Source organism: Kluyvera sichuanensis (assembly GCF_040930405.1).
In the GTDB taxonomy this organism is placed as follows: Bacteria; Pseudomonadota; Gammaproteobacteria; order Enterobacterales; family Enterobacteriaceae; genus Kluyvera; species Kluyvera sichuanensis.
Map to the genome: position 1 here is coordinate 343440 of NZ_CP162271.1, position 57671 is coordinate 401110.

The 57671-nt window shown below is 53.8% G+C and carries 50 protein-coding genes and 1 tRNA gene (2 of these 51 cut by a window edge); 29 read left to right on the forward strand and 22 right to left on the reverse strand.

The features are described from left to right. The 4 genes from AB2B48_RS01625 to AB2B48_RS01640 form a co-directional block, all read left to right on the forward strand. A protein-coding gene (locus tag AB2B48_RS01625) for a winged helix-turn-helix domain-containing protein (protein WP_368300619.1) crosses the window boundary here: on the forward strand, positions 1-527 show its 3' portion. Its footprint begins 706 nt before the window's first position; only the last 527 of its 1233 coding nucleotides appear in the window; the start codon falls outside the window, past its left edge; its stop codon occupies positions 525-527. A 51-nt stretch (positions 528-578) separates the two neighbouring features. Then, a complete protein-coding gene (ycaR, locus tag AB2B48_RS01630; RefSeq protein ID WP_185666561.1) occupies positions 579-761 on the forward strand; it encodes a protein YcaR in 183 nt (60 codons plus the stop codon). Continuing rightward, entirely contained in the window at positions 758-1504 is a 747-nt protein-coding gene (gene kdsB, locus AB2B48_RS01635; RefSeq protein ID WP_368300620.1) for a 3-deoxy-manno-octulosonate cytidylyltransferase, read from the forward strand. The genes ycaR and kdsB overlap by 4 nt, the downstream gene beginning before the upstream one ends. Positions 1505-1643: 139 nt before the next feature. Then, entirely contained in the window at positions 1644-2537 is an 894-nt protein-coding gene (locus AB2B48_RS01640) for a YcbJ family phosphotransferase (protein WP_368300621.1), read from the forward strand. On the opposite strand, the gene elyC is transcribed toward AB2B48_RS01640, so the two are convergent. Continuing rightward, entirely contained in the window at positions 2514-3293 is a 780-nt protein-coding gene (gene elyC / locus AB2B48_RS01645) for an envelope biogenesis factor ElyC (protein ID WP_220441008.1), read from the reverse strand. The genes AB2B48_RS01640 and elyC overlap by 24 nt on opposite strands. Before the next feature lie 124 nt (positions 3294-3417). Here elyC and cmoM point away from each other — a divergent pair, with 124 nt between their 5' ends. From cmoM to AB2B48_RS01680, 7 genes are all read left to right on the forward strand, one after another. Further along, the gene (gene cmoM, locus AB2B48_RS01650; RefSeq protein WP_368300622.1) at positions 3418-4212 is read left to right on the forward strand and encodes a tRNA uridine 5-oxyacetic acid(34) methyltransferase CmoM; all 795 of its coding nucleotides are present in this window, start codon (positions 3418-3420) and stop codon (positions 4210-4212) included. Further along, positions 4205-5527, forward strand: coding sequence for a chromosome partition protein MukF (mukF, locus tag AB2B48_RS01655; RefSeq protein WP_035892424.1), 1323 nt, complete (start codon positions 4205-4207; stop codon positions 5525-5527). The genes cmoM and mukF overlap by 8 nt, the downstream gene beginning before the upstream one ends. Beyond that, positions 5508-6212, forward strand: coding sequence for a chromosome partition protein MukE (gene mukE, locus AB2B48_RS01660; RefSeq protein WP_185666556.1), 705 nt, complete (start codon positions 5508-5510; stop codon positions 6210-6212). Before mukF ends, mukE begins: the two co-directional genes overlap by 20 nt. Beyond that, the gene (gene mukB, locus AB2B48_RS01665) at positions 6212-10660 is read left to right on the forward strand and encodes a chromosome partition protein MukB (protein ID WP_368300623.1); all 4449 of its coding nucleotides are present in this window, start codon (positions 6212-6214) and stop codon (positions 10658-10660) included. Before mukE ends, mukB begins: the two co-directional genes overlap by 1 nt. Before the next feature lie 224 nt (positions 10661-10884). Further along, complete coding sequence (gene ldtD, locus AB2B48_RS01670; RefSeq protein WP_368300624.1) at positions 10885-12669, forward strand: L,D-transpeptidase; 1785 nt, start codon at positions 10885-10887, stop codon at positions 12667-12669. 184 nt (positions 12670-12853) lie between these two features. Further along, positions 12854-13405, forward strand: coding sequence for a YcbK family protein (locus tag AB2B48_RS01675; protein ID WP_185666553.1), 552 nt, complete (start codon positions 12854-12856; stop codon positions 13403-13405). A gap of 65 nt (positions 13406-13470) precedes the next feature. Then, positions 13471-14118 carry an MBL fold metallo-hydrolase gene (locus AB2B48_RS01680; protein WP_123651307.1) on the forward strand — a complete coding sequence of 216 codons (648 nt, stop codon included), beginning with the start codon at positions 13471-13473 and terminating at the stop codon, positions 14116-14118. Positions 14119-14200: 82 nt separating this feature from the next. Here the strand turns inward: AB2B48_RS01680 and AB2B48_RS01685 are convergent, their stop codons facing one another. The 4 genes from AB2B48_RS01685 to pncB form a co-directional block, all read right to left on the reverse strand. Next, on the reverse strand, positions 14201-15391 hold the full coding sequence (locus AB2B48_RS01685; RefSeq protein WP_185666552.1) for an amino acid aminotransferase: 1191 nt from the start codon (positions 15389-15391) through the stop codon (positions 14201-14203). 184 nt (positions 15392-15575) lie between these two features. After that, positions 15576-16691 (reverse strand): porin, encoded by a 1116-nt coding sequence (locus tag AB2B48_RS01690; RefSeq protein WP_368300625.1) that lies wholly within the window; start codon positions 16689-16691, stop codon positions 15576-15578. Between the two features lie 608 nt (positions 16692-17299). After that, on the reverse strand, positions 17300-18700 hold the full coding sequence (asnS, locus tag AB2B48_RS01695) for an asparagine--tRNA ligase (RefSeq protein WP_185666551.1): 1401 nt from the start codon (positions 18698-18700) through the stop codon (positions 17300-17302). A gap of 167 nt (positions 18701-18867) precedes the next feature. Further along, the gene (gene pncB / locus AB2B48_RS01700) at positions 18868-20070 is read right to left on the reverse strand and encodes a nicotinate phosphoribosyltransferase (RefSeq protein WP_368300626.1); all 1203 of its coding nucleotides are present in this window, start codon (positions 20068-20070) and stop codon (positions 18868-18870) included. Between the two features lie 264 nt (positions 20071-20334). Between pncB and pepN the strand changes: the two genes are divergently transcribed. Then, a complete protein-coding gene (gene pepN / locus AB2B48_RS01705) occupies positions 20335-22947 on the forward strand; it encodes an aminopeptidase N (protein ID WP_185666549.1) in 2613 nt (870 codons plus the stop codon). Between the two features lie 132 nt (positions 22948-23079). On the opposite strand, the gene ssuE is transcribed toward pepN, so the two are convergent. Then, positions 23080-23655, reverse strand: coding sequence for an NADPH-dependent FMN reductase (gene ssuE, locus AB2B48_RS01710; protein ID WP_220441004.1), 576 nt, complete (start codon positions 23653-23655; stop codon positions 23080-23082). 251 nt (positions 23656-23906) lie between these two features. Between ssuE and pyrD the strand changes: the two genes are divergently transcribed. Continuing rightward, on the forward strand, positions 23907-24917 hold the full coding sequence (pyrD, locus tag AB2B48_RS01715; protein WP_368300627.1) for a quinone-dependent dihydroorotate dehydrogenase: 1011 nt from the start codon (positions 23907-23909) through the stop codon (positions 24915-24917). A gap of 164 nt (positions 24918-25081) precedes the next feature. Further along, positions 25082-25624, forward strand: coding sequence for a cell division protein ZapC (zapC, locus tag AB2B48_RS01720; protein WP_368300628.1), 543 nt, complete (start codon positions 25082-25084; stop codon positions 25622-25624). On the opposite strand, the gene AB2B48_RS01725 is transcribed toward zapC, so the two are convergent. Further along, positions 25621-26730, reverse strand: coding sequence for a YcbX family protein (locus AB2B48_RS01725; RefSeq protein WP_368300629.1), 1110 nt, complete (start codon positions 26728-26730; stop codon positions 25621-25623). The genes zapC and AB2B48_RS01725 overlap by 4 nt on opposite strands. A gap of 98 nt (positions 26731-26828) precedes the next feature. On the opposite strand from AB2B48_RS01725, the gene rlmKL reads away from it, so the two are divergent. From rlmKL to rmf, 6 genes are all read left to right on the forward strand, one after another. Beyond that, positions 26829-28934 (forward strand): bifunctional 23S rRNA (guanine(2069)-N(7))-methyltransferase RlmK/23S rRNA (guanine(2445)-N(2))-methyltransferase RlmL, encoded by a 2106-nt coding sequence (rlmKL, locus tag AB2B48_RS01730; RefSeq protein WP_368300630.1) that lies wholly within the window; start codon positions 26829-26831, stop codon positions 28932-28934. A gap of 12 nt (positions 28935-28946) precedes the next feature. Then, complete coding sequence (locus AB2B48_RS01735) at positions 28947-30854, forward strand: ABC transporter ATP-binding protein (RefSeq protein ID WP_185666544.1); 1908 nt, start codon at positions 28947-28949, stop codon at positions 30852-30854. 13 nt (positions 30855-30867) lie between these two features. Beyond that, on the forward strand, positions 30868-32127 hold the full coding sequence (pqiA, locus tag AB2B48_RS01740) for a membrane integrity-associated transporter subunit PqiA (protein WP_368300631.1): 1260 nt from the start codon (positions 30868-30870) through the stop codon (positions 32125-32127). A gap of 4 nt (positions 32128-32131) precedes the next feature. Further along, on the forward strand, positions 32132-33769 hold the full coding sequence (gene pqiB, locus AB2B48_RS01745; protein WP_368300632.1) for an intermembrane transport protein PqiB: 1638 nt from the start codon (positions 32132-32134) through the stop codon (positions 33767-33769). Next, positions 33769-34323, forward strand: a complete 555-nt coding sequence (gene pqiC, locus AB2B48_RS01750; RefSeq protein ID WP_185666541.1) for a membrane integrity-associated transporter subunit PqiC — start codon at positions 33769-33771, stop codon at positions 34321-34323. Before pqiB ends, pqiC begins: the two co-directional genes overlap by 1 nt. A gap of 261 nt (positions 34324-34584) precedes the next feature. Continuing rightward, positions 34585-34752, forward strand: a complete 168-nt coding sequence (rmf, locus tag AB2B48_RS01755; protein ID WP_035892402.1) for a ribosome modulation factor — start codon at positions 34585-34587, stop codon at positions 34750-34752. A gap of 97 nt (positions 34753-34849) precedes the next feature. Here rmf and fabA read toward each other — a convergent pair whose 3' ends face one another. Then, positions 34850-35368 carry a bifunctional 3-hydroxydecanoyl-ACP dehydratase/trans-2-decenoyl-ACP isomerase gene (gene fabA, locus AB2B48_RS01760; RefSeq protein WP_185666540.1) on the reverse strand — a complete coding sequence of 173 codons (519 nt, stop codon included), beginning with the start codon at positions 35366-35368 and terminating at the stop codon, positions 34850-34852. Between the two features lie 69 nt (positions 35369-35437). Next, entirely contained in the window at positions 35438-37198 is a 1761-nt protein-coding gene (locus tag AB2B48_RS01765; protein ID WP_333011922.1) for a Lon protease family protein, read from the reverse strand. Between the two features lie 184 nt (positions 37199-37382). Here AB2B48_RS01765 and matP point away from each other — a divergent pair, with 184 nt between their 5' ends. Continuing rightward, the gene (gene matP / locus AB2B48_RS01770) at positions 37383-37838 is read left to right on the forward strand and encodes a macrodomain Ter protein MatP (protein ID WP_368300633.1); all 456 of its coding nucleotides are present in this window, start codon (positions 37383-37385) and stop codon (positions 37836-37838) included. A gap of 83 nt (positions 37839-37921) precedes the next feature. On the opposite strand, the gene ompA is transcribed toward matP, so the two are convergent. Together ompA and sulA are read right to left on the reverse strand one after the other, a co-directional pair. Beyond that, positions 37922-38983, reverse strand: coding sequence for a porin OmpA (gene ompA / locus AB2B48_RS01775; protein WP_368300634.1), 1062 nt, complete (start codon positions 38981-38983; stop codon positions 37922-37924). A 354-nt stretch (positions 38984-39337) separates the two neighbouring features. After that, positions 39338-39847, reverse strand: a complete 510-nt coding sequence (gene sulA / locus AB2B48_RS01780; RefSeq protein WP_368300635.1) for an SOS-induced cell division inhibitor SulA — start codon at positions 39845-39847, stop codon at positions 39338-39340. 218 nt (positions 39848-40065) lie between these two features. Between sulA and AB2B48_RS01785 the strand changes: the two genes are divergently transcribed. Beyond that, positions 40066-40683 carry a TfoX/Sxy family DNA transformation protein gene (locus AB2B48_RS01785; protein ID WP_368300636.1) on the forward strand — a complete coding sequence of 206 codons (618 nt, stop codon included), beginning with the start codon at positions 40066-40068 and terminating at the stop codon, positions 40681-40683. Here AB2B48_RS01785 and yccS read toward each other — a convergent pair. Then, positions 40673-42799: a YccS family putative transporter gene (yccS, locus tag AB2B48_RS01790; RefSeq protein ID WP_368300637.1), complete on the reverse strand. Its 2127-nt coding sequence runs from the start codon at positions 42797-42799 to the stop codon at positions 40673-40675. The two genes, AB2B48_RS01785 and yccS, sit on opposite strands and share 11 nt — an antisense overlap. Positions 42800-42817: 18 nt before the next feature. Beyond that, positions 42818-43264 (reverse strand): YccF domain-containing protein, encoded by a 447-nt coding sequence (locus AB2B48_RS01795; protein ID WP_185666533.1) that lies wholly within the window; start codon positions 43262-43264, stop codon positions 42818-42820. A 122-nt stretch (positions 43265-43386) separates the two neighbouring features. Between AB2B48_RS01795 and helD the strand changes: the two genes are divergently transcribed. After that, positions 43387-45441, forward strand: a complete 2055-nt coding sequence (helD, locus tag AB2B48_RS01800) for a DNA helicase IV (protein ID WP_368300638.1) — start codon at positions 43387-43389, stop codon at positions 45439-45441. Positions 45442-45484: 43 nt separating this feature from the next. Here helD and mgsA read toward each other — a convergent pair whose 3' ends face one another. Continuing rightward, a complete protein-coding gene (gene mgsA / locus AB2B48_RS01805) occupies positions 45485-45943 on the reverse strand; it encodes a methylglyoxal synthase (RefSeq protein ID WP_185666531.1) in 459 nt (152 codons plus the stop codon). Between the two features lie 134 nt (positions 45944-46077). Here mgsA and AB2B48_RS01810 point away from each other — a divergent pair, with 134 nt between their 5' ends. Beyond that, on the forward strand, positions 46078-46491 hold the full coding sequence (locus tag AB2B48_RS01810) for a CoA-binding protein (protein WP_185666755.1): 414 nt from the start codon (positions 46078-46080) through the stop codon (positions 46489-46491). Between the two features lie 65 nt (positions 46492-46556). Here AB2B48_RS01810 and hspQ read toward each other — a convergent pair whose 3' ends face one another. Next, positions 46557-46874 carry a heat shock protein HspQ gene (gene hspQ / locus AB2B48_RS01815; RefSeq protein ID WP_220441056.1) on the reverse strand — a complete coding sequence of 106 codons (318 nt, stop codon included), beginning with the start codon at positions 46872-46874 and terminating at the stop codon, positions 46557-46559. A 71-nt stretch (positions 46875-46945) separates the two neighbouring features. Next, positions 46946-48136: a 23S rRNA (cytosine(1962)-C(5))-methyltransferase RlmI gene (gene rlmI / locus AB2B48_RS01820; protein ID WP_185666530.1), complete on the reverse strand. Its 1191-nt coding sequence runs from the start codon at positions 48134-48136 to the stop codon at positions 46946-46948. A gap of 143 nt (positions 48137-48279) precedes the next feature. Here rlmI and yccX point away from each other — a divergent pair, with 143 nt between their 5' ends. Then, positions 48280-48558 (forward strand): acylphosphatase, encoded by a 279-nt coding sequence (gene yccX, locus AB2B48_RS01825; RefSeq protein WP_368300639.1) that lies wholly within the window; start codon positions 48280-48282, stop codon positions 48556-48558. Here yccX and tusE read toward each other — a convergent pair. Both tusE and yccA read right to left on the reverse strand, forming a co-directional pair. After that, positions 48555-48884: a sulfurtransferase TusE gene (gene tusE, locus AB2B48_RS01830; protein ID WP_185666528.1), complete on the reverse strand. Its 330-nt coding sequence runs from the start codon at positions 48882-48884 to the stop codon at positions 48555-48557. The genes yccX and tusE overlap by 4 nt on opposite strands. Before the next feature lie 87 nt (positions 48885-48971). After that, positions 48972-49631, reverse strand: coding sequence for an FtsH protease modulator YccA (yccA, locus tag AB2B48_RS01835; RefSeq protein ID WP_052284078.1), 660 nt, complete (start codon positions 49629-49631; stop codon positions 48972-48974). 236 nt (positions 49632-49867) lie between these two features. Here yccA and AB2B48_RS01840 point away from each other — a divergent pair, with 236 nt between their 5' ends. The 4 genes from AB2B48_RS01840 to AB2B48_RS01855 all read left to right on the forward strand — a co-directional run bounded on the left by AB2B48_RS01840 (position 49868) and on the right by AB2B48_RS01855 (position 53521). Further along, complete coding sequence (locus AB2B48_RS01840; RefSeq protein ID WP_368300640.1) at positions 49868-51487, forward strand: ABC transporter substrate-binding protein; 1620 nt, start codon at positions 49868-49870, stop codon at positions 51485-51487. Positions 51488-51631: 144 nt separating this feature from the next. After that, positions 51632-51719: transfer RNA gene (locus tag AB2B48_RS01845), tRNA-Ser, on the forward strand. Positions 51720-51982: 263 nt separating this feature from the next. After that, complete coding sequence (locus AB2B48_RS01850) at positions 51983-52876, forward strand: hypothetical protein (RefSeq protein ID WP_368300641.1); 894 nt, start codon at positions 51983-51985, stop codon at positions 52874-52876. Positions 52877-53125: 249 nt separating this feature from the next. After that, positions 53126-53521 carry a hypothetical protein gene (locus AB2B48_RS01855; protein WP_325915575.1) on the forward strand — a complete coding sequence of 132 codons (396 nt, stop codon included), beginning with the start codon at positions 53126-53128 and terminating at the stop codon, positions 53519-53521. A 56-nt stretch (positions 53522-53577) separates the two neighbouring features. On the opposite strand, the gene AB2B48_RS01860 is transcribed toward AB2B48_RS01855, so the two are convergent. From AB2B48_RS01860 to AB2B48_RS01875, 4 genes are all read right to left on the reverse strand, one after another. Next, positions 53578-54600, reverse strand: a complete 1023-nt coding sequence (locus AB2B48_RS01860; RefSeq protein WP_368301892.1) for a tyrosine-type recombinase/integrase — start codon at positions 54598-54600, stop codon at positions 53578-53580. Then, positions 54539-54817 (reverse strand): DUF4224 domain-containing protein, encoded by a 279-nt coding sequence (locus AB2B48_RS01865; RefSeq protein ID WP_072129105.1) that lies wholly within the window; start codon positions 54815-54817, stop codon positions 54539-54541. Before AB2B48_RS01865 ends, AB2B48_RS01860 begins: the two co-directional genes overlap by 62 nt. Before the next feature lie 69 nt (positions 54818-54886). After that, positions 54887-57445 (reverse strand): exonuclease, encoded by a 2559-nt coding sequence (locus AB2B48_RS01870; RefSeq protein WP_368300642.1) that lies wholly within the window; start codon positions 57443-57445, stop codon positions 54887-54889. Between the two features lie 141 nt (positions 57446-57586). Beyond that, a protein-coding gene (locus AB2B48_RS01875) for an Rrf2 family transcriptional regulator (RefSeq protein WP_368300643.1) crosses the window boundary here: on the reverse strand, positions 57587-57671 show its final stretch. The gene runs 260 nt beyond the window's last position; 85 of the gene's 345 nt are visible here — the last part of the coding sequence; its start codon lies off the right edge, out of view — the gene reads right to left on this strand; the stop codon is at positions 57587-57589.

A 57671-nucleotide genomic window follows, 5' to 3' on the forward strand; every position in this document is an offset into this window, starting at 1 on the left:
CAGACTTAGCCACACTGCTGGCCGGGTGGCAGGAACGGCAGTTGGTGGTTCCGGTCAACGTCGACCAGCTTGGCGAGATGTGGGTCCATCACAGCCTGCAACCGGAGCTGGCGCGTGCGGCGGAAGGCAAGCTTAATGCTACGCACAGCGCGGTGCTTTCACCGTTTGATCCCGTGGTGTGGGATCGCAAACGTGCAGAGCAGTTTTTCAACTTCACCTATCGTCTGGAGTGCTACACGCCAGCGCCAAAACGTCAGTACGGCTACTTCGTGCTGCCGTTGTTGCATCGCGGGGAGCTTGTCGGGCGTATGGACAGCAAAATGCATCGTGCTGACGGCGTGCTGGAGATTTTTGCCCTGTATCTGGAAGCGGGTGTACGCGTTAGCCAGCAGCTTGAAAAGGGACTCATGATGGCGATTAACGATTTTGCTCGCTGGCAGGGGGCGACGCGGGTGACGCTCGGAACGGTCGCTGAAAAACTCTTTAATGAACAACGACACGGTTGGGAGATTGACGCAGGCCGGTAGCGCTCTATGATATGCTGCACTGGTTTTCGATACGGCCCATCAGGAGGAACCATGGATCACCGTCTACTTGAAATTATTGCCTGCCCGGTTTGCAACGGCAAACTCTACTATAGCCAGGACAAGCAAGAACTGATTTGCAAACTTGATAATCTGGCGTTTCCCCTGCGTGACGGTATCCCCGTATTGCTGGAAAACGAAGCCCGCGCTTTAGCTGCTGAAGAGAATCGCCCATGAGCTTTGTCGTGATTATTCCGGCTCGTTTCGCCTCTACGCGCCTGCCGGGTAAACCGTTACAGGATATCAACGGTAAGCCGATGATTGTGCACGTACTGGAACGCGCACGCGAATCCGGGGCCGATCGCATCATCGTGGCGACCGATCATGCCGAAGTGGCAAAAGCCGTGGAAGCGGCGGGTGGTGAAGTCTGCATGACCCGTGCCGATCATCAGTCCGGAACCGAACGTCTGGCGGAAGTGGTTGAGAAATGCGGCTTCAGCGATGACACCGTTATCGTTAACGTCCAGGGCGACGAGCCGATGATCCCAGCGGTGATCGTCCGTCAGGTGGCGGAAAATCTGGCGGCCAGCCACTCCGGCATGGCAACCCTGGCGGTACCGATTCATGACGCCGAAGAAGCCTTCAACCCGAATGCGGTGAAGGTGGTGATGGACAAGGACGGCTATGCGCTTTACTTCTCCCGCGCCACCATTCCATGGGATCGCGATCGTTTTGCTAAAAGCCGTGAGGAAATTGGCGACACGCTGCTGCGCCATATTGGTATCTACGGCTACCGTGCCGGGTTTATTCGCCGCTACGTGAACTGGGCACCGAGCCCGCTGGAGCACATTGAGATGCTCGAACAGCTGCGCGTGCTGTGGTACGGCGAAAAAATTCACGTTGCCGTGGCGAAAGAAGTACCGGGAACGGGCGTTGATACGCCAGAAGACCTGGAGCGCGTTCGCGCCGAGCTGAAGTAATCCTCCCGCCCCTCCATCGCGGGGGGCTATTCTCGCCTGAGTATTTCCTGACTTTCTGTTGCAATTTTGATCTTGTCTGGTGAAATTCACTTTTCATATGCTCATTATGAAAGCAATGGCTTTTATAGGGGTAATCGACATGGAACAGCTACGTGTAGAACTCAGCCACCTGCTGGGCGAATCGCTCAGCCGCGTGGAATGTATCAACGAGCAGACGGATACCGCGCTGTGGTCGCTTTATGATGCCGAAGGAAATCCGATGCCGCTGGTGGCGCGGAGCTTTTCATCGCCGGGCGTGGCGCGTCAACTGGCGTGGAAAATCTCCATGTTGGCACGCAGCGGTACCGTACGCATGCCGGTGGTGTACGGGGTGATGACTCATGAAGAGCACCCGGGGCCGGACGTGCTGCTGCTTGAGCGCCTGCGCGGCGTGCCGGTGGAGGCGCCAACCCGCAACCCACAGCGTTGGGAAGCGTTGAAAGATCAAATCGTTGAAGCGCTGCTGGCGTGGCATCGGGTAGACAGTTCGGGCAGCGTGGGCTTTGTTGACGGCACGCAGGAAAATAGCTGGCCGCACTGGTATCGCCAGCGCATTGAGGTGCTGTGGGGGACGCTCAATCTCTACCAGAATACCGGCCTGACCATGCAGGATAAACGGCTACTGTTCCGTACTCGCGAGTGTCTGGACGCGCTGTTTGAGGGTTTTAGCGATAACTGCGTGCTGGTGCACGGGCATCTGACCCTGCGCAGCATGCTAAAAGACTCACGTAGCGACCAACTGCTGGCGATGGTGGGGCCGGGGGCGATTCTCTGGGCACCGCGGGAGTATGAACTGTTCCGTCTGCACGAAAGCGGGCAGGCGGAACAGCTGCTCTGGCACTATCTCCAGCGCGCGCCGGTGGCGGAAGCGTTTCTCTGGCGGCGCTGGCTCTATCTGCTATGGGATGAAGTTGAGAAGCTGGTCAATACCGGCAAATTCAATCGCGCCAACTTTGACCTTGCTGCAACGTCACTGCGCCCCTGGCTCGCCTGAATCCCCTTTCAGCCACTGCCAGATTCTCCCCAGCGTTTCATATCCGACCCGGTCGCTGTGCATCAGCCAGACCGGGGAAGGGATCGCGCGCTCCCATGGGTTGAGTGGCGACGTAATGGCTAGTTGATTGGCCGGCGCAGGCAACGGGTGTAACCCGGCGTGCTGGAAGAAGATCATGGCGCGCGGCAGATGCGAGGCGGAGGTGACCAGCAGGAAGGGGGCGTCGCCGATCGCGGCCTTCACGGCGCTAGCTTCTTCTTCGGTATCTTTCGGCGTATCCAGCACGATAATCTCACTGCGCGGCACGCCCAGACTTTCAGCCACTCGCGCTCCTGCCTCTGCAGTACTCACCGTATTGGTTTTGGCCCGTGCACCGGTAAAGATCATTTTCGAACCCGGATTAGCCTGCCACAGGCGCATGCCTTCCGTCAGCCGCGGTAGGCTGTTATTAATCAGGTTCGAGCTTGGTGCCCATTCTGGATTCCAGGTGTAGCCACCGCCGAGCACAACCACATACTGCACCGGCTGTTGGCCGTGCCAGGTGGGATATTTATCCTCAATCGGCTTAAGTAGCCCATCGGCTACGGGCTGTAGACTGAGCAGCAATAGCGCTAACCATCCCAGGGTAATCCCGGCTTTACCCAATTTTTGAAAGCGGGTGAACCAGACCAGGATTATTCCCAAACCTATCAACAATAGAAGCAGGGGCAGCGGCAGCATCATGCCGCCGATATACTTTTTCAGCGTAAAAAGCATCCGGTACCGTACCTTTTTTAACCATCCGACCGTATGAATGCAGCGATATTACACCAGATAGCTTCATTATCGCCGTGGGTGTGACAAAATAGCCCCTTTGCCACTGGCGATGTGAGGATGTCCTGTGAAGGATCGCAATTTCGATGACATTGCGGATAAGTTTTCCCGCAATATATACGGCACCACGAAGGGACAGTTGCGCCAGGCTATTCTGTGGCAAGATCTTGACGCCCTGCTGGCGAGAATGGGGCCGCAGCCGCTGCGTATCCTGGATGCCGGCGGTGGCGAAGGCCAGACGGCTATCAAAATGGCGGAGCGCGGGCACCATGTAACGCTGTGCGATCTTTCCGCTGAAATGATCGAACGGGCAACTCAGGCCGCCAGCGAGAAAGGTGTGAGCCACAACATGCATTTCGTACAATGCGCGGTCCAGGACGTGGCGGAACATTTGGAAAGCCCGGTTGATCTGATATTGTTTCACGCTGTGCTGGAGTGGGTGGCCGAACCGCAGGGCGTGCTTAAAACGCTGTGGTCGGTGCTGCGACCGGGCGGCGCATTATCATTAATGTTCTACAATGCAAACGGCCTGTTGATGCGTAACATGGTGGTCGGCAACTTCGATTATGTGGCGTTGGGCATGCCGAAAAAGAAAAGACGCACGCTGTCGCCGAACTACCCGCGCGACCCGCAGCAGGTCTATGGCTGGCTGGAAGCGATTGGCTGGCAAATTAACGGGAAAACCGGTGTGCGGGTGTTTCATGATTATCTGCGCGATAAGCAGATGCAAAAGAACAGCTTTGACATGTTGCTGGAGCTTGAAACGCGCTATTGCCGCCAGGAACCTTATATTAGCCTGGGGCGCTATATTCATGTCACCGCGCTTAAGCCGCAGACAGAAACAAGGATAAACGATGAGTGAATTTTCCCAGACAGTCCCCGAGCTGGTTGCCTGGGCCAGGAAAAACGATTTCGCCATTTCGCTACCCGTCGATAGGCTCTCGTTTTTGCTGGCTATTGCAACGCTGAACGGTGAACGACTGGAAGGTGAAATGACGGAAGGCGAGCTGGTGGATGCGTTTCGTCACGTCAGTGATGCGTTTGAGCAAACCAGTGAAACCATCGGCACTCGCGCCAATAACGCGATTAACGACCTGGTTCGCCAACGTCTGCTGAACCGCTTTACCAGCGAAATCACGGAAGGGAACGCCATCTATCGTCTGACCCCGCTGGGGATTGGCATCACCGACTACTATATACGCCAGCGTGAATTCTCCACTTTGCGCCTCTCCATGCAGCTGTCGATTGTCGCCAGCGAATTGAAGCGTGCGGCGGATTCCGCCGATGAGGGCGGCGATGAGTTCCATTGGCACCGTAACGTTTATGCGCCGCTGAAATATTCGGTGGCGGAAATTTTCGACAGTATCGATCTGACGCAGCGCATCATGGATGAGCAACAGCAGTCGGTGAAAGACGACATCGCGCAGCTGTTGAATAAAGACTGGCGTGCGGCGATCTCCAGCTGTGAACTGCTGCTCTCTGAAACGTCCGGCACCCTGCGTGAACTGCAGGATACGCTGGATGCCGCGGGCGATAAGCTGCAGGCTAACCTGCTGCGCATTCAGGATGCGACGCTGAGTCATAACGACCTGCACTTCGTCGATCGGCTGGTGTTCGATCTGCAAAGCAAGCTTGACCGCATCGTGAGCTGGGGCCAGCAGGCGATTGACCTGTGGATTGGCTACGACCGCCACGTGCATAAATTTATCCGTACCGCTATCGACATGGATAAAAACCGCGTCTTTGCTCAGCGCCTGCGCCAGTCGGTGCAATCTTACTTCGACGCGCCGTGGGCGCTCACCTACGCCAGCGCCGACCGTCTGCTGGACATGCGTGATGAAGAGATGACGCTGCGTGATGAAGAGGTCACCGGGGAACTTCCGCCGGATTTAGAGTACGAAGAATTTAACGAAATTCGCGAACAGCTCGCCGCGCTAATTGAAGAACAGTTGGCTATCTATCGAACCAAACAGCTGCCGCTGGACCTCGGTCTGGTGGTGAAAGAGTACCTGGTGCAGTACCCGCGCGCGCGTCACTTCGACGTGGCGAGGATCGTGGTAGACCAGGCGGTACGTTTGGGCGTGGCGCAAGCCGATTTCACCGGACTGCCGGCTAAATGGCAGTCGATTAATGATTACGGAGCCAAGGTACAGGCGCATGTCATCGACAAATATTGAACAAGTGATGCCGGTTAAACTGGCACAGGCCCTGGCCAACCCCCTTTTCCCTGCGCTGGATAGCGCGCTGCGCGCTGGTCGTCACATCGGTCTGGATGAACTGGACAACCACGCCTTTTTGATGGATTTCCAGGAGTATCTGGAAGAGTTTTATGCTCGCTACAACGTGGAGCTTATCCGCGCGCCGGAAGGGTTCTTCTACCTGCGTCCGCGTTCCACCACGCTGATTCCGCGCTCGGTTTTATCTGAACTGGACATGATGGTTGGCAAAATCCTTTGCTACCTCTATCTCAGCCCGGAGCGTCTGGCGAACGAAGGTATCTTCACCCAGCAGGAACTGTATGACGAACTGCTGGCATTGGCCGACGAAGCCAAACTGCTGAAGCTGGTCAACAACCGCTCCACGGGTTCTGACCTCGACCGTCAGAAGCTGCAGGAGAAAGTGCGTTCCTCGCTCAACCGCCTGCGCCGTCTTGGGATGGTGTGGTTTATGGGTCACGACAGCAGCAAATTCCGCATTACCGAATCGGTGTTCCGCTTCGGTGCTGACGTTCGCTCCGGCGATGACGCGCGGGAAGCGCAGCTGCGCATGATCCGCGATGGCGAAGCGATGGCTATCGAAAACCATCTGCAGCTCAATGACGAGAACGACGACAATCAGCAGGATAGCGGGGAGGAAGAGTAATGATCGATCGCGGTAAATTTCGTTCGCTAACGCTGATTAACTGGAACGGGTTCTTTGCCCGTACCTTCGATTTAGATGAACTGGTGACCACGCTCTCGGGCGGTAACGGTGCCGGTAAATCAACCACCATGGCAGCCTTCGTCACGGCGCTGATCCCAGACTTAACCCTGCTGCACTTCCGTAACACCACGGAAGCCGGGGCCACCAGTGGTTCTCGCGATAAAGGCCTGCACGGTAAGCTGAAAGCTGGCGTGTGTTACTCCGTGCTGGACGTCATGAACTCGCGTCACCAGCGCGTGGTCGTAGGCGTACGTCTGCAGCAGGTTGCCGGGCGCGACCGCAAAGTCGATATCAAACCGTTTGCTATTCAGGGTCTGCCGACCTCCATCCAGCCGACGCAGCTGCTGACCGAAACGATGAACGAACGTCAGGCGCGCGTGCTGAGCCTGCAGGAGCTGAAAGACAAGCTCGATACTATCGAAGGCGTGCAGTTCAAGCAGTTCAACTCGATTACCGACTACCATGCGCTGATGTTCGATCTGGGCATCGTCGCACGCCGTCTGCGCTCTGCGTCCGACCGTAGTAAATTCTACCGTCTGATTGAAGCGTCGCTGTACGGCGGTATCTCCAGCGCCATTACCCGCTCGCTGCGTGACTACCTGCTGCCGGAAAACAGCGGTGTACGTAAAGCCTTCCAGGATATGGAAGCGGCGCTGCGCGAAAACCGTATGACGCTGGAAGCGATTCGCGTTACCCAATCTGACCGCGACCTGTTTAAGCACCTGATTTCTGAAGCGACTGACTACGTGGCAGCAGACTACATGCGCCACGCCAACGAACGTCGTGTACACCTCGATAAGGCGCTGGAATATCGCCGCGAACTGTTCACCTCCCGCTCCCAGCTGGCGGCCGAGCAGTACAAGCACGTCGATATGGCCCGTGAGCTACAGGAGCACAATGGGGCAGAAGGGGATCTGGAAGCCGATCACCAGGCCGCCAGCGACCATCTGAACCTGGTGCAGACCGCTCTGCGCCAGCAGGAAAAAATTGAACGTTACGAAGCGGACTTAGATGAGCTGCAAATTCGTCTGGAAGAACAGAACGAAGTGGTCGCCGAAGCCGCCGAGCAGCAGGAAGAGAATGAAGCGCGCGCCGAAGCCGCCGAACTGGAAGTGGATGAGCTGAAAAGCCAGCTCGCTGACTACCAGCAGGCGCTGGACGTTCAGCAGACACGCGCTATTCAGTACACGCAGGCGCTGCAAGCGCTGGAGCGTGCAAAAGCCCTGTGTCATCTGCCGGACTTAACCCCGGAAAGCGCGGACGAATGGCTGGAAACTTTCCAGGCTAAAGAGCAGGAAGCAACGGAAAAACTGCTGACGCTCGAACAGAAAATGAGCGTTTCACAAACCGCGCACAGCCAGTTTGAACAGGCTTTCCAGATTGTTGAAGCTATTAACGGGCCGCTGGCACGTAATGAAGCCTGGGAAGTGGCGCGTGAACTGCTGCGCGACGGCGTTAACCAGCGCCACCTGGCGGAGCAGGCGCAACCGCTGCGCAGCCGTCTGAACGAACTGGAACAGCGTCTGCGCGAGCAGCAGGAAGCTGAACGTCTGCTGGCTGACTTCTGTAAGCGCCAGGGCAAACAGTACGGCATCGACGAACTCGAAAAGCTGCATCACGAACTGGAAGCGCGTATTGCCGCGCTGAGCGACTGCGTAACCGATGCCCGCGAACAGCGCATGGCGCTGCGCCAGGAACAGGAACAGCTGCAATCACGCATCTCCGCGCTGATGCACCGTGCGCCGGTTTGGCTGGCAGCGCAAAACAGCTTAAACCAGCTGTGTGAACAGAGCGGCGAGCAGTTTGAGTCCAGCCAGGATGTGACCGAATACCTGCAACAACTGCTGGAACGCGAACGCGAAGCCATCGTGGAACGTGACGAAGTTGGCGCGCGTAAACGTGCGGTGGATGACGAAATTGAGCGTCTTAGCCAGCCGGGCGGTTCCGAAGACCCGCGTCTGAATGCGCTGGCGGAACGTTTTGGCGGCGTGCTGCTGTCCGAAATCTATGATGATGTCAGCCTTGATGATGCGCCGTACTTCTCCGCGCTGTACGGGCCTTCTCGCCATGCCATCGTGGTGCCGGATCTGTCGCAGATCGCCGAGTATCTGGAAGGGTTGGATGATTGCCCGGAAGATCTCTATCTGATTGAAGGGGATCCGCAGTCTTTCGATGACAGCGTTTTCAATGTCGATGAGCTGGAAAAAGCGGTGGTGGTAAAAACCTCCGACCGCCAGTGGCGTTATTCCCGCTTCCCATCGCTACCGCTGTTTGGCCGTGCTGCGCGAGAAAGCCGCATTGAGAGCCTGCACGCCGAGCGTGAAGGGCTGTCCGAACGTTTTGCGACCCTGTCGTTCGACGTACAGAAAACCCAGCGTCTGCACCAGGCGTTCAGCCGCTTTATCGGCAGCCACCTGTCGGTCGCGTTTGAGGACGATCCGGAAGCGGAAATTCGCAAACTGAACACCCGCCGCAACGAGCTGGAGCGTGCGCTCAGCAGCCACGAAAGCGACAACCAACAGCAGCAGGCGCAGTACGAGCAGGCGAAAGAGGGCGTGGCCCAGCTTAACCGCCTGCTGCCACGTCTGAGCCTGTTGGCTGACGAGACGCTGGCCGACCGCGTGGAAGAAATCCAGGAGCGTCTGGACGAAGCTCAGGAAGCCGCGCGCTTCATTCAGCAGCACGGCAACCAGCTGGCCAAACTGGAGCCGATCGTTGCTGTTCTGCAGAACGACCCGGAACAGTTTGAACAGCTGAAAGAAGACTATGCCTGGTCACAGCAGGTGCAGCGCGAAGCGCGTCAGCAGGCGTTTGCCCTGACGGAAGTGGTGCAGCGTCGTGCGCACTTCGGCTACTCTGACTCGGCGGAGATGCTCTCCGGCAACAGCGATCTGAACGAAAAACTGCGCGAACGTCTGGCGCAGGCGGAAAGCGAGCGTAGCCGCGCCCGTGAAGCGCTGCGTGCCCACGCCGCACAGGTCAGTCAGTACAGCCAGGTGCTGGCGTCGCTGAAAAGCTCTTATGACACCAAAAAAGAGCTGCTCAACGATCTCTATAAAGAGCTGAAAGATATTGGTGTGCGCGCCGATGCGGGTGCCGAAGAGCGCGCGCGTATTCGTCGCGACGAACTGCACGCGCAGTTGAGCAACAACCGTGCGCGCCGCAATCAGCTGGAAAAAGCGTTGACCTTCTGCGAAGCAGAGATGGATAACCTGACCCGTAAGCTGCGCAAGCTGGAACGCGATTATCTCGAAATGCGCGAGCAGGTGGTGAGTGCGAAAGCGGGCTGGTGTGCGGTGATGCGTCTGGTGAAAGACAACAACGTTGAACGTCGTCTGCACCGCCGCGAGCTGGCCTACCTCTCCGCCGACGATCTGCGCTCCATGTCGGATAAGGCGCTGGGTGCGCTGCGTCTGGCCGTCGCGGATAACGAACACCTGCGCGATGTGCTGCGCATGTCGGAAGACCCGAAACGTCCGGAACGTAAGATCCAGTTCTTCGTTGCTGTTTACCAGCACCTGCGCGAGCGTATTCGTCAGGATATCATCCGCACCGACGACCCGGTCGAAGCCATCGAACAGATGGAAATCGAACTGAGCCGCCTGACGGAAGAACTGACCAACCGCGAACAGAAGCTGGCGATCAGCTCCCGAAGCGTCGCGAACATTATCCGCAAGACCATTCAGCGCGAGCAGAACCGTATTCGCCAGCTGAACCAGGGCCTGCAGAGCGTGTCGTTTGGTCAGGTCAACAGCGTGCGTCTGAACGTCAACGTGCGCGAGACCCACTCGACGCTGCTGGACGTGCTCTCTGAACAGCACGAACAGCATCAGGATCTGTTCAACAGCAATCGCCTGACCTTCTCGGAAGCGCTGGCGAAGCTGTATCAGCGCCTGAATCCGCAAATCGACATGGGTCAGCGTACGCCGCAGACCATCGGTGAAGAGCTGCTCGACTACCGTAGCTATCTGGAGATGGAAGTTGAGGTTAACCGTGGTTCCGACGGCTGGCTGCGTGCGGAATCCGGTGCGCTGTCGACCGGTGAGGCTATCGGTACCGGGATGTCGATTCTGGTGATGGTGGTACAGAGCTGGGAAGATGAAGCGCGTCGTCTGCGCGGTAAAGACTTGTCTCCGTGCCGTCTGCTGTTCCTTGATGAAGCGGCGCGTCTGGATGCCCGTTCTATCGCCACGCTGTTCGAGCTTTGCGAACGTCTGGAGATGCAGCTGATTATCGCGGCACCGGAAAATATCAGCCCAGAGAAGGGCACCACCTACAAGCTGGTCCGTAAAGTGGTGAATAACCACGAACACGTTCACGTGGTGGGTCTGCGCGGCTTTGCCGCCCAGTTGCCGGAAACGCTGCCAGGCACCGCCGACGCATCGTAGCATGCCGCCCGGGTGAGCACAGCGACCCCGGTAAATGGCGTTTAATCCGAAAAACAGAACCTGAGGCGACATTTATGTCGCCTTTTTTGTTATCCGTATTTAGCCTATAGCGCGTTATTATCTTTAGACTTCTTTACATTTCACCGGGCAAAATAGTTTTTGTCTTTATATACTGAAGGTGAGCCCACGTTACGGGTCTTCGTATATTTAACAGGGGGCAAGGGATGTTGCTGAAAAAAGAAAATGGTCGTCGGTTGTCAGCGGTAAGTTTGTGTCTGGCAATGACGTTTGCTCCACTGTTTACCGCTGCTGCGGGCGAGCCAGAACTGGTGCCGTCTGACAGTAGCGCACTGCCTGCAGAACCTTCTCCGGTGCTGCTCCAGCCGGGCGCGCAATCGCCCGTGATGGCAAACCTTGTCGGCACTAAGCCACTAGCAGATGGCGCGGCGGCGAAAAGCCGTGCTGAGATCCAGTCGCTGCTGCCTGCCGGCTATCAACCCGTCTATATGAACCCGCTGGTGACGCTCTATGCTGCCCGCGAGATGAAACCGATGTGGGAGAACCGCGAGGCGGTTCGCGCCTTCCAGCAGCAACTGGCGGAAGTGGCCATCGCCGGTTTCCAGCCGCAGTTTACCCAATGGGTTGAACTGCTCACGAATCCTAACGTCAGCGGCATGGCTCGCGACGTTGTGCTCTCCGATGCGCTGATGGGCTATCTGCACTTTATTAGCGGCATTCCGGTTCAGGGCAACCGCTGGCTGTACAGCGATAAACCTTACACCCTGGCGACACCACCGCTGTCGGTGATGAATAAATGGCAGATGGCGCTGGATAACGGCTCGCTGGTGCCGTTTATTGCCGCGCTGGCGCCGAAACATCCGCAGTATGCGGCGATGCACCAGGCGCTGCTGGCGCTGGTGGGGGATACCCGCCCGTGGCCGAAACTGACCTCCACGACGGCGCTACGACCGGGACAATGGAGTAGCGACGTGCCCGCGCTGCGTGAAATTCTGCAGCGTAACGGCGTGCTGGATACCAGTCCGGCGATCCCGCTACCGGGGGATAACGTCGGCAAAACGAAAAAAGCAGCGAAAAGCGCGCCTGCGGCCTACGATCGTCAGTTGGTGGATGCGGTTAAGCGTTTCCAGGTGGCGCAGGGCTTAGGGGCTGATGGGGTGATCGGTGCTTCAACGCGCGATTGGCTGAATGTCTCTTCCGCAGAACGTGCGGGCGTGCTGGCGCTGAATATTCAACGACTGCGCCTGCTGCCGGGGAAAGTCTCGACCGGAATTATGGTCAACATTCCGGCGTATTCGCTGGTCTACTACCTCAATGGCAGCGAAGCGCTGGCCTCACGCGTAATTGTGGGGCGTCCGGATCGTAAAACGCCGATGATGAGCAGCGCGCTGAATAACGTGGTGGTTAACCCGCCGTGGAACGTACCGCCAACGCTAGCGCGCAACGATATTCTGCCAAAACTGCGTAATGATCCAGGGTATCTGGAGCGCCACAATTATACCGTGCTGCGTGGGTGGAACAGTAAAGAAACCATCGATCCGTGGCGCGTGGACTGGTCAACGATTACGCCGTCGAATTTGCCGTTCCGTTTCCAGCAGGCGCCGGGCGACCATAACTCATTGGGCCGCTATAAGTTTAATATGCCAAGCTCAGACGCAATTTATCTGCATGATACGCCTAACCATAATCTGTTCCAGAAAGATGCGCGGGCATTAAGTTCGGGATGCGTGCGGGTAAATAAAGCCTCTGATTTAGCAAATATGCTGTTACAGGATGCAGGCTGGAATGACGCGCGTATATCTGATGCGCTGAAGGAAGGTAATACGAGATACGTTAATATCCGGCAGAATATTCCGGTTAATCTCTATTATCTGACCGCCTTTGTTGGCGCTGATGGTCAGACACAATATCGAACAGATATTTACAATTACGATGTCACGGCGCGATCCGGCGCACAAATTCTGCCAAAAGCGGAACAATTAATCAGATAAATGAAGTAGTTCAGGTAATGTAGTGGTCGAATAAAAAGCGTAGATACCAGTCCCGAACGCCTGGGGCTGGTGATTCTGCGCTACAGGCCGCCTTGACGCTGGCTTTGATGCCCGGTAAGGTGCAATACGTGCGCCAGAAGTGCATATATTTCGATCACATTTACTGACTGTAGACCTGATTATCATGGACAAATTTGACGCTAATCGCCGCAAACTGCTGGCGTTAGGTGGGGTTGCGCTTGGCGCTGCCGCCATCTTACCCACGCCTGCACTTGCGACCCTCTCGACCCCTCGTCCACGTATTTTAACGTTGAGTAATCTACATACGGGCGAGTTGCTAAAAGCCGAGTTTTTTGACGGCCGAGGCTATATTCAGGATGAATTAGCAAAACTAAACCATTTTTTCCGTGACTATCGCGCGAATAAAATAAAGAGCATCGATCCTTCTTTGTTTGATCAGCTCTATCGCCTTCAGGGATTATTAGGAACAAATAAGCCTGTGCAATTAATCTCCGGGTATCGTTCCCTCGATACCAATAATGAGCTGCGAGCGCACAGCAGTGGGGTAGCGAAAAAGAGCTATCACACGAAAGGTCAGGCAATGGATTTCCATATTGAAGGTATTTCATTAAGTAATATACGCAAAGCAGCGTTATCTATGCGCGCAGGTGGTGTAGGATATTACCCACGTAGCAACTTTGTGCATATTGATACCGGTCCGGTTCGGCACTGGTAACTCTACGCCCGACAGTTCAGATGCGCTGATGTGTCTGAACGGTGCTGAGTATAAACAGGAGCAGCATGAATTATCGTATTATTCCGGTCACTGCGTTCGCGCAGAACTGTTCGTTGATCTGGTGTGAGCAAACTAAACTGGCGGCGCTGGTCGATCCAGGTGGTGATGCTGAGACCATTAAACAGAAGGTTGCCGAGGCTGGCGTGACGTTGCAGCAAATTTTGCTGACCCATGGTCATCTTGATCATGTGGGTGCGGCGGCGGAACTGGCACAGCACTACGGTGTGCCGGTGATTGGGCCGGAAAAAGAAGACGAGTTCTGGTTGCAGGGCCTGCCGGCACAAAGCCGGATGTTTGGTCTGGATGACTGCCAGCCGCTGACGCCGGATCGCTGGCTAAATGAAGGCGATACCGTCAGCGTGGGCAACGTGAAGCTGCAGGTGCTGCACTGCCCAGGTCACACGCCAGGTCATGTGGTCTTCTTTGATAATGATGCGCGGTTGCTGATTTCCGGCGACGTGCTGTTTAAAGGCGGCGTAGGGCGCAGTGATTTCCCGCGCGGTGACCACGCGCAGCTGATTGACGCTATCAAGCGCAAGCTGCTGCCGCTTGGTGACGACGTGAAGTTTATTGCCGGGCATGGGCCGATGTCGACGATTGGCTATGAACGTCAGCATAACCCGTTCCTGCAGGATGAACTTCCCGTCTGGTAAGAAAACAAAAAAGGCCGCTGATGCGGCCTTTTTATGTCCACCCGGAGTCGGCGCTACGCACCTCGTCCGGGCTACTCGCATATTACAGCACGGCGACGATAGCTTCGCACAGCGGCGCCATGTTGTCTGGGGTCATCCCGGCAACGTTAATGCGACCGGAGGCCACGGCATAAACGCCAAACTCTTCACGCAGACGTAGAACCTGTTCTTTGGTCAGGCCGCTGAAGGAGAACATACCGTTCTGTTTGGTGATAAAGCTGAAGTCACGGTTAGCCCCTTTTTCCTGCAGCGTATTCACAAACAGCAGACGCATGCGCTGGATGCGCTGACGCATATCGGTCAGTTCTTGTTCCCAGATAGCACGCAGAGCGTCGTTGCTAAGGATAGTCGCTACGACAGATGCACCGTGTGCCGGTGGGTTAGAATAGTTGGCGCGGATAACGGCTTTCATCTGGCTGAAGGCGCGGTCGGCAGTATCGGCGTCGGCGGTCACCAGCGTACAGGCACCCACACGCTCGTTGTAGAGGCCAAAGTTTTTGGAGAAAGAGCTCGCCACAATCAGCTCTTTGTGCAGTGCAGCAAAGGCACGCAGGCCTTCCGCATCTTCTTCCAGACCGCGGGCGAAGCCCTGGTACGCGAAGTCAAACAGCGGCAGCCAGCCTTTCTCAACGGAAAGCTGTGCCAGCTGTTGCCACTGCTCAAGCGTAGGGTCAATGCCGGTAGGGTTATGGCAGCAGCCGTGGAACAGCACCACGTCACCCGACTGGGCGTCGTTCAGGCTCGCCAGCAGCGCGTCGAAGTCCAGCGCGTGCTTTTCAGCGCTGTAGTAGTTGTATTCACGTACTTCGAGGCCCGCAGCACCAAAGACGCTTTTGTGGTTCGGCCAGCTTGGATTGCTGACCCAAACGCGCTTCACGTCGGTGTTTTTAGCAAGGAAGTCCGCCGCGACGCGCAGAGCGCCGGTGCCGCCAGGAGTTTGCGCGGTGCGAGCACGCTTATCGCTAACGATAGGGCTACCTTTGCCAAACAGCAGTTCCTGCGTGCAGCGACCGAATTCAGGAATACCATCAATGCCGAGATAGTTTTTGGTGGTCTCATTTTCCAGCAGATACTGTTCAGCTTTTTTTACGCTGGTCAGAACCGGAGTCTTACCGGTTTCATCTTTATATACACCAATCCCGAGATTGATTTTACCCGGGCGGTCGTCGGCGCGAAACAGATCGGCCAGGCCCAGAATTGGGTCGGCAGGGGCGGCTGTAATGTTCTCAAACATGACGAGGTTCCATTTATTAGTTCGGGGGAAATCCGCTATCAGGTTAACGGCAGATTTACAAAATGCCAACCGTTAGAGACTAAAAGCGCGAAGGTTTTCAAAAGTTACGATCTTCATCTTAGGAACGTAAAAAAGCAGGACCGAAGTCCTGCTTTATAGGCATATAACGAGGAGGGTATGCTGATTAGAACTGATAAGTTGCCATCAGTGCCATCATGTCGTCGTTGCCGTTGATACCGCCAACTTCTTTGGTGTAAGCGTCGTTTTTGTTCAACAGGTTGAAGTAGTAGTCGACGGCTACGTTGAAGTTTTTGTTGAAGTAGTAAGTTGCACCCAACTGGATGAACTTAGCCAGGTCTGCATCGCCACCAGCGAAGGTGCCTTCAGGCGCCAGGTCTTTACCTTTGGTCTGAACGTAGGAGATTGCTGGACGCAGGCCGAAGTCGAACTGGTACTGAGCCACGATTTCGAAGTTCTGGGTTTTGTTAGCAAAGCCCGCATCGCCGTCAGGTCCGGTACGAGTCAGGTTGCGGGTTTCAGCGTAGGTGGTTGCCAGGTAGATGTTGTTCGCGTCGTATTTAGCACCAATACCCCATGCTTCCGCGTTGTTGCCTACGTTGCCATTTGGGTCATTGTACTTCTGGTTACCGGTACGACCAGAGTTGCTGTAAGAACCGATCAGGCCGAAACCTTCGCCGAAATCATAGCCCAGGGAGTAACCAACGCCTTCGCCGTTAGCAGTGTTAACATCCTTACCGTCGTTTTTGCCCTGATACTGGATGCCCAGGCTCAGGCCATCAACCAGACCGAAGAAATCGCTGTTGCGGTAGGTCAGCAGACCGGTACCACGGCTGGTCATGTAGTTGTCAACGTGGCCGCCGCCCCAGGTCATACCGGAGAAGGATGGCGCCATATCGGTGTAAGAAGCAACGTCGTACACGATACCGTAGTTACGGCCGTAGCTGATGCTGCCAGCGTCGCCCGCTTTCAGGCCAGCGAAGGCCAGACGGTTTTTGTTAGAAGCTGCGGTGCCTTCAGGGCCGTTTGCCATGAAGCGGTATTCCCACTGACCAAAACCAACCAGTTGGTCGTTGATCTGAGTTTCACCTTTGAAGCCCAGCTGAGCGTAGGTGCCGTCAGAGTTGCTGGTGTCGCCGCTGGTGGTGAAGTCACGCTCAGCGTTCACTTTACCGTACAGATCCAGCTTGTTGCCGTCTTTGTTATAGATTTCGGCCGCGTTTGCTGCGCCAGCTACCAGCAGGGCAGGGATTACCACTGCCAGGATATTACGCTTCATCATTATTTATTACCCTCATTAGGTTTTTTTTATAGACACTCGCCACTGCCGCCAATTACCTCCGTCAATAAAAATTTACGGAACTATTGATGATAGTTTGGTGTCTTTATGTGTCTGAGAGGCATCTTTCCATTCCAAACGCGCTTTAGCCACTCTGAAAATGCTACAAGCATCAAGAATGCGTAACCAAAAGCAATAATGTGTAACATTGTGTTAATTTTAAGGAACTTTGTGAACTATCTCAAAATTCTGAGATAGGTGCGGGTTAATTGAACGACCACTTATCTATCAATATGAATTTCTTATCTTTTATTTGTATAACGCCTTTTCTTATCGCTAATACCCAAGAGCCAAACTTTTATCTATGACCTTTTTCAGCCATCCGGATAGCCGTGTGTTTGTTCAAAAAATATGCTAAGGCAGTAGTGAAATCTGATCCGTAAACATACTGTGGTTATTTTTTGTACTTAATTATTGCGGCGAAATGTGCTGTAACAAAGGTCGGAGGGGAGGGGGTTGATGTTTAAGTTTGTTAAATTAAAAAAAGATTTCTTTACGCTGGCGGGCAAAAAAAGGCCAGCGCTGAGGCTGGCCTTGAAGAAGCGATAAACTTAGAAGGTAGCGTTACGCGGTGTTCTTGGGAACGGGATCACGTCACGGACGTTCTGCACGCCGGTAACGTAAGCGATCAGACGTTCGAAGCCCAGACCAAAACCGGAATGTGGCACGGTGCCGTAACGACGCAGATCGCGATACCACCAGTAGTCTTCTTTATTAAGACCCATTTCCGCCATACGCGCATCCAGAACGTCCAGACGCTCTTCACGCTGGGAGCCGCCGATGATTTCACCAATGCCCGGCGCCAGAACGTCCATTGCGGCAACGGTTTTACCATCTTCGTTAAGACGCATATAGAACGCCTTGATCTCTTTCGGATAGTTTTTCACAACGACCGGCGCTTTGAAGTGTTCTTCGGCCAGGTAGCGTTCGTGTTCAGAAGAGAGATCCACGCCCCAGTAAACTGGGTTTTCGAACTGCTTGCCGCAGTTTTCCAGGATGGTAACGGCGTCGGTGTAATCGACCTGCGCGAAATCAGCGGTCACGAAACGTTCCAGACGATCGATAGCATCTTTATCTACGCGCTCAGCGAAGAACTTCATGTCGTCCGCGCGTTCGGTCAGCACGGCTTTGAAGACGTACTTCAGCATGGCTTCTGCCAGACGGGCGTTATCTTCCAGATCGGCAAACGCCACTTCGGGTTCCAGCATCCAGAACTCCGCCAGGTGACGGCTGGTGTTGGAGTTTTCAGCGCGGAAGGTTGGGCCGAAGGTGTAGATTTTCGACAGCGCACAGGCATAGGTTTCGCCGTTCAACTGGCCGGAAACGGTCAGGAAGGCTTCTTTGCCGAAGAAATCTTTGTCGTAATCGACTTTGCCCTGATCGTTGCGCGGCAGGTTTTCCATATCCAGCGTGGAAACGCGGAACATTTCACCAGCACCTTCGGTATCGGAAGCAGTAATCAACGGGGTAGAAACCCAGAAGAAACCCTGTTCGTCGAAGAAACGATGCAGCGCCTGCGCCAGCGTATGACGTACGCGTGCAACCGCACCAATCAGGTTGGTACGTGGACGCATGTGCGCCACTTCACGCAGATACTCGATGCTGTGGCGTTTTGCCGCCATCGGGTAGGTGTCGGGATCTTCAACCCAGCCGGTCACTTCAATGCTGGAAGCCTGAATTTCAAAACTCTGGCCCTGACCCTGAGAGGCGACGATCTTGCCGGTGACAATCACGGAGCAGCCGGTGGTCAGACGCAGCACTTCCTGATTGTAATTGGGCAGAGAATTATTAATAACGGCCTGTACAGGATCAAAGCAGGAACCGTCATAGACGGCGAGGAAGGAAAAGCCAGCTTTTGAATCTCGGCGGGTACGTACCCAGCCGCGCACGGTGACTTCGCTGTCAACGGCTACGCGGCCCTGGAGTACGTCGGCTACAGGCACAACGCTCATAATAGTCTCTCTATTCGTAGTCCAATAAAAAAATCGTTTTCCCCGGAACGGCGGGGGATATCTATGTTACCTGTCATCTTCTATCAGACAAGCAGAATTAGCATGGAGAAGGGGTGTTTTCAGAAATAATTAAATAAGAAGGGAGCCATAACGGCTCCCTTTGGTGATTAACTCGCCTTTTTGATCTGCGGAAGATCAAATGCTTTACGTAAAGCGCGAACAAACGCTTTATCGTGACAGATAGTTTTACCCGGACTATCGGAGAGTTTTGCCACCGGCTTACCGTTACACTCAACCAGCTTGATAACGATATTCAGCGGCTTCACCTGTGGAATATCGCAGGTTAAACGCGTACCGATACCGAAGCTCAAATTAATGCGCGATGAGAAGTGACGATATAGCTCAACGGCTTTGGTTAAGTCGAGATTATCGGAGAACACCAGCACTTTACTCAGCGGGTCGATGCCCAGCTTTTTATAGTGGTTAATGGCTTTCTCGCCCCATTCAAACGGGTCGCCCGAGTCATGGCGCAATCCCTGGTAGCGGGTAGCAAATTCCGAACCAAAATCACGCAGGAAGGCATCCATGGTGATGCAGTCGGTCAACGCAATGCCGAGCTGTTCTGGATATTCTTCGAGCCAGGCGGCCAACGCGGCACGTTGGCTGGTGGCAAGGTCAGGGCTAATTTGCTGATGTGCCTGGAACCATTCGTGCGCCTGCGTTCCCATTGGGGTTAACGACAGACGGCGCGCCAGATCGTAATTGCTGGTGCCGGTAAACCAGGGTTCCTGCTGCAGGCGGCTAACAATCGCCTCCTGTACTTCGCGGGAAAAGCGGCGGCGGGTACCAAAATCCATCAGCTTGAAGGCGGACATGTCAATGTCGGCGGTCAACTGATTAAAGTCGACCAGCTTACGCTCCAGCATGTCCAGCGCCTGCGGCACACCGTTTTCCGGCGAACGGTAGCGATGAACCAGCTCGCTAATTACCGCCAGCAGCGGAACTTCCCACATGATGACTTCGCGCCACGGGCCTTCAAGGCGAATATTGAGCTTGCCGTTATCGTTGGTGACGGTGACCTGCTGCGGGTCGTAGCGAAAATCACGCAGCCAGTTCAGGTAATCTTGTTTAAAGAAAGGAAGGCCGGATAGCCAGTGGTACTCGTCATCCTGCAGGGTGAGTGAACGCATGGCTTCGACTTGTTCGCGAATAGCGTCAGCATAAATGCCCAGCAGATCGTCCCCACGGCAGCGGAATTCAGCCGCTACGTTTACGTCATAGTAGTGGTGAAACACGGCCTGCTGCATATGCAGTTTGTAGGCATCTGTGTCTAGCAGCGAGTGCAGCACAGGAGAAGCGAATTGTGTCATGGTGCGCAGTAGCATCCTCTCACAGGAGCGTTTAGTACAATAAACAACAGGGGAGAATCGCTGGAGTATACCTTGTTTATCGATTTATTGAACCCCGATCACACCATAAGGCACGAAGAGTCACCATGGCGTTTTGTGCGTTATGTTAAGTAAATGTATCATTTTTCCCTATTTGACTGGAAAAGATGAAGATTCTGCGTAGCGCGTTTAACACAACAGGAATAGACTGGAGGTGACATTTACAAAAGATGCTAAAGGTTTTTTATGACACAACAGCCCCAAGCCAAGTACCGCCACGACTATCGTGCGCCGGACTACCTGATTAGTGATATTGACCTGGCCTTTGACCTGGATGCCGCAAAAACCATCGTGACCGCGGAAAGCCAGGTTTCCCGCCACGCAGCGTCTGATGTACCGCTACGTCTGAACGGTGAAGATTTAACCCTGATCTCTCTTCACGTTAACGGCGAGCCGTGGGACAACTATAAAGAAGAAGAGAACTATCTGGTTATTGCGGGTCTGCCAGAACGTTTCACCCTGAAGATTGTGAATGAAATCAGCCCAGCGGCGAATACCGCGTTAGAGGGGCTGTATCAGTCTGGCGAAGCGCTCTGCACCCAGTGTGAAGCTGAAGGCTTCCGCCACATTACCTGGTATCTTGATCGCCCGGATGTGCTGGCCCGCTTCACCACTAAAATTACCGCTGATAAAACTAAATACCCGTTCCTGCTCTCTAACGGCAACCGCATTGCCGAGGGCGAACTGGAAAATGGTCGCCACTGGGTGCAGTGGCAGGATCCGTTCCCGAAACCTTGCTACCTGTTTGCGCTGGTCGCCGGTGATTTCGACGTACTGCGTGATACCTTCAAAACTCGCTCCGGCCGCGAAGTCGCGCTGGAGCTGTTCGTTGACCGCGGCAACCTGGACCGCGCGCCGTGGGCGATGACCTCGCTGAAAAACTCCATGAAGTGGGACGAAGATCGTTTCGGCCTGGAGTACGACCTCGACATTTATATGATTGTTGCCGTCGACTTCTTCAATATGGGCGCGATGGAGAACAAAGGGCTGAACGTCTTTAACTCCAAATACGTGCTGGCCCGTACCGATACCGCGACGGATAAAGACTATCTCGACATCGAGCGCGTGATTGGCCACGAATACTTCCATAACTGGACCGGTAACCGCGTTACCTGCCGTGACTGGTTCCAGTTGAGCCTGAAAGAGGGCTTAACCGTTTTCCGTGACCAGGAATTCAGCTCGGATTTAGGCTCGCGCGCTGTGAACCGCATCAGCAACGTGCGCACCATGCGCGGCCTGCAGTTTGCCGAAGACGCCAGTCCGATGGCGCACCCGATCCGCCCGGATAAAGTTATTGAAATGAATAACTTCTATACCTTAACGGTGTACGAGAAAGGGGCGGAAGTTATCCGCATGCTGCACACTCTGCTGGGCGAAACCAACTTCCAGAAAGGGATGCAGCTGTACTTCGAACGTCATGACGGCAGCGCCGCGACCTGCGATGATTTTGTGCAGGCGATGGAAGATGCGTCCAACGTTGACCTGTCCCATTTCCGCCGCTGGTATAGCCAGGCCGGTACGCCAATCGTCAGCGTACACGACGACTATAACCCGGAAACCGAGCAGTACACCCTGACCATTCGTCAGCGTACGCCGGCGACCGCCGAGCAGGATGAAAAATTCCCGCTGCACATTCCATTCGACATCGAGCTTTACGATAACGAAGGCAAGGTGATCCCGCTGCAGAAAGACGGGCATCCGGTGCATCACGTGCTGAACGTGACCCAGGCGGAGCAGACCTTTGTTTTCGATAACGTCTACTTCCAGCCGGTTCCGTCCCTGCTGCGCGAGTTCTCGGCGCCGGTGAAGCTGGAATATAAATGGAGCGATCAGCAACTGACGTTCCTGATGCGTCACGCGCGAAATGACTTCTCCCGCTGGGACGCGGCGCAAAGCCTGCTGGCAACCTATATCAAGCTGAACGTTGCGCGTCATCAGCAGGGTCAACCGCTGTCGCTGCCGGTCCACGTGGCCGATGCGTTCCGCGCGATCCTGCTGGATGAGCACATCGACCCGGCGCTGGCGGCTGAGATCCTGACGCTACCGTCAGCCAGCGAAATCGCTGAGCTGTTCGAGATTATCGATCCTATTGCCATTGCCGCGGTGCGTGAAGCGCTGACCCGTACGCTGGCGACGGAACTGGCCGATGAATGTCTGGCGATTTATAACGCCAACAAACTCGACAGCTACCGCGTAGAACATGCCGACATTGGTAAACGCTCGCTGCGTAATACCTGTCTGCGCTATCTGGCATTTGGTGATCGTGAGCTTGGCGATAAGCTGGTGAGCGATCAGTACCATCATGCCGATAACATGACCGATGCGCTGGCGGCGTTGTCCGCAGCGGTTGCGGCTGAACTGCCGTGCCGTGACGCGCTGATGCAGGAATATGATGACAAATGGCATCATGACGGTCTGGTGATGGATAAATGGCTGATTCTACAGGCAACCAGCCCGGCGGACGACGTGCTGGCAACGGTACGTAAGCTGCTGAACCACCGTTCATTCAGCATGAATAACCCGAACCGTATTCGCTCGCTGATTGGCGCCTTTGCCGGCAGCAACCCGGCGGCGTTCCATGCGGCAGACGGCAGCGGCTATCAGTTCCTGGTGGAAATGCTCACCATACTGAACAGCAAAAACCCGCAGGTGGCTTCTCGTCTGATTGAGCCGCTGATCCGCCTGAAACGCTACGATGCGAAGCGTCAGGCGTTAATGCGTGCCGCGCTGGAGCAACTGAAAGGGCTGGAAAATCTTTCTGGCGACTTGTACGAGAAGATTGCTAAAGCCTTAGCTTAACCAGTAGCCCGGACGAGGCGCGAGCCGACTCCGGGGGGGCTTGGTGACAATCCCGGCGTCGCGTTGCTCGGCCGGGCTACATTATATATAAGCAAAAACGCCGTAGGTTTTTTCCCTACGGCGTTTTTTTTATCAAACATGTTCGGTAAGTCGCGCGGAACTTAACGTGGGAACCTGAATGTCCCGCCGATGCAGCGCCTGCCAGAATGTCTCCAGCGCGCTGTCCAGTCGGGTGTGCAGATTTGGGCTGAACTGCGGCTTATGCTGATAATCGGTCACCTGGCTATCGTCGGCAAACACACCCTGCAGGATCTCCTGGGCCTTCAACGCATTCAACACCGGCTTTAAGGCGTAATCCACCGCCAGCATATGCGCCACCGTACCGCCGGTTGCCAGTGGCAGCACCACTTTGCCTTCCAGCGCACGCTCGGGCAACAGATCCAGCAGCGCTTTTAATGCGCCAGCGAATGATGCCTTGTAGACCGGCGTGGCGATAATCAGGCCGTCGGCGTGAGCTAACTGCTCGGTCAAGGTTTGCAGCGCCGGACTGTCAAAGCGAGCGTGAAACAGATCTTCGGGGTCGAAGTTCTGTAGATGCCAATGGAAAACTTCAACGTCGGCGGCAGAGAGTTTCTCCCGGGCATACTCCAGCAGGGCGCTGGAGCGAGAAGGAAAACGAGGGCTGCCTGCTAAAGTAATGACGCGCATGGTCTCTCCTTATAACTAAAAACAAACATTAATCTAAAATTGATAACATTTGCATCAGTGTGTCAGAGAGGAAACTGCGGGCGAAATACTTTTTCTGATGATGGATTACCAGAAAATGCATATGCGGAGTGCAGGAGAGGTTGAATGGAAGGAAAACGATTGCGCTTTTTTTGCCGTAGGTCAATTCCATTTCTGAGCGTTATCGCACATAATACGCCCCCGGTTTGCACACCGGGAATCCAGGAGAGTTCATGTACTATCCCTTCGTTCGTAAAGCACTTTTTCAGCTCGATCCAGAGCGCGCTCATGAATTAACGTTTCAACAATTACGTCGCGTCACCGGCACCCCGCTGGAAGCACTCGTGCGTCAAAAAGTGCCGGAAAAACCGGTCACCTGCATGGGGCTGACGTTTAAAAATCCACTGGGTCTGGCCGCCGGTCTGGATAAAGACGGCGAATGTATCGACGCCTTAGGGGCGATGGGTTTCGGTTCCATTGAGATTGGTACCGTCACGCCGCGTCCGCAACCGGGTAACGACAAGCCGCGCTTGTTCCGTCTGGTCGATGCCGAAGGGTTGATCAACCGTATGGGCTTCAATAACCATGGCGTTGATAACCTGGTCGAGAACGTAAAAAAAGCGCATTTCGACGGAATTCTGGGGATTAATATCGGCAAAAATAAAGATACCCCGGTTGAGCAGGGCAAAGATGACTATCTGATTTGTATGGAAAAAATCTACGCCTATGCCGGTTATATTGCGATTAATATCTCCTCGCCAAATACCCCTGGGCTGCGTACGCTGCAATATGGTGATGCGTTAGACGATCTCCTTTCCGGTATTAAAAATAAGCAATCTGAACTCGAACAAAAGCACCATAAATATGTTCCAGTGGCGGTGAAGATCGCTCCGGATCTTTCTCATGAAGAGTTGATCCAGGTGGCCGACAGTTTAGTCCGCCATAATATTGATGGGGTGATTGCTACCAATACCACATTGGATCGTTCTCTGGTTCAGGGGATGAAAAATTGCGATGAAATGGGAGGCTTAAGCGGTCGTCCATTACAATTAAAAAGCACCGAAATTATTCGTATGCTGTCAGCCGAATTAAAAGGTCAATTACCGATAATTGGCGTTGGCGGTATCGACTCGGTGATTGCGGCGCGTGAAAAGATGACAGCTGGCGCGTCTCTGGTGCAGATCTATTCCGGGTTTATTTTTAAAGGCCCGCCGCTGATTAAAGAAATCGTTACCCACATCTAGTATTTTTCCTGATAATGTGATCCAGGGCTTTATTTCCGGCCCTGGTTGCATTATATTCCCGTATTGTTGCTTATTTAAACATATTGGTCTTTTATTATTTAAGGCTAAGTAACGCAACGGAAGAAAGGGCAATGCATTGGATGCGAATATGACGGGGGAGTAAAATGCGAATTAAACCTGATGATAACTGGCGTTGGTATTACGATGAAGAGCACGATCGTATGATGCTCGATTTAGCCAATGGTATGTTGTTTCGTTCGCGTTTTGCTCGCCGGATGTTAACCCCCGATGCTTTTGCGCCTACCGGGTTCTGCGTTGACGATGCTGCGCTTTATTTCTCTTTTGAAGAGAAATGCCGCGATCTCGTACTGTCAAAAGAGCATCGCGCTGAGCTCATTCTTAATGCGCTGGTGGCTATCCGCTTCCTGAAACCGCAGATGCCGAAAAGCTGGCACTTCCGCGCTCACGAAGAGAGCTGGTCTCCGGTAACCGGTGATGCGGCGGCCGTGTGGCTGAGCGACGATGACAGCCAGGTGAATTTGCTGGTGGTAGAGCCGGGCGATAATGCAGCCCTGTGCCTGCTGGCCCAGCCGGGTCTGGTATTGGCTGGGCGCACTATGCAGCTTGGCGACCCTATCAAGGTGATGAACGACAGGCTGCAACCTCAGCCGGGGCTGGGCGGTTACAGCCTGGAGCAGGCGGTTTAAAGCTTCAGCTTTAGCGCTGTTTTCGGTACGCAGCTACAGCTGAGAATCGTACCATCGTTGGCTATCGCACTCTTTTTCAGCGGACTGACTTCACCGTCCAACAGCGTCACGCGGCAGCTGCCGCAGATACCTGCGCGGCAGGAGTAGGGGACACGAATGCCCTGCTGCTCCAGCTGTTCCAATAAAATCTGCTGATTATTCCCGGTAAAACGACTGCCTTCCCAGTCAATTTCTACGAGTGCATCCTGCTGTGTTTGCGGAGCCAGCGCTTCGTCAGCTTTCCCCGCACCGTACACGATGGCCGGGCCGGTGGTGAGAATTTCCACTTCATCACCCACGCGAACCACGCCGCTATTGCGGGCGATCAGGTTCTGACCGAAATCCACGTCGCCGTTGGCAGGGTTGGTGCGAAACGACTGTAGCGTGCTCAGCGGTTCAGCCGCCGGATGCTTTTGCCCTTTTTCCGGGCTGATGGTCGTAAAGATGCAGCGGCTGCAAGGCTTCACGACATCGAAGACCACGTCGCCAATACGCAGCGTTTTCCAGCTATCTTCTTCCCAGGCTTGCGCCCCGGTCACCACCAGGTTAGGGCGGAACTGCTCCATACGAACGCTGGCGCGGCAGCGCTGCTGTAGGTCGCGCAGCGAGGCTTCGTTGGTCAGCAAGAACGGAAAACCATCGGCGAATGAGAGCGGCACCGCGTCGTGACGCTTAACACGGCGGGTAAGATCATCACCCAGCCAGCGAAGCTGGACATCGCGCTTAAAGAATGGCGTCAGCCACTGATTGATAGCGTCGGGTGCGATACGCGAGGTAAAATGGTTGCCCCATACTTCGGTTGGCGACGGCTGACCGACGAAATCCACAAAACGGACTAACGCACTGCTGCCGTCGGGCGCGGTGAGGTGTAAACCATCGTGAAGGACCGCAGGGGTAAAACGCACCATCGCCGGGAACTGCCGGGCGGTAATAAAGGTGCCATCAGGCTCGGTGATCATGAAAATGCGGTCAAATGCCATCCCGCTAATATCGGCAAAGGCGTGCGTAAGCCCGATGCCGCGCATGGATTTCACCGGATGTATAAAAAGCCGCGATAATGTAGCCACAACGCTGTCCCTGAGTCGAAAATAAGCCTTTAACTTTATGACATGGGGCGCAGATTGGCTATAATGCGCAACAATTTTCTGCGAGTAAAAGTGACGATATGAATTCTCTGTTTGCCAGTACGGCCCGTGGGCTGGAAGAGCTGTTAAAAACTGAACTGGAAGGCCTGGGCGCCCAAGAGTGCCAGATTGCCCAGGGCGGCGTCCATTTCCAGGGCGACACGCAGCTTCTGTACAAAAGCCTGATGTGGAGTCGTCTGGCTTCGCGCATTATGATGCCGCTGGGAGAATGTAGCGTCTGGAGCGATCTCGATCTTTATCTCGGCGTGCAGGCTATCGACTGGACTTCGATCTTCACCCCGGATGCCACCTTTGCGGTGAGCTTCGGCGGTCTGAACGATAGCATTCGTAACAGCCAGTACGGTGCGTTGAAGGTAAAAGATGCGATCGTCGATGCCTTTACGCGTAAAAATCTGCCGCGTCCTAACGTCGATCGTGAAAATCCGGATCTGCGTATTAACGTCCGTCTCAACAAAGAGACCGCCTATATTTCTCTCGATCTGAGTGGCGAAGGCCTGCACCTGCGCGGCTATCGCGATCGTACCGGTATGGCGCCAATCAAAGAGAACCTGGCGGCGGCTATCGTCATGCGTTCCGGCTGGGTGCCGGGTACGCCGCTGCTCGACCCTATGTGTGGTTCCGGCACGCTGCTGATTGAAGCGGCGATGTGGGCTACCGACCGTGCGCCGGGGCTACACCGCGGCCACTGGGGCTTCAGCGGCTGGGCGCAGCATGACGATGCCGTGTGGAAAGAAGTGAAAGCCGATGCGCAGACCCGCGCCCGTGCTGGCCTTGCCGCCTATGAATCCCGCTTCTTTGGCTCTGACGTCGACAGCCGCGTGGTTGAGCTGGCGCGCAGCAACGCCCGTCGCGCCGGTATTGGCGAACTTATCACCTTTGAGGTGAAAGATGTAGCGCAGCTGACCAACCCGCTGCCGAAAGGTCCTTACGGTACCGTTATCAGCAACCCGCCGTACGGCGAGCGTCTGGAAAGCGAACCGGCGTTGATAGCAATGCACAGCCTGCTCGGCCGCAATATGAAAAACCAGTTTGGCGGCTGGAACCTGTCGCTGTTTAGCGCCTCTCCGGAGCTGTTAAGCTGCCTGCAGCTGCGCGCCGAGCGTCAGTTTAAAGCGAAAAACGGCCCGCTGGACTGCGTACAGAAAAACTATCACCTGGCTGAAACCACCGGTGAGAAACCTGCCTCGCTGGCGGAAGATTACGCTAACCGTCTGCGTAAGAATCTGAAGAAATATGAGAAGTGGGCGAAACAGGAAGGGATCGAATGCTACCGCCTGTACGATGCCGACCTGCCGGAATATAACGTGGCCGTTGACCGCTACGCCGATTGGGTGGTGGTGCAGGAGTATGCGCCGCCGAAAACCGTTGATGCCAACAAAGCGCGTCAGCGTCTGTTTGATATTATCGCGGCGACTATTGCCGTGCTCGGTATTGCACCGAACAAGCTGGTGCTGAAAACCCGTGAGCGTCAGAAGGGCAAAAACCAGTATCAGAAGATGAACGAGAAGGGCGACTTCATGGAGGTAAGCGAATACAACGCGCGCCTGTGGGTCAACCTCACCGATTATCTCGACACCGGCCTGTTCCTCGACCACCGTATCGCCCGCCGTATGCTGGGTGAAATGAGCAAGGGCAAAGACTTCCTGAACCTGTTCTCCTATACCGGCAGTGCCAGCGTGCACGCCGGTCTGGGCGGCGCACGTTCGACCACCACCGTGGATATGTCGCGTACCTATCTGGAGTGGGCGGAACGTAACCTGCGCCTTAACGGCTTAACCGGCCGCGCGCATCGCCTGATGCAGGCGGACGTGCTGGCATGGCTGCGCGATACCGACGAACAGTTCGATGTGATCTTTATCGATCCGCCAACCTTCTCGAACTCCAAACGTATGGAAGATGCGTTTGACGTTCAGCGCGATCACCTGCGTCTGATGAAAGATCTGAAGCGTCTGCTGCGTAAAGGCGGCACCATCATGTTCTCCAACAACAAACGCGGTTTCCGTATGGACCACGACGGCCTGGCTGAACTGGGACTGAAAGCACAAGATATTACCCAAAAAACACAGTCTCAGGATTTCGCCCGTAACCGTCAGATCCACAACTGCTGGCTGATTACCGCAGCCTGAAAGGAATAAAGAATGTCATTAATTAGTATGCACGGTGCCTGGCTGTCATTCAGCGATGCGCCGCTTCTCGATAATGCAGAACTGCATATTGAGGATAACGAGCGCGTCTGTCTGGTCGGTCGTAACGGCGCGGGCAAATCGACGCTGATGAAGATCCTCAACCGTGAGCAGGGTCTCGACGACGGCCGCATCATTTACGAACAGGATCTGGTTGTGGCGCGTCTGCAGCAGGATCCGCCGCGTAACGTGCAGGGCAGCGTCTACGATTTCGTGGCCGAGGGTATCGAAGAGCAGGCGGTGTATCTCAAGCGCTACCACGATATCTCGCATCTGGTGATGACTGACCCAAGCGATAAAAATCTGCAGGAGCTGGCGAAGGTTCAGGAACAGCTGGATCACCACGGCCTGTGGCAGCTGGAAAACCGTATCAACGAAGTGCTGGCGCAGCTGGGTCTGGAGCCGGATATGGAGCTGGCGGCGCTGTCCGGCGGATGGCTGCGTAAAGCGGCGCTGGGCCGTGCGCTGGTGAGCGCGCCGCGCGTGCTGCTGCTCGACGAACCGACGAACCACCTGGATATTGAAACCATCGACTGGCTGGAAGGTTTCCTGAAAACCTTCAAAGGCACGATTATCTTTATCTCCCACGACCGTTCCTTCATCCGCAATATGGCGACCCGTATTGTCGACCTCGACCGCGGCAAGCTGGTGACCTATCCGGGTAACTACGATCAGTACCTGCTGGAGAAAGAAGAAGCACTGCGCGTTGAAGATCTGCAAAACGCCGAGTTTGACCGCAAGCTGGCGCAGGAAGAGGTCTGGATCCGCCAGGGCATCAAAGCGCGTCGTACCCGTAATGAAGGTCGCGTTCGCGCCCTGAAAGCGATGCGTAACGAACGTAGCGCCCGCCGTGAAGTGATGGGCAGCGCCAAAATGCAGGTTGAAGAAGCATCCCGCTCCGGCAAAATCGTCTTTGAGATGGAAGACGTTAACTACCAGGTTAACGGCAAAGTGCTGGTAAAAGATTTCTCTGCACAGGTTCAGCGCGGTGACAAGATTGCGCTGATCGGCGCCAACGGCTGTGGCAAAACCACGCTGCTGAAGCTGATGTTAGGTCAACTGGAGGCGGACAGCGGGCGTATCCACGTCGGCACTAAGCTGGAAGTGGCCTACTTCGATCAGCATCGCGCTGAGCTGGACCCGGACAAAACGGTGATGGACAACCTTGCCGAAGGCAAGCAGGAAGTGATGGTTAACGGTAAGCCACGCCACGTGCTGGGCTATCTGCAGGACTTCCTGTTCCATCCGAAGCGCGCGATGACTCCGGTTCGGGCGCTGTCCGGTGGTGAACGTAACCGTCTGCTGCTGGCAAGACTGTTCCTGAAACCAAGTAACCTGTTGATTCTCGATGAACCAACCAACGACCTGGATGTCGAAACGCTCGAGTTGCTTGAAGAGCTCATCGACGGCTATCAGGGCACCGTGATGCTGGTCAGCCACGATCGCCAGTTTGTTGATAACACCGTCACCGAATGTTGGATCTTCGAAGGCGAAGGGCGCATTGGTCAATATGTCGGCGGTTATCACGACGCGCGCGGCCAACAATCGCAGTCACGGGCGCAAAAACAGTCAAACGAGAAAAAAAGCCCAGAAGTGGTGCAGCCAAAAGCAGAAACGGTCAAAAGAGCAAGCGCCAAACTAAGCTATAACCTGCAGCGCGAATTGGAGCAGCTACCGCAGAAGCTCGAAACGCTGGAGGCGAATCTGGAAACGCTGCAGGCTCAGGTCGCCGATGCATCGTTCTTCAGCCAGCCCCACGACCATACGCAAAAGGTGCTGGCCGATTTGGCTCAGGCTGAGCAGGCGCTGGAAGAAGCGTTTGAACGGTGGGAATATCTGGAAGCGTTAAAAAACGGCGCCTGATTGAGGAGTTTTCATGTGCGAACAACATCATGCTGCACAGCATATCCTATGTCCACAATGTGACATGCTGGTGGCGTTGCCGCACCTGGAGCACCGACATAAGGCCACCTGCCCACGCTGTGGTACAACGCTGACCACCGCGTGGGACGAGCCTCGGCGGCGTCCCACGGCCTATGTGCTGGTTGCGCTCTTTATGCTGCTGCTGGCCAACCTGTTTCCGTTTATCAGCATGAGCGTAGCGGGGGTTAACAGCGAGATTGAGCTGCTGGAAATCCCGAGCGTCATGTTTTCTGAAAACTACGCCAGCCTCGGCACCTTCTTCCTGCTGTTTGTACAGCTGGTGCCCGCGTTCTGTTTGATTACCATTCTGCTGTTGGTTAACCGGGTGCGCATGCCGCACCGGCTTAAGGCGATTCTGGCGCGTATTCTGTTTACCCTGAAAACCTGGGGCATGGCGGAAATCTTCCTTGCCGGGGTGCTGGTGAGCTTTGTGAAGCTGATGGCGTACGGCGATATCGGCGTTGGCAGTAGCTTCCTGCCCTGGTGTCTTTTCTGTCTCTTGCAACTGCGAACCTTCCAGTGCGTGGACCGTCGCTGGCTATGGGACGATATCGCCCCGATGCCCAAGCTTGAACAGCCGCTGAAACCCGGCGTCACCGGTATTCGTCAGGGCTTGCGCTCCTGCGCCTGCTGTACGGCGATTTTACCAGCTGACCAGCTTGAGTGCCCGCGTTGTCACAGCAAAGGACACGTCCGACGTAAAAACAGTCTGCAGTGGACAATGGCGCTGCTGGTGACGTCAATCATGCTTTATCTCCCGGCCAACATTTTGCCTATCATGATAACCGACCTGCTGGGCGACAAAATGCCGTCGACCATCCTGGCCGGGGTGGTACTGCTCTGGAGCGAAGGATCGTATCCAGTGGCGATGGTCATTTTCCTCGCCAGTATTATGGTGCCGACGCTGAAGATGATCGCCATCGCCTGGCTGTGCCTGGATGCCAACGGTATGAAGCGTAAGCACCGGGACAGCGAACGTATGCACCTGATCTACGAAGTGGTGGAGTTTGTTGGCCGCTGGTCGATGATCGACGTCTTTGTTATTGCAGTACTTTCGGCCCTGGTGCGTATTGGGGGCCTAATGAATATCTATCCGGCGATTGGCGCGCTGATGTTTGCGCTGGTCGTCATAATGACCATGTTCTCGGCAATGACGTTTGATCCGCGACTTTCGTGGGATCGGGAACCTGAATCAAGCCATGAGGAGTCGTAAAAGCATGGAAACCAAGAGTGGGGAGGCGAAGGTGCAGAAAGTGAAAAACTGGTCTCCTATTTGGATCTTCCCGATCGTAACGGCGCTGATTGGTGCCTGGATCTTATTTTATCACTACAGCCACCAGGGTCCGGAGGTGACGCTTATCACCACCAACGCTGAAGGTATTGAAGGTGGTAAAACGACGATCAAAAGCCGCAGCGTTGACGTTGGTATTGTCGAAAGCACGACGTTGACCGACGATCTAACGCACGTAGAAATTAAAGCGCGACTGAATTCCGGCATGGAAAAGCTGCTGCACAAAGATTCGGTATTCTGGGTCGTGAAGCCGCAGATTGGCCGTGAAGGCATCAGCGGGTTGGGCACGCTGCTGTCGGGGGCCTATATCGAACTGCAGCCGGGTTCTAAAGGTTCTGAGCTGAACAGCTATCAGTTACTGGATTCACCGCCGCTGGCGCCGCCTGATGCGAAGGGCATTCGTGTGCTGCTTGATAGTAAAAAAGCAGGGCAGCTCAGTCCGGGCGATCCGGTGCTGTTCCGTGGCTACCGTGTGGGCTCCGTTGAGACGAGTACTTTTGACCCGCAGAGCCGCACTATCAGCTATCAGTTGTTTATCAGCGCGCCAAACGATCGACTGGTGACCAGCAACGTACGTTTCTGGAAGGACAGCGGCGTAGCGGTCGATCTGACCTCCGCTGGGATGCGTGTAGAAATGGGCTCGCTATCGACACTCTTTAGCGGTGGCGTCAGCTTTGACGTTCCGGAAGGTGTGGAACTGGGGCAGCCAATAGCTGAGAAAACCGAATTTAAGCTGTATGACGATCAAAAGAGCATTCAGGACTCGCTCTATACCCAGCACATCGACTACCTGATGTTCTTCAAAGATTCTGTACGTGGACTGCAGCCCGGTGCGCCGGTCGAATTCCGCGGCATTCGCCTGGGTACTGTGGCACAGGTGCCATATTTTGTGCCGGGTTTACGTCAGGCATTGAACGATGACTATCGTATCCCCGTGATGATCCGCATTGAACCAGAGCGTCTGGCGAGCGAACTCGGAGAAAAACCTGACGTAGGGGCCCATTTAACTGGCCTTATTCAACGTGGCCTGCGTGGTGCGTTAAAAACAGGTAACCTGGTGACCGGTGCACTTTACGTGGATCTTGATTTCTATCCAAAAGAGAAACCGGTTAAAGAGATGCCTGAGTTTGGTGGTCATCAGATTATCCCAACCGTCAGCGGTGGCCTGGCGCAGATCCAGCAGCGCCTGATGGATACGCTCGATAAGATCAACAATCTGCCGCTAACGCCGATGGTTGAACAGGCCACGAACACGCTGAGTGAAAGCCAGAACACGATGCGCCGCCTGCAGACGACGCTGGATAATCTGAACAAGATAACTGCCAGCCAGTCCGCGCAGCAGTTGCCTGCCGATATGCAGAAAACGTTGCGTGAGCTAAACCGCAGTATGCAGGGCTTCCAGCCGGGTTCCGCCGCCTACAACAAGATGGTGGGCGACATGCAGCGTCTGGATCAGGTTCTGCGTGAGCTGCAGCCGGTGCTGAAAACGCTGAATGAGAAGAGCAACGCGCTGGTGTTCGAAGCGAAGGATAAAAAAGATCCAGAGCCTAAGAGGGCGAAATAATGAAAAAGTGGTTAGTACTGGTTGCAGCCTGCCTGTTGGCAGCCTGCAGCAGCACGGAAAATAAAACCTACTACCAACTGCCGCAGGCAACGGGTACGGTGCAGAATAGCGCCAGCGCGAACCAGCGCCTGCTGTGGGTGGAGCAGGTCAATATCCCTGACTTCCTCGCCGGCAGTGGCGTGGTCTATCAGACCAGCGATGTGCAGTATGTGATTGCCAGCAATAACCTGTGGGCTAGCCCGCTGGACCAGCAGCTACGCACAACGCTGGTGGCGAACCTCAGCAACCAACTGCCGGGCTGGGTGGTCTCCTCGCAGCCACTAGGCAGTGACCAGGATACGCTTAACGTCTCGGTAAATGGCTTCCACGGTCGTTACGATGGCAAAGTTATCGTGAGCGGGGAGTGGCTGCTCAATCATCAGGGACAGCTGACGAAGCGCCCGTTCCATATTGAACTGGCGCAGCAGCAGGACGGCTATGACGCCATGGTGAAAGTGCTGGCGCAGGCCTGGAGCCAGGAAGCGACCGCGATAGCGCAAACCATCAATCGGTAACCATAAGTAGAATTAATTGTTCTAAAGACCGCCGACGGTGCAACACCTCGGCGGTTTTTTTTATCCCTACGCTCAATTGCTTACTTAACCCACTTCACATTTTTTGTACAAATGTTCTTCTGAGTAGCTCACAAATATGACATTGGTATGAATTCTGCGCATTGACGGGGGAATGGTTTAGCGGTATTCGTATTATGTGGCTGCACACTTTGTAACCACTGTTTTCTTTTCCACCAGACCAAGATATGAGGGAAACGAGGCATGAAGAGACAAAAACGAGATCGCCTGGAGCGGGCACATCAGCGTGGGTATCAGGCCGGGATCACCGGACGACCAAAAGAAATGTGTCCATACCAGACCATTAACCAGAGGTCTTACTGGCTGGGAGGCTGGCGAGAAGCCATGGAGGACAGGGCGGTAGTCGCCTGACACTGTCTCTTTAAAAAGAAACCTCCGCAGTGCGGAGGTTTCGCCTTTAGATTCACAACGCTACTCTGTCGTCAGTTCCCTCTGACGACAAACAGCATCAGAATGCAGAAGTGTCCTGGAACAGGCCCACTTTCAGATCGTTAGCGGTATAGATCAGACGACCATCAACCAGCACTTCACCATCCGCCAGACCCATGATCAGACGACGGTTAACAATACGCTTGAAGTGAATACGGTAGGTCACTTTCTTCGCGGTTGGCAGAACCTGGCCGGTGAATTTAACTTCACCCACGCCGAGCGCACGGCCTTTGCCTTCGCCGCCCAGCCAGCCGAGGTAGAAACCAACTAACTGCCACATTGCGTCCAGACCCAGGCAGCCTGGCATGACTGGATCGCCGATAAAGTGGCAACCAAAGAACCACAGGTCAGGATTGATATCGAGCTCAGCTTCAACATAACCCTTGTCAAAGTTGCCGCCGGTTTCGGTCATTGAAATGACACGATCCATCATCAGCATGCTCGGAGCTGGCAACTGCGGGCCTTTAGCGCCAAACAGTTCACCGCGACCAGAGGCAAGAAGGTCTTCTTTTGTATAGGATTCGCGTTTATCTACCATGTTTTCAGTAAGCCTTATTTTGAGTTCGGGACGCAGGATAGCTAACACGTGTACGCTGAACAAGTCCGATCAGTTGGAAGCTGAACGATTTAACCAGCGTAACGGCCACGGATAGCGGTAACGAGGCTCCTGCTGCGTAGCTTGTGCAATGCGTTCCTGAATAGTTTGCAACAGCGTCTGTCCTTCACCGTCCCAGTTCAATTGCATGAGAAGCGGCAGCGCATCGGTCACATCATCAATAGCCCAGATGGAGAATTCTCCGGCCTCTACCGCTTCCTGCACCTCGGTTGCGAGGCTCAGGTGGCGAACGTTAGCGGAAGGAATAATCACCCCCTGCTTGCCGCTCAGGCCGCGCTGAGCGCAGATAGCAAAGAAACCTTCGATTTTTTCATTCAGGCCGCCAACCGGCTGGGCGCGACCAAACTGATCGACAGAGCCGGTCATGGCAATGCTTTGGTTAATCGGCACGTTCGCCAGGGCGCTGATGAGCGCACAGAGCTCGGCCATAGAGGCGCTGTCGCCGTCGACTTCACTGTAAGATTGTTCAAAGGTGATGGAGGCAGAGAACGGCAGCTGCTGTTCCAGATCCAGCTCGGCCATTAAGAAGGCCTGCATTAACATCATCCCTTTGGCGTGAATATTGCCACCGAGTTCGGCTTTACGTTCGACGTCGGTAAACTCGCCGTCGCCGATGTGCACTACGCAGCTAATGCGTGAGGGTTCACCGAACGGGCGAGGGTGACCAGGGAAATCAATGACCGACAGGGCGTTGATCTGACCGATGCATTCGCCTTCGGTTTCAATCAGGATCTGCTCAAGCAGGATTTCGTCCTGCATACGCTCGGCCAGGAACCCTTCGCGCCACTGGCGCTGTACCAGCATCGTTTTCAGCTGTTCGGCATTGATAGTACGGTCTGTGGTAAACGGTGCGGCTTCACGCAGCTGACGGCTAATCCACAGCGGGCAGAGCGGCATCACTTCCTGGTCGCCGGTGTAACGGGCACCTTCCTGCATCAGAAGTGGCCAGGCGTCGGCAGTAAGCCCTGGCAGCGATTTCTCACGTGCCACCCCGGAGACCCACTGACACCATTGTCTGAGGGCTTCTTCGTCCGTCAGCTGCAGGCTATCTTCAAACTCGCTGTACAGCGAGGATTCGGCCAGTTCAGGCTCCATTTCCTGGAAGTCCGCCAGCGATTCACGCTCACCGACAAGCATGACCTTAAGCGTTAACGGCATAGAAGGGATACTTACCGGCAGCGGGCGCGCATCGTCAAAGGTCAGCCAGTCGAAGCGCTGTTGAGTGACGATGTTTTTTAAGCGCATCCACAGAATGGGCTGCGACATCAGCGTGCGTAAAGAGAGGATCAGAATGCCGCCGTTGGCCTGATGCACCAGACCAGGCTGCAGGCTGATTTCGCCGTTAAACTGACGAACACAGCCAAAAAGTTGTTCTGCTTCGACCCAGTCAGCAAAAATGATGGGGCCGCGGCTTGCGAAGTTGTCCTCTGCGCTACGGGCAGGCTGTACGGTGACTTTGCCACCAACAACCTGATAATCGACGCCCGTCAGAGCGGATTCATCGCTATTGCGCAGAGAGAGGGCCGTTTGCGAGAGCAGCTGCAGGTACTCTTTTTCTTCTGGTGCTTTGACCAGCAAGAATGGGGAGATCCCCTGTGGATGCAGAAACTGCTCCAGCGCGTAGTGTAAACGGGCCTGGAGTTCGCTGAATAATGCGTCGTTTTCTGAGGCTAAATCAGGCTGGGCAAATAGCGCCTGGTATGCTTCAGTCGCGGGGGCGAGAAAGCGCCGGGAAAGAGTATTTATAGTCAATGTCGCTATTTTTAGTCAGATGTAAAGTGCGTGATTATACCTGATGCCGTTGGGAAGCTCACGGAGAATAGGGAAGTATCTTCGGGCGTCAGCCTTATCCGTATCACAGTTGCAGATTTCTTCTCAGCACATTGAGGAAAAACTGTTATCCTGAAAAGAGTTACACGGTCACACTGAGATCGCAATGAAATATCAACAACTGGAAAATCTTGAAAGCGGCTGGAAATGGAAATACCTGGTGAAAAAGCACCGGGAAGGCGAGTCCATTACCCGTTACATTGAAGCCAGCGCTGCGCAAGAGGCTGTCGATGTTTTGCTGAAACTGGAAAATGAACCGGTTCTGGTGAATGACTGGATTACCCAGCACATGAACCCGCAGCTGGTGAACCGTATGAAGCAGACGATTCGCGCACGCCGTAAACGTCATTTTAACGCCGAGCATCAGCATACCCGTAAGAAGTCTATCGATCTGGAGTTCGTCGTCTGGCAGCGCCTGGCAGGGCTTGCGCAGCGCCGGGGTAAAACCTTATCTGAAACGGTTGTTCAGCTGATTGAAGATGCCGAGAATAAAGAGAAGTATGCGACGAAGATGTCCAGCCTGAAGCAGGATCTGGAAGCAATGCTGGGCAAAGAGAAGTAGGCGATACCGCTGCTATAATGTCGGTTGCTTTAGATTCAGACCAAAAAAACCCCGCAGAGCGGGGTTTTTTATTAGACGAGAACTTAAGCCTGAGGCTGAGTTACAACGTCTTTGCTACCTTTAACTTCGATCTCTACGCGACGATCTGGTGCCAGGCAGTCGATCAGCGCAGCTTTCGCTTTCACGCTGTCACAGGTGTTGCCAGTAACTGGGTTAGATTTGCCCATGCCACGTGCGGAGATTTTGTCAGCTGGGATACCTTTAGATACCAGGTAATCAACAACGGACTGTGCACGTTTTTCGGACAGACCCTGGTTGTAAGCGTCAGAACCGATACGGTCGGTGAAGCCCAGAACCACTACGGAACCTTCTTTAGGATCCAGGTTGCTCAGCTGGGAGTACATCTGATCCAGAGCCTGCTTACCTTCTGGTTTCAGAGTAGCTTTGTTGAAGTTGAACAGAACGTCAGACTTCAGAGTGAAGTGTTTGGTCTGTACTTCTGGAGCTGGAGCCGGAGCTGGAGCGATTACTGGAGCTGCTGCATCCTGCTGGCCGAAGCGGTAGGAAACGCCTACGCTCAGCATGCCGTTGTCAGGACGTACGCCAACGCTGTTTGCGTCGCCGATGTTGTTAACCCACTGGTATTCCAGACGGGTAGCGATGTCACGAGTAACAGCCCACTCAACGCCGCCAGCGAATACTGGGGAAACGCCGGTGTCGTGGTTTTTACCAACACCATCGGTGGTGTTGTTGGAATCAGCACGCCATACCATGCCGCCCAGACGGGTGTAGATGTCCAGGTCGTCGGTTACTGGGTAGCCCAGTTTAGCGGTCAGCTGTACGCCCTGAGCTTTCAGTGCGCCGCTTGTCGCGGTACCAGTGTATTCCATACGACCCAACCAGTCGTAGCCCATTTCGAAGCCAACGTACGGGTTAACCTGGTAGCCACCGAACGCGCCTGCGCCAAGCTGGCTGTTGTGGGTAGAACCGTCGTTGTTCAGGGAGCTGTTGTACCAGCCGGTGTCATGGAACTGGGACCAACCCAGTTTACCACCTGCGTACCAGGTGTTGTCTTGCGGAGCGGCCTGCGCTACAGAAGCGAAGCCTGCCAGTGCCACTGCAATCGCGATAGCTGTCTTTTTCATTTTTTGCGCCTCGTTATCATCCAAAATTTGCCATGAAGTTCTAAATAGACTCACGGTTAAATCCTTCCACCGGGGGCGTGGCTTAATAAAATACTCAGCAGATAACTGCGGTTAAGCTTGAGCACCCCTGGCGATGTAAAGTCTACAACGTCGCTCGAAACTTACAAGTGTGAACTCCGTCAGGCTTATGAAAAAAAAAGAGTTGTATATGCAATATTTAACAAATATGTCGAAAAATTAATCGATATAAAATACCGCGAACCGCACCAGACAAGCATTCTGTCTAAAATCAGCCGAAAAATCGTGGAGATAAAAAAACCGCAAAAAAAATCCCAGGAATAATCCTAATTTCACTCAATGATACAAATTTGAGTGAATTTTTAGCCCATTAAATTGTCCTGTTGGGTGAGATGTAGACTGAACTGGTCGCATAATGAGCACCATCGCGTTACCTTCCTCCGCAGCACGTTGTAATCGGGCATGTTCTTCTGCTGATAATTCATCCGTCAGCCAGCCGATAACCACACTATAATTTCCAGTCCGGGATGCCCGAACCATAGAATCAAGCATGTCGTATGAGGACATCTGGCGCAGTTGCATGACTTTCGTTAGCGGCAGACCGGATGACTGTACCCACTCGCGGCTTAACTTTTGTTGCGGCGTTAGCCAAAGCTGCCAACGGGACTGCTGACCGAGCTGCTGCAGCAACGGTAAGAGTAATAGCTGCGCCATCATTGGCTGATCTTCCCGATAAAGAACTTCGCTGATTAAAGCAGCAGACGGCGCTTTTACAGAGGTAAAAGTATGGGAAGCGGTAGTGGTTGCCGCAGCAGAAGAACGATTTACAACACCAGAAGTATACATAGTTAATCCAGCCCTGTGGGTTACTGTATGGATATACAGTACTACCCTGAAGATTAAAGATCAACCTCATTTTCTGAAAGCAACTCGCAAAAATGCACTCTAAATGCCCCTGATGGTAAATTCACCTTGCCGCGCCGAAAGAACGCGCCTATGTTGCTTATTATGCCTTCCATTAATTAATTTAATACACCCATGTCCATGATTATTAAGGATTAATCATGAAGAAAATATCGTATAAACGGATTTATCAGTCCCAGAAATACTTTTCGCTGTTGGGCAAAATCAAGTCACGGGCGCTGTTCGGCGGCTACAGCCTTGCCGTCAACAATGCGGTGTTTGCAATGGTTTCTGAAGGGGAACTGTACCTGAGAATGTGCGAGGAGAGTGCGCCATACCAGGCTAAGCATTCGCCTCCATTATTAACATTACGCAAAAGAGGATGTTCACAGCAGTTAAAATATTTCCACGTCGACAATATGCTTTGGTCCGATCAGCCGACGTTATTACAGCTTGGACAGTTCTCGCTGGCAGACGCACGGCGGGAGAAAATCCAGCAGGGGCCGCAGAGGATTAAAGATCTTCCCAATCTTTCTTTTCATATGGAGCTGTTGCTGAGTGAAGCGGGCATTAAGGATGTTCGAATGCTACAGCAGATAGGTGCGGAAGAGGCATGGCTCGCGCTTCGTCGCATTCGCAAACAGATCAGTATTAATGTGCTGTATTCATTGGAAGGGGCGATTGTCGGGGTTCATGCCGCAACGCTCCCGGCGCAGCGGCGCCAGGAGTTGCTGGAATGGGCATTAGCCAATGCCCGTACAACTGATGTTATGCCATAACCTGCTTTTGCAGGCGGCAGATTTCAGGTAACAACGAAATCATCAGGCCGATTTGTTGCAACACTAATGGCTCTTTGCTGTCTGGGCGAGGATCGAGATGTTGGATTCGCGCGGCTAAGCCGCTTAATGCCTGCTGCACCCGCTCTTCATCGGAAGGCTGGTGGTGCAGGGCATCGTCGACGTAGCATACCGCATCGTCCAGAAGAGCCAGTATTTCTGCCGTAGCCAGTTTTTCCCTATGGGCTCCCAGGGCGGAAATATAGCTGGTGAGGGTATGGTTCAGGCACAGCAGACGAAACGCCGTCTCTTGCATTTCGGCGGTTACTTTCGGTTCGCTCGACATATTAGAGACCACGGAGGCTAACTCGGCATCGCGATTATGGGCATCTCGTCGTGCGATTCGATAGGCCAGCCGGTTATCGCGCCCCTGGTGGTATTGTTCAAGAATCGCATCCAGATAGCGGCAGTTGGCGTCTACCGCGCGCTCCAGCACGCGAGGAAGGTTGCGGAACTTCCAGTCAGGCCAGATAAAGCTGACGGCGACCCAGGCTATACCGCAGCCAATTAACGTATCCACCACGCGCGGCAGCGCCACTTCGAAGCCCTCGCCGAGCAGATTAAAGCACAGCAGTACCAATAACGTGATAAACATCGTCGCGTGGGCATACTGAACGTTGCGAAACGCAAAGAACAGAACGCCGGTGACAACAATCAGCGCCAGTTGGCCCTCAAGCGAAGGTACCAGCCATAGAATCGGCAGCCCAAGCGCCACGCCGACTAGCGTACCGATGATACGCAGCGCCAGGCGATGACGGGTGGCGTTATAGTTGGGCTGGCAGACAAATAGGCTGGTGAGCAAGATCCAGTAGCCATGCTCTAAACCGGTGAACTGAATAAACGCATAGCCTGCGCATAGCACCAGCGACATACGCACTGCGTGACGAAATAGCGCCGACTCCGGCGACATATTGCGGCTCAGGCGCGAGCGAATGTCGGCAAAACCGTGCAGGCTGTCGTCCGCTAACAGGGTTTCCGTTTCGCTTTTCGTCTGAGACTGCAGTTGTTCTGACTCGATGGTCGCCAACTGCGCATCAATGGCGCGCAGGTTGTTGAGTAAAAAACCGAGCGCTTTCATCTGTTCTGGCGCAGCGCCGCTGGCGCGAACGCGGTCTAATGCAGCATCGAGATGGGAAAATGCGCGCTCAAACCGGGCATCGTGCTGGTAGGGCGTACGCAGCAAAATAGCTTTTGCCAAATCCTGACAGGCCATCGATTGCATGGAGAGCAGTCGTTGGAAGCGGAACATCACGTCGCTGTAGCGGAAGGTATCGCGCAGTGCCTGATACTGGATATGCGATGAACTGGCGCGTTCATGAATATCCTGAGCAACAAAATAGTAGTGCAGCGTTCGACGCGTGCTGCGCTGCCCACGGTCACCGCGCAGACGCGTTAATAAAGAAGCCTTAGTCTGGTTGAGCGTTGCCATTAGCTGACCATTGGCTAGCGCCAGTTCATACAGCGGCGCCTGGTCTTTATCATCCAGGTCTGGGTCAAACAGGCGCGACTTCAGCTCAAGATAGCGTGAAAGCTGTTCATAGCTGCGGGCGAGGTTATCCTGCAACGGACGGATAGGAAAAATCAGGTGGCCGGTTAGCGTCAGCACGTTATACCAGACGGCACCGGCAATCAGCAGCAGTGGCTGTTGATACCAGTGCGCGTAAAGTGACACACCAAGCATGGTATAAATGGCAATCAGCAGCGCGCCAAAGGCGATGGTCGCATAGCGTTGCCCCAGGCCGCCGAGCAGAATAAAACCAATGGTCGAAATGGTTAAACCCAGCGCAAACATCCACGGCCACGGAAACAGTAGTTCGACCGATGCGGAAGCGATAAAGAAGCAGATAAGGGTGATCACCAGGTTGCGCAGTCGCCCGGTGAGTCTGTCATCAAGGTCGGTCAGCGCCGCGGCAACCACACCCAGGGTGAGCGGGATGGTGAGTTTGGCATCGCCCAGCCACCAGGGTAGCGCGGTCGTGCCGACGAGCGCGATAAAGATTCTGGCGTTGTAGAGCCAGGTACTGTTCCATGTATAGCGGCGAAGCAACGGGCTTAGCATAGCGATTAATCGTCCTGATTACTGAAAACGGCGGCGCGCATTGGCTTCACGCGCCGCGCGTGCTACTTCCACTGGCACCACGCGTCGGCCAACCGGCCAAAGGGCGATGGCGGCAATTTTAAAGTTAGCGATACCGACGGGGATACCAATAATGGTCACGCACTGGGCTATCCCGGCGACGATATGTGTCAGGCACAGCCACCAGCCAAACAGCACGAACCAGACGATATTCAGCACGGTTCCGCCCGCGTTCATCACACCGTTTTTGGCGGTAGGGTCCAGTTCGTCAACATGAACGGCTTCGTTGCCAAAAGGCAATAACGACAGTTTGGTTATCTCCCAGCAGGAGCGGGTAAGCGGCAGCGTGATAACCAGAATGATGCTGGCCAGCGTCGCAAACAGCCAGCCCAGCGTTGTCAGAAATCCACCTAACACAAAATTCAAAATATTCAGAACTGTACGCATAAATCCCCTGTGCTGCGTTGTGAATAATAAGACCTGATGATTGTAACGTTTTTTTGCGCTGGAGCACCTATTCTCTGGCGGTTACACTGTGAGGTATCGAAAAAGTCAGGATTCGACACAACATGGAATTAAAAGCAACGACGCTGGGCAAGCGCATGGCGCAGCACCCTTACGACCGGGTTGAGATCCTCAATGCGGGCGTCAGAGTTTCCGGCCCTCAACATGAATATCTCATTCCTTTCAACCAACTCCTTGCGATTAACTGCAAGCGCGGCCTGGTGTGGGGAGAGCTGGAGTTTGTGTTGCCTGAGGACAAAGTTGTGCGCCTGCATGGAACCGAATGGGGGGAGACGCAGCGCTTTCACCGTCATTTAAGCGGCCTCTGGCAGCAGTGGGGCGTGGAGATGAGCGACATTGCTGCTGAACTGCTCGAAAAGCAGTTGGCGATTATCGCTGGCAGCAGTGTGGAAACGCAGTGGCTCACGCGTCAACAGGCGAAAAAGATACGCGAGCAGATTGTACTGGCACTGGAAGGTTTACCGCTGCCGACCGATCGCCTTGAGGCGTTTGATAATTGCCGTGAGCCGTGGCGGCAATGCCAGGCATGGCTCGCAGATAAAGAGAACGGCCGCGCACAGCATAATCAACGTTATACCGATGCGATGCTTGAGCAGTACCATGAATTTTTCGAACAGATAGAGTCATCGCCGCTGAATGCCTCCCAGGCCAGAGCGGTGGTTAACGGCGAACGCTCGCTGCTGGTGCTAGCGGGGGCCGGTAGCGGTAAAACGTCCGTGCTGGTGGCACGTGCGGGCTGGCTGCTGGCGCGTGGTGAAGCTTCAGCAGAACAAATTCTGCTGCTGGCCTTTGGCCGCAAAGCGGCGCAGGAGATGGATGAGCGCCTGCAAACGCGCCTGCATACCGATGCTATTACAGCGCGAACCTTCCACGCACTGGCGCTGCATATTATTCAGCAGGGCAGCAAGAAAGTCCCCGTGGTCAGCAAACTGGAGAATGACGCCACTGCCCGTTATGCGCTGTTTACCCAGTGCTGGCAGCAGCAGTGTCGGGAGAAAAAAGCCCAGGCCAAGGGCTGGCGGCTGTGGCTCCAGGATGAACTGGGCTGGGATGTCGCCGAGGGTAATTTCTGGGAAGATGAGAAGATCATCAAGCGCATGGGAAGCCGCCTTGATCGCTGGGTAAGCCTGATGCGTATGCACGGCGGGTCTCAGGCGGAGATGATTGCTGGCGCGCCGGAAGAGGTACGTGATCTGTTTGGCAAACGCGTCAAGCTAATGGCCCCGCTGCTGAAAGCGTGGAAAACGGCGCTGAAAGAAGAAAACGCCGTCGACTTCTCCGGGCTAATCCATCAGGCCATCAATATTCTGGAAAAAGGGCGTTTTGTCAGCCCGTGGAAGCATATTCTGGTTGATGAGTTTCAGGATATCTCCCCTCAGCGTGCCGCTCTGCTGGCAGCGCTGCGCAAACAGAATTCGCATACCTCGCTCTATGCGGTGGGCGATGACTGGCAGGCAATCTATCGCTTTAGCGGTGCGCAACTGTCTCTGACGACCGCCTTTAACCACTATTTTGGCGAAGGCGATAACTGCGCGCTCGACACTACCTACCGTTTCAACGGCCGTATTGGTGAGATTGCCAATCGCTTTATTCAGCAGAACCCGCACCAGTTGAGTAAACCGCTCAACAGCCTGACGGCGGGTGACAAAAATGCGGTGACGTTGCTGGAGGACGATAAGCTTGATGCGCTGTTTGATAAGCTCAGCGGCTATGCCACCGAGGAGCAGCGGATTCTGGTGCTGGCGCGCTATCACCATCTGAAACCGGCTGCGCTGGAAAAAGCCGCGACTCGCTGGCCGAAGCTGAATATCGATTTTATGACCGTTCACGCCAGCAAGGGCCAGCAGGCCGATTACGTTATCGTGCTGGGATTACAGGAAGGGTTTGATGGTTTCCCGGCCCCCGCGCGGGAGTCGATTATGGAACAAGCGCTGCTGCCTGCACCGGAAGATTTCCCGGATGCCGAAGAACGTCGTTTGCTATACGTGGCTATCACCCGCGCGCGTCTGCGCGTCTGGCTACTGTTTAATGCTAAACAGCCGTCACCGTTCGTCGATATTTTGAAGCAGCTATCGGTGCCGGTGGCACGTAAACCGTAAGATAAGCCGGAGCCGCTGTTGCGACTCCGGGCCTGACGGACGCTTATTTCAGGCGTTCGGAGAGGTAGCGCTGATAGTCGGGGATAAGAATATCGACCGGCTCGCTGAAGTTCGGTGACTGGATAATAAAGTCGGCGGTGGACGCATTGGTGGCAACCGGGATGTTCCAGACGGTTGCCAGACGCAGCAGCGCCTTAACGTCCGGGTCGTGCGGTACGGCGTTTAGCGGGTCCCAGAAGAAGATCAGGACATCAATTTTACCTTCAGAAATCAGTGCGCCAACCTGCTGATCGCCGCCCATCGGGCCGCTCAGCATAGCTTTCACTTCCAGACCGGTGGCGCGTTGCACCAGGTTACCGGTGGTGCCGGTGGCGGACAGCGTATGCTGCGCCAGGCAATCCCGGTGGCGCTGCACCCATTTCATCAGCATATCTTTGCAGTGGTCGTGTGCCACCAGAGCAATGTGTTTACGCGCCGGTAAGGTGCGGGTCGTCAGTTCCATAAAGCCATTCCCTAAGTGTGTAATCCAGACAGATTACTGCAAGCAAATCAGCCTGCAAGCTCTGAATCGCAAAAATTTGACGCGCGACATCAGCGCGCTCGCGTACACTTAACCTATTAGCCAGGAGGATAATGATGACAGAAAATGATATTGCCAACATTTTGACCAACACCCACACCATTGCGCTGGTAGGGGCGAGCGACAAACCTGACCGCCCGAGCTATCGGGTGATGAAATACCTGCTGGATCAAGGCTATCGCGTGATTCCGGTGTCACCGAAGGTGGCGGGCGGTACGCTGCTGGGGCAGAAGGGCTACGCCACGCTTGCCGATGTGCCAGAGAAAGTCGATATGGTGGATGTGTTCCGCAATTCCGAAGCCGCATGGGGCGTGGCACAGGAGGCGATTGCGATTGGCGCCAAAACGCTGTGGATGCAGCTTGGGGTGATTAACGAACAGGCGGCCGTGCTGGCGCGTAACGCGGGTCTGCAGGTGGTGATGGACCGTTGCCCGGCGATTGAGATCCCGCGTTTGGGCCTCGCAAAATAAAGAAGTTCACCGTCGCGTCATAACAAAAAACCCCGCAATGCGGGGTTTTGTCATTAATGCGGCAACTAGTTACGTAGCCGCGGTGCCTGTAGCTGTCGGCGGATGGTACGCGCCAGTTCATCCATCGTAGGTTGCTCTGGGTGATCTTCTCTCGGTTCACTGCTTAACTGGGCTTCGGCCAGATAGGTATGCACCGGCTGGCCTTCGTCATCTTCCATCACCACGTGATACCACGGCAAAGCACGAAGCTCGTCGCTTGCCGCCAGATCGTCGGGGTCAGGATCGTCAAGTGAGTAAACCGGGTCGATATCTACCACCACGCCCAGGTAGCCCAGCAGGGAGTGACGCACCTGCTGGCCAATACCGAATTTGCTGGTAATCATCATACTCACCTCCCGGGAAATGGCGTTATCTCTGTATCTCTACATATATAGACACCATTTCGCTTTTCAAGTTACATGACGCGGCAGGCAAATCCTTTCAGGTACAGTCCTTCCGGGTAGGTTGCAATCACCGGGTGATCGGCTGCCTGACGGAACTGCTCTATAAATTGTACATCACGACCGGCATCAATTGCGGCGTCGGCAATGATTTTCTGGAATAAATCCGTCGTCATCAGGCCGGAGCAGGAGAAGGTCAGCAGCACGCCGCCTGGATTCAGTAGTTGGATCGCCAGCATATTGATGTCTTTATAGCCGCGGCAGGCACCCATCAGCTGGCTTTTGTTTTCCACAAATTTCGGTGGATCCATCACGATCACATCGAACTTCTCACCCTGGTCGCGGTATTTACGCAGCAGCTTAAAGACATCGTCGCGAACGAACTCGGCTTTGCTCAGGTCCAGCTTGTTCAGCTCGACGTTTTGACGTGCAACGTCCAGTGCTTCCTGAGAGGTGTCCACGCTAGTCACCTGGCTGCAGCCGCCCATCAGCGCGGAAACCGCAAAGCCGCCGGTGTAGGAGAAACAGTTCAGAACGCGTTTATCCGCCACATAGCGACGCGTTGCCAGACGGCTGTCGCGTTGGTCGAGGTAATAACCGGTTTTATGGCCACCCTGGATATCGACCAGCAACTTCATGCCGTGCTCTTCAATCGGCAGCAGGGCTGGTGGCAGCTCACCGGTCACTGGCCCTTGGGTCAGCTCCATACCTTCTTTTTTACGTACAGCAACGTCGCTACGATCGTAAATCGCACATTGCGGATACAGCGTTTGCAGGGCGCTAATCAGCGCTGCACGCTGGTATTCGGCACCGGCGCTCAGCAACTGCAGCACCAGGAAGGAACCGAAGCGGTCGATAGTCACGCCCGGCAGGCCGTCAGACTCGCCGGCGATCAGACGGTAGCTGTCCAGCCCGTCTTTCTGCGCTAGCCAGTCGCGCCAGGTTTGCGCTTGCTGCAGGCGACGCACGAAGAAGTCGATATCGATGGTTTCGTTGGCATCGAACGTCCACACGCGAGCGCGGATCTGCGAAGCCGGAGAATATGCGCCACGGGCTAACCATTTACCCTGATGATCAACAATATCAATGGTCTCACCGAGGCTGGCTTTGCCTTCCATGCGAGCAACCGCACCGGAAAAGACCCAGGGATGACGGCGCAGCAATGATTTTTCGCGCCCTTTGGCTAACACTAAACGTACACTCATAGTTTTTTATCTGACTATATAGGAAGGGATCAGGCTGCATTTTCCCGACTTCGCTGCACAAATGCAACGAACAGCGGAAGAATGTCAGGACAATTGGCGGTAGAGTGGGGTTAATCGTCTGAACCATACCGGAGGAGAACCGCATGGATAAATGCGTGATTTGTTGGGTTTACGGCCAGGTGCAGGGCGTCGGTTTTCGCTTTTTTACCCAGCAGGAGGCCGTGCGCCTTGGTCTGCGCGGCTATGCGTTGAACCTGGATGATGGCAGCGTGGAGGTTGTGGCCTGCGGCAATGATGAACAGGTTGAGAAGCTACTGGCATGGTTAAAAGGGGGCGGGCCGCGCAGCGCCCGGGTTGATAAAGTTCTGGCCGAACCTCATCAACCCGAAAAAGCGTGGAACAACTTCAGCATTCGCTATTAAATGCACTTCACAGGCTTAGGCAGGCCCGCGATTTTGGTGGCCTGTTTAGCCGGGCCTTTCGGGAACAGACGATACAGATAGCGGCTGTTACCTTTCTCTTCGCCGAAGGTGTTCGCCATCGCTTTGACCAGCATACGAATGGCCGGGGAAGTGTTGAATTCCAGGTAAAACGCACGCACAAAACGCACCACTTCCCAGTGCTCAGGGCTCAGTTCAATACCTTCATTGGCGGCAATCGCCGCCGCCAGCCCTTCGCTCCACAGCGTAGTGTCTTTAAGATAGCCTTCGCTATCGGTCTCAATTTCGGTGTTTTCGTAGATAAGCATAATATTTCACGCAACAAACAGATGGCGGGGAGTGTAGCAAATAAAAAGGCCCCGCATAAGCGAGGCCTTGAGTCCGTTGAGTCGGGGTTAATCGCGGCTTGCGAAGCCCAGAATGCTCAGCAGGCTGACGAAGATGTTGTACAGCGAGACGTACAGGCTAACGGTAGCACGGATGTAGTTGGTCTCACCGCCGCGGATGATGTTGCTGGTCTCATACAGGATGGCACCGGAAGAGATCAGGATAAACACCGCGCTAATCGCCAGGTGCAGGGCAGGCAGCTGCAGGAAGATGTTCGCCACCATACCAATCAGCACCACCACGATACCGGCCATCAGCATACCGCCGAGGAAGGACATGTCCTTACGGGTGGTCAGCACGTAGGCCGAGCAGCTAAAGAATACCAGCGCCGTACCACCCAGCGCCATCCCGATAACGTCACCCATGCCCGCAGACAGGTAGGCGTTCAGAATCGGCCCCAGAATATAGCCCAGGAAACCGGTGAAGGCGAAAGCGGACAGAATGCCTACCGGCTTATCGGCCGTTTTATAGGTCAGGAACATTAACCCGTACATGCCAACCAGCGTCAGGATCAGGCCCGGAGACGGCAGCATCAGCACGGTGCTGGCCGTGGCGGTAATGGCGGAAAACGCCAGCGTCAGGCTCAGCAGGAAATAGGTATTACGCAGGACTTTGTGTGTGCTCAGCAGCGATGAGCGGTCACGCGATGAAGTAATTATGCGATCCATGAGTCACTCTCTTATGACAGATGTTATTAGTGGCATAGAATAAGAAATCTCTCTTTTATTCCCAAATGATTTTACCCATCTTTACTCTGCCGAATCAGGGTATTACTGGTCGGTCACAGATTCTATCAATAAAGCCAGAAAGAGCGAGATCAATCTCTTATAGGTTGTTGAAAGCCCTTGCGTTATCACCACTTCATGCCAAGAGTGAAGAGGGTTATAACGACAAGGCAATGGAAATGAAATTAAAACACAATAACAACATCACGATCGCGCTACTGGCGCTTGGTTTAACCGGCGCCGTGCAGGCTGCAAACGTACCGGAAGGTACTGCATTGGCAGACAAACAGGAGCTGGTGCGTGGCAACGGCAATGAGCCAGCTTCGCTTGACCCGCATAAAGTAGAGAGCGACGTTGAGTTCAACATCCTCAACGATCTTTTCGACGGGCTGGTGGCGGTGAAACCCGATGGCAGCATTGAGCCAAGGCTGGCGGAGTCCTGGGACAATAAAGACAACACCGTCTGGACGTTCCACCTGCGCCCCGGGATTACCTGGTCCGACGGCTCTGCAATTACCGCGCAGGATGTCGTCTGGAGTTGGCAACGTCTGGTTACCCCGGCCACCGCATCCCCTTACGCCAGCTATCCTGGCAATATGCATATTGTGAACGCGGCGGATATTGCCTTAGGCAAGAAAGCCCCGGATACCCTCGGCGTGAAGGCGCTGAATGATACCACTATCGAAGTGACCCTCACTCAGCCGAATTCCGCTTTCCTTGCTATGCTCGCGCACCCGTCGATGGTACCGCTGGATAAAGTCCTGATCGGCCGCTTTGGCGATAAATGGGTGAAGCCGGAGCACTTTGTGGGCAGCGGCGCTTATACGCTCTCGCAGTGGGTGGTTAACGAGCGCATTGTGGCCGAGCGCAATCCTCGTTACTGGGATAATACGAAGACGGTAGTCAACAAGGTGACCTATCTGCCTATCCGCTCTGAAGCTTCTGATGTAAACCGCTACAAGGCGGGTGAAGTCGATATCGTTTATACCTTACCAATTAACCAGTTCAGCCAGTTGAAAAAGACGCTCGGCGATCAGGTGGACGTTAAACCGCAACTGGCCACCTACTACTATGAGTTCAACACCACGAAACCGCCGTTTAACGATGCCCGCGTGCGTCGTGCGCTGAATATGGCGCTGGATAAAGACATTATCGCCGACAAGGTATTGGGGCAGGGGCAGAGCCCGGCGTGGGTGATTAGCCAGCCAGATATTGGCGGCGTGAAGCTGCACGGGCCTGAATACGCCTCCTGGCCGCGCGATAAGCGTCTGGCCGAGGCGAAAAAGCTGCTGGCGGAAGCCGGGTTTAATGAAGCGCACCCGCTGTCATTCAATCTGCTGTACAACACCTCGGAATCGCATCAGCGTATAGCCATTGCCGCCGCCTCGATGTGGAAGAAAAATCTCGGCGTTGAAGCCAAGCTGCAAAATCAGGAATGGAAAACCATGCTGGATGCGATGCATACCGGTAATTTTGACGTCGTACGCTACGCCTGGATTGCGGACTACGATGATGCTTCGACGTTCCTCAATACCTTCCGTACCGGCGACAGCGAGAATACGGCAAAGTACAGCAACCCGGACTACGACGAGGCACTGCGCGATGCGGCCAGAACGCAAGATGTCGCTCAGCGCGCACGTGACTACCAGAAAGCCGAAGATTTGCTGGCGCGCGATGTACCAGCCATTCCGGTTTATCACTATGTGCGTACGCACCTGGTGAAACCGTGGGTTGGCGGCTTTGCGCCGGATCGCCTTGGAAACTTCTCCACCAAAGATATCTACATCAAAAAGCATTAAGCGGAAATTCGAGGAATAAAGCGTCGTAAAAATAGCCATTTTGTTGTTTTTTCAGACGAATAACAACATTTTGGCTGTTTTTCAGGCAAACGAACGTTTTGGTGCTTTACAGGTCCGTTCGGGATGTTTATAGTGCGCCTCATTGGAAGCGTGGCCGAGCGGTTGAAGGCACCGGTCTTGAAAACCGGCGACCCGAAAGGGTTCTAGAGTTCGAATCTCTACGCTTCCGCCAAATTAAACAAGGGGTTACCGAAAGGTAACCCCTTGTTGTTTTGGGCTGTTGGTAAAGTGTTGGTATATTCACTTGGTATATTTTCTTCAAATTGGCCCCTTATCTCGCCATTTTTGGCTCAATGCTGATCAGCAGCACCGATTGTTCGTTTCACACAAAAAATGAAAATTCAGAATAGATGAGATGACTATTGATTGCCTTTATGCGTGTGTGGCTTTAATTTATGCACATCATTTAGTTGCTTCAATAGACAAGGATTTTTCATGGTGCCAGAACTGGCTGAATTGCAGGAAGTAGAACGCTTTCGCATTTTTTACGACGCAAATGATGAAGAACTCGCTCAGCATAAGATGGATGCTTTCTTTTTGGGGCAAGCAATCCAGCAAATTGCAGTTATGGTCAAGCAAGCAAGCTTGGTTCTTAACGAAGGGCAGGATTTGGTCGATCTTAAAGTCACTGTACCAGCAGTTGAAGGCTCGTTCGCAGTCGAATTTGCGCTTTATGCGATGGAGAACCTTCCATTAGTGCTACCTGCGTTGGGTTTAACTGGTGGTGGGGCCTTGGCTGTCGCTCAGCGATTGAGAAATCACAAAGTTCTGAGTATACACACTGAAGATGGGTCTGATCGGGCCGAGATAGTTTACGAGAATAATGGTCTAACCGAGCGGATCGTTTGTGATAAGACAGATGCGCTGCTGGCTACTGATTCTGTAATAAGAAGAGCGTATAACGAAGTTATTACCCAACCGTTAGCTAACAAAGATGCGCCAATCTTCAGGGTTGAGGTTGAGGGATACGAAGTTCTTCGTATTACTGGTGAAGCGACGACTCAATTTGCGCCTATGCCACGCTTGTCTTTCACTCATGAGAACATTGAGATGGTGGAAGCCGTTGTTGCTCTGACGCAGGTTAATTTCACCTCAGCAAGAGGCTGGAAGATGCGTTATCTGGACGTAGGCGAGCGGGCTGTGACTATGGAAGATACTGCGTTCATGGAACGAGTGTTGACCAATCAACAAAGTTTTGAAAAAGGTGATCTATTTAGTGTCAGAATGAGAATTACTTCTACTGAAAAGGCTAATGGATCTGTTACAACTAGGTATGCAATTGAAGAGGTCTATCGTCATCTTGCCGATGAGGAAAGACGAGTTGTCTAAGTTGAGGGGGAGGAGGCATGAGCATGGATTTTGTTAATCTGTTTACAATTTTGTGCTGGGTTTCCTTCACCACTTTCAGCTTTATCTTTGGTTATGCTTCCTTTCGATGGATTCTAAATCTCGTTTGGCCGGTCAGGTTTATGACAATCAATCATTACCATAATGATGAATTGATAAAAACTAGCAAAGTTGATCTCAAAAGCGGTACTCCACTTGTTACTCAGTTGAGGAAAATGCGAAAGGGGTCAAATGATGACCGATAAAAAACTTCCTAACGCTGGCGTTGGGGCTGGTGCGACTGTCGCTGCAACTTTGGTCGGCGTATTGAGCAACCTTGTTGGTTTCATCCCGACTGAATACCAGGATTCGTGGGTCAAAATGGTTCCTTATCTAAGCCCGATAATTGCTTGGGCCTTGATTAGACTTTACAACTATTTCCTTGAGCCTGAAGAACTGGCTTCAGCTAGAAGAAAGCTTGAAAGAGATTTGAAAGCTTTAAAGAAAGTTATCAAAGATTCAACGTTAACAGATGATGAAAAGAAACCATTTAGAGCCGACTACCTTGAAACACAGCGCTTATTAGCTCGCTTAGGGCGGGATTACAATGGCGGTTATCTTTCCCTCGGTAAAACTGATCCTCTTTAGCCTTTACAAACCCGCATTGCGCGGGTTTGTAACAAACCTGACTTTCTATTATTGGTTTAATCATCTATTTTTGGAACGTTTAAGGTTGGTGATATTTTTACTTTCCTATCGTAAGTTGCCACCTGAATCTCGGTTTTGTGTCCACTGAACAGCTGCTTGTCTTTGCTGCTACCTTCAAAATCTGAAATCGCCTTAGCTTTGATATCATGGAATGTTCCAGGGATCTTTTTCCCTAATTTCACTCCTGCTGCTTTCTTGGCATCATTCCACCAGGTATTGAACGTTTTACGGTTCAGTCTCCCTCCTGATGGGCTAGGGATTACAAAACCAGCGGCAGATCTTCCAACTAATTGAGCCAGCGCTTTATCTATCGCTGCGCGTAGTCGTGGCGTCCATTCCTTAATCTGTTTTTTCCCTGTTTTATTTTGCTCAATAAAGATCCCATCCGTCATAAGATCCTGCACCATCAAATCAAACACGTCCCCCTCGCGTGCTGCACATAAATACGATATTTCCATTGCTACCTGAACCTCTACGCGAGCATGTTCATAAATTGCCAGGTAGTCCTCGTCGGGAATATAGACATCACGATCAATTAGAGTAAATTTCCTAATCCCTTTGCATGGATTATTACGGACATAACCTCGCTCAAATCCCCAGCCAAATACCCGCGACATACTTGATACTTCCTGGTTTGCCTGGTTCTTACTGCTGATCCCTCTCTTATCCATATAAATTCGGACTTGCTCAATTTTAATATCGTCGGCTTTGACCTTACCGAATACTGCTAACAGTTTCTTTTCATGCTGGTGGTAATCCTTCTGGGTTCTGGCCGCTAGTTCAGTAAACGTTGGACTCGCCAAAAACATTCCCCACAGTTTGGAAAATGTCATTACGTCGTGACGTTTGGCTTTTTCCTCCTCATATCTCCGCCAAAGCGCTGACATGCTGGTTTCTCTGATCTTCCCAAGGGTTATGCTTAATTTCGTTCCCTTGGGCTTCCACACATAGCTGTACTTATTTTTGGTAACCCTGGGCGGCAGCTGCGCATCCGCGGGGTTTTTTCGTGGTCGTCCCATAAATGGCGTCGAAATTTGGTTCCGTTGCAACATACTCATCAACCTTTGGTAATTCAGTAATATCTGGCTCCAGATTTTTACGCAGAACAATCGGCCTGTTTCTACCATCGATGGTGAAAGGGATTCCGTGACATCTGAGCTGTCGCTGCTGTTCTGTGTAGCGTCTGTAACCTGTTATTTCTTCTATTTCCGCCGGTGACAGTGTTAGGTTTTGCATAGCTATCACCTCAGATAGCCAGCCAGTTAAAAGTAACCGGCTGGTGGGCTGTTTTCTGAAAAGAAAAAATCAGTTATTCGTTAACTTCTGCCAGATAGCAGAGACATATTTGACCTGATGACGCGCATCAGAGAGGGCATTGTGCATATCCCCATCAAATGGGATGTCGTAGCGCGGATTAATACCGATAGCTTTACCCAGTTCTGTCATGGTCCGCACGTCGCGATCATTCCTAAACTTCCACGGACATTCGATATTGGCACGGTCATAGGATGAACGCAGGATCACGTTGTCGAACGACGCACCATTTCCCCAAACCTGCACATCAGAACCAGCGTCAGAGTTTTCGCTGATGAAATCAGAAAATAACTCCAGCGCATTAATCAGCGTCATTGTGTCGGCCATAGCGATCGCCGAACGAGCCTCAGGAGATTGTTTTAACCACCAGATAATTGTCCCGGCGTCTGGGACACCACCATGGAGCATGGCGGATTCAAGGGAAACCGCTGTATAAAACTCTGCCCCTGTATTGCCGGTATTCGGGTTAAAGAACACTGCGCCGATCGAAACAATAGGAGCGTTTGATTTATTTCCCATGGTTTCGAGGTCGACCATGACGTGCCGAAAATCATTGTGATGACCGGTATCGTTAATTATGGAACCTGTTTGGCCACCATCTTCAACATCGCCTGCAACTGCGTCAGCTGCAGCTTTGCTGATTGGTATTTCAGAACCAACCGCGGTTTCATCATTGAGAGCTTCTTCCATCTGCACATCAGTGGTTTCCTCGGTTGGTTTTTCTGGGGTTGCTATCAGGTTATCGATGGAGAACATGCCGTCGCCAAGATTCGCAATCTGTGGCTGGCTGCCAGCAATCTTTGCCCATTCCTGCAGGTTGTGCGTTTCGGCACTTTGCTCATCCACGATCGATTGTTCATCTGCTTTTGCCCACTTCGGCATCGCATGCTGTTTAGTTGATAGGTCTTCAGGATCCATCGGGTCACTGATTCCTTCTACAAATTCACTGCGCCCGGCGACGAGCTTTTTGCTTACTTCTTCGCACTGGCAATCATCAGCTGTAGCATCCGTGCTCTCATCTTCTGGCGAAGGTAAATGCCGAGCGGCAGCAAGTAATTCAGCGCTAGGGTTTGCATGATCGGTTTCTGTCAGGTTTTTGCTGATATAGGCAAGGTGTTCACTCGGGAATAAATGGATCTCCGGGCGTGCCTGGCGAATCAGGGCAAATATTGCGGCGCGGGAATAGTCCAGGATACCGGCGGACTTCCGCAGCAGTTCAGACCAGGCGCTAAACGCGGGCATTGTTTTTGTGTTTTTGACGATGTCCTTACTACGCTCCAGTATCCCTCGAGGGAACGCATAAATATCAAAATCCATCGGCAATAATGCTGCTGCGATCTCAATATCCAGCGTATCAAGGGAATGCTCTAGCAGATCTCCGCGGTCTGTTTTTCCAACGCCGCCGGCGTTTGTCCCTGTGTCCGTTGTTTTCATTGGGATCGGGCCACAAGGTTTTCCTGTACGCCATGCTTTCACGAATACGCCACGGTTAATATGCGGGGTTATCCACCAGTCACGGATGAAAGAGATTAGCTGATTGAGCTCTGGTTTTTTATTTTCAGACGGCCAGATTGATCTGATAGCTTCGCACAGGAAACTAAGGTTTGCGTCGTTCGCTTTATCCTTAAACTCACCGGCGTTCTCGGCAGCCAGAAGCAGATTCTGTACGTAGCTGTTATCGGTGTCTGTTTCGGCATCCGCGATTTGTTTAATCAGGTCCGCATCAGCAATGGACACCAGCTCATGAGTTAGGTATTGCGCCAGTAAACGACGGCGGAATGACATGCTGGCAACAGCCACCTGCAGGTTTTCTGACTCAGTTTGTGGTTCTTGCTTCCGGGTCCAGGCTTCCACCACTGCAACGCGCTCATCTTCGGTGTCGCATGTTTCATAGTCCTGAACGAACAGGGCTACGTCCTGCCCGGTCATATCATCAGTTTTTTCATGCCAGATTTCTGCCAACAGCTTAACCAGCAAGCTACGCGCCGCACAGGCACAGCCTGACTCGATAAGTTTTGTTGCTAGTTTATCTGTCAGTTCTAAAACGTCCGAGGATGTTAGCGCAGCAGCTGCGACACACAGCGCATTGTGAGTACCGTCCTTATTCTCGAGATATTCATTGATGGTGCTGACTTCTTCCTGTGATGGGTGTTGCTTGCCGTAGAGCCAGTGGCAGGCTACCTGTTGTGCAGGGGAGAGCTCGCGAACAGAAATGTAGTCGTTACTCTCTGTTTTAGTCTTTTCGGAAACAGCTGGTGGCGTGGCTTCCACAACGATTTTTTGCCAGCAGTTGTTGTCATCGAGCTGGTAACGGTCGCACCAGGTGTCATCCAGTACGCTTTCTACTGGCAGATCGTCCAGAACAGGAAAGTTTGTGCGGATAGGGAGCTGGTGGTCGGCAGCACGCCCGACGGTGATCCCTTCGTCCTCAAGGATGTTCAGTATCTCGCGGTCTGCTCGCGAATCAGATTTTGCAGAAAACCAGCAAAAAATGCTTTTAGCCTCAGTGGCTTTCGCTTTTGCTTTAATCAGGTACGCATAGTTGTTCATTGCGTTCTGGCTCCTTCAGGTTGTAAGATACCCGGCAGCTGATGGCAGCCGCCTTGGTGGTGGTCATTGGTCAAAACTCGAAACCGGAACGCTTTGGTCGGCTTTCCGGGTGCTTAACCCGCCTTGCGCGGGTTTTGTGCTTTATGGGGCTGAAGAATCGCTCCGCAGTAGCTGCGACACGTGAACGCCGTCAAGCGCTCGCAGGATAGGCTCAAAGGTTTTATGA

Coding starts and splice junctions, on each gene's coding strand:
- ycaR (WP_185666561.1), top strand. CDS start 579: ATGGATCACCGTCTACTTGAAATTATTGCCTGCCCGGTTTGCAACGGC.
- kdsB (WP_368300620.1), top strand. CDS start 758: ATGAGCTTTGTCGTGATTATTCCGGCTCGTTTCGCCTCTACGCGCCTG.
- AB2B48_RS01640 (WP_368300621.1), top strand. CDS start 1,644: ATGGAACAGCTACGTGTAGAACTCAGCCACCTGCTGGGCGAATCGCTC.
- elyC (WP_220441008.1), bottom strand. CDS start 3,293: ATGCTTTTTACGCTGAAAAAGTATATCGGCGGCATGATGCTGCCGCTG.
- mukF (WP_035892424.1), top strand. CDS start 4,205: ATGAGTGAATTTTCCCAGACAGTCCCCGAGCTGGTTGCCTGGGCCAGG.
- mukE (WP_185666556.1), top strand. CDS start 5,508: ATGTCATCGACAAATATTGAACAAGTGATGCCGGTTAAACTGGCACAG.
- mukB (WP_368300623.1), top strand. CDS start 6,212: ATGATCGATCGCGGTAAATTTCGTTCGCTAACGCTGATTAACTGGAAC.
- ldtD (WP_368300624.1), top strand. CDS start 10,885: ATGTTGCTGAAAAAAGAAAATGGTCGTCGGTTGTCAGCGGTAAGTTTG.
- AB2B48_RS01675 (WP_185666553.1), top strand. CDS start 12,854: ATGGACAAATTTGACGCTAATCGCCGCAAACTGCTGGCGTTAGGTGGG.
- AB2B48_RS01680 (WP_123651307.1), top strand. CDS start 13,471: ATGAATTATCGTATTATTCCGGTCACTGCGTTCGCGCAGAACTGTTCG.
- AB2B48_RS01685 (WP_185666552.1), bottom strand. CDS start 15,391: ATGTTTGAGAACATTACAGCCGCCCCTGCCGACCCAATTCTGGGCCTG.
- AB2B48_RS01690 (WP_368300625.1), bottom strand. CDS start 16,691: ATGATGAAGCGTAATATCCTGGCAGTGGTAATCCCTGCCCTGCTGGTA.
- asnS (WP_185666551.1), bottom strand. CDS start 18,700: ATGAGCGTTGTGCCTGTAGCCGACGTACTCCAGGGCCGCGTAGCCGTT.
- pncB (WP_368300626.1), bottom strand. CDS start 20,070: ATGACACAATTCGCTTCTCCTGTGCTGCACTCGCTGCTAGACACAGAT.
- pepN (WP_185666549.1), top strand. CDS start 20,335: ATGACACAACAGCCCCAAGCCAAGTACCGCCACGACTATCGTGCGCCG.
- ssuE (WP_220441004.1), bottom strand. CDS start 23,655: ATGCGCGTCATTACTTTAGCAGGCAGCCCTCGTTTTCCTTCTCGCTCC.
- pyrD (WP_368300627.1), top strand. CDS start 23,907: ATGTACTATCCCTTCGTTCGTAAAGCACTTTTTCAGCTCGATCCAGAG.
- zapC (WP_368300628.1), top strand. CDS start 25,082: ATGCGAATTAAACCTGATGATAACTGGCGTTGGTATTACGATGAAGAG.
- rlmKL (WP_368300630.1), top strand. CDS start 26,829: ATGAATTCTCTGTTTGCCAGTACGGCCCGTGGGCTGGAAGAGCTGTTA.
- AB2B48_RS01735 (WP_185666544.1), top strand. CDS start 28,947: ATGTCATTAATTAGTATGCACGGTGCCTGGCTGTCATTCAGCGATGCG.
- pqiA (WP_368300631.1), top strand. CDS start 30,868: ATGTGCGAACAACATCATGCTGCACAGCATATCCTATGTCCACAATGT.
- pqiB (WP_368300632.1), top strand. CDS start 32,132: ATGGAAACCAAGAGTGGGGAGGCGAAGGTGCAGAAAGTGAAAAACTGG.
- pqiC (WP_185666541.1), top strand. CDS start 33,769: ATGAAAAAGTGGTTAGTACTGGTTGCAGCCTGCCTGTTGGCAGCCTGC.
- rmf (WP_035892402.1), top strand. CDS start 34,585: ATGAAGAGACAAAAACGAGATCGCCTGGAGCGGGCACATCAGCGTGGG.
- fabA (WP_185666540.1), bottom strand. CDS start 35,368: ATGGTAGATAAACGCGAATCCTATACAAAAGAAGACCTTCTTGCCTCT.
- matP (WP_368300633.1), top strand. CDS start 37,383: ATGAAATATCAACAACTGGAAAATCTTGAAAGCGGCTGGAAATGGAAA.
- ompA (WP_368300634.1), bottom strand. CDS start 38,983: ATGAAAAAGACAGCTATCGCGATTGCAGTGGCACTGGCAGGCTTCGCT.
- sulA (WP_368300635.1), bottom strand. CDS start 39,847: ATGTATACTTCTGGTGTTGTAAATCGTTCTTCTGCTGCGGCAACCACT.
- AB2B48_RS01785 (WP_368300636.1), top strand. CDS start 40,066: ATGAAGAAAATATCGTATAAACGGATTTATCAGTCCCAGAAATACTTT.
- yccS (WP_368300637.1), bottom strand. CDS start 42,799: ATGCTAAGCCCGTTGCTTCGCCGCTATACATGGAACAGTACCTGGCTC.
- AB2B48_RS01795 (WP_185666533.1), bottom strand. CDS start 43,264: ATGCGTACAGTTCTGAATATTTTGAATTTTGTGTTAGGTGGATTTCTG.
- helD (WP_368300638.1), top strand. CDS start 43,387: ATGGAATTAAAAGCAACGACGCTGGGCAAGCGCATGGCGCAGCACCCT.
- mgsA (WP_185666531.1), bottom strand. CDS start 45,943: ATGGAACTGACGACCCGCACCTTACCGGCGCGTAAACACATTGCTCTG.
- AB2B48_RS01810 (WP_185666755.1), top strand. CDS start 46,078: ATGACAGAAAATGATATTGCCAACATTTTGACCAACACCCACACCATT.
- hspQ (WP_220441056.1), bottom strand. CDS start 46,874: ATGATTACCAGCAAATTCGGTATTGGCCAGCAGGTGCGTCACTCCCTG.
- rlmI (WP_185666530.1), bottom strand. CDS start 48,136: ATGAGTGTACGTTTAGTGTTAGCCAAAGGGCGCGAAAAATCATTGCTG.
- yccX (WP_368300639.1), top strand. CDS start 48,280: ATGGATAAATGCGTGATTTGTTGGGTTTACGGCCAGGTGCAGGGCGTC.
- tusE (WP_185666528.1), bottom strand. CDS start 48,884: ATGCTTATCTACGAAAACACCGAAATTGAGACCGATAGCGAAGGCTAT.
- yccA (WP_052284078.1), bottom strand. CDS start 49,631: ATGGATCGCATAATTACTTCATCGCGTGACCGCTCATCGCTGCTGAGC.
- AB2B48_RS01840 (WP_368300640.1), top strand. CDS start 49,868: ATGAAATTAAAACACAATAACAACATCACGATCGCGCTACTGGCGCTT.
- AB2B48_RS01850 (WP_368300641.1), top strand. CDS start 51,983: ATGGTGCCAGAACTGGCTGAATTGCAGGAAGTAGAACGCTTTCGCATT.
- AB2B48_RS01855 (WP_325915575.1), top strand. CDS start 53,126: ATGATGACCGATAAAAAACTTCCTAACGCTGGCGTTGGGGCTGGTGCG.
- AB2B48_RS01860 (WP_368301892.1), bottom strand. CDS start 54,600: ATGGGACGACCACGAAAAAACCCCGCGGATGCGCAGCTGCCGCCCAGG.
- AB2B48_RS01865 (WP_072129105.1), bottom strand. CDS start 54,817: ATGCAAAACCTAACACTGTCACCGGCGGAAATAGAAGAAATAACAGGT.
- AB2B48_RS01870 (WP_368300642.1), bottom strand. CDS start 57,445: ATGAACAACTATGCGTACCTGATTAAAGCAAAAGCGAAAGCCACTGAG.